Origin of the sequence: Borrelia persica No12 (assembly GCF_000500045.1) — a bacterium.
GTDB lineage: Bacteria > Spirochaetota > Spirochaetia > Borreliales > Borreliaceae > Borrelia > Borrelia persica.
In genome coordinates, this window is sequence record NZ_AYOT01000146.1 from 346,030 (window position 1) to 403,700 (window position 57,671).

The window sequence follows — 57,671 nt, forward strand, 5'->3', positions numbered from 1 at the left end:
TGAGTTAAATCATTAGTACCAATACTAAAGAAATCCAATTTATCCGCAAACTCAGAAGCCAGTAAAGCAGCAGAAGGAACTTCTATCATGCATCCAACTTCTAACTCCTCATCAAAAGGCAAACCCCTAGACTTTAAATTTGCTTTTGCTTTATCTACAAAATAATTAATTACCTCAATGTCCTCATACCTAGTAAGCATAGGAACCATAATTCTTATTTTCCCATAATGACTAGCTCTAAAAATCGCATTAAATTGATTTTGTATTAAATCCTCATAATCCATATACATTCTAAGAGCACGATACCCTAGAAAAGGATTTTCTTCCTTTGGAAAATTAAAATATGAAATTTCCTTATCTCCACCAATATCAAGAGTACGAATAGTAACAACACCTTTTTTTTCAATATTCTCTACAACTCTCTTGTAAGCTTCAAACTGCTCATCTTCTGTAGGAGGCTTTGAAGATTCCATATATAAAAATTCTGTTCTAAAGAGTCCTATGCCATCAAGTCCATATTTATTAACATAAAAAATATCTGTTGGTGTTCCAATATTAGCCTTCAGAAATATTTCAATACCATCTTTGGTTATTGCAGATTGATTTTTCAACTCAAAAAGCTCTTTTTCATGTTCATTATGCTTTAGTATCTTATTAGCATATGTATCAAGTTCAATAGATGAAGGACTACCAATAATTAGTGAAGAGATACCATCAATTATCAACTGCTCACCTTCTTTAATTTGAGCAATATCTAAAGGTGTCATTACAAGAGCTGGAAGTCCCATTGTCCTTGCTAAAATAGCAGCATGAGAAGTCTCCCCACCAACTGTAGTTACAAAACCCTTAACATAACTTAAATCAACTTGCATTGTATCAGAAGGTGTCAATTCTTCAGTAATTAGAACTACATCTCTCTTAATCTCAGCAAGATCAACTAACTTATCTAAAATATTTGCAATAAGCCTATTCCTAATATCCTTAAAATCAGAAGCTCTTTCTTTTAAATAAAGATCCGAATATTCCTCTATGCTTGCAATTAATCCTTCAAAAGACAGATAAACAGCATAAGCAGCACCATAATGTTCAGTCTTAATGAAATTAATAACAGACTCAGAAAGCTCATCATCTTCAATAATTAACATCTGCCCTTCAAAAATGCCTTCCTTATCAACACCAAGTTGAGATACAACCTTTTTTGTAAGATCTCTCAACACAGATATAGCCTTTAATTTAGCATCATTAAACTTTTTTATCTCATCATCAATTTGTAAAGAAGTAATCTTTGATTTATCAATCAATTTATCAAAATCCTTTTTGATAAAAAGTGCCTCTCCTATACCTATCCCTTTAGATATTCTTTTCCCCGATAAAGTCATATCAACCTTCCATACCTATTCTTTAAAAGATTCAATGAGTGCAACAAGTTCAGAAACAGCCTTCTCCTCATCATCACCATCAGCACAAACCATAAGCTTCTTACCAGAAGATAGTTCTAAAGTTTGCAACCGAAATAAACTCTTTCCGCTAACAGATTTTCCATCAGCTTCAATAGTTATATCACTAACATACTCCTTAGCCTTTTTGACAAATGTTGATGCTGGTCTAACATGTAAACCATTAACGGCTTTAATTGTAGCCTCTTTTTTAACCATAAGCTTAAGCCCCTTTATTTGAATAATTATTTTTTTGATTAAGTTACTAACAAATAAATATTATAATGCATAAAAACAAATTGATAAATTAATTCTATTGCTTTATCATTCAAATTAAACCCAAAAACTAACAATTTTTAACAATGCTAATTTTTCAAGACTAAAAATTAAACAATATATCAAAATAAAAATTTTTTATAAGCCTTAAACTTCTCTCCTCCAAACTAAAATTTTTAACATCCCGAATATTTTTATCTAACATTTTAAGAGAATCTTCAATCTCAACCAAAGATAAAGGCAAAGATTTATTTAAAAGTAAAACTTGAAAATCCCTTAAAGTAATAACCTTGTCATTATAAAATATTTTCATCAAAAAATCACTTATAACATCTCTTTTAACATTTAAAAGAACACAAATAAAGATAATATTTACCTCTTCTAAAAAATTAAATGAAAAAACAGAATCAAATATTCTGCTGTAAAAACTTTTATTCCACAAATTTGTAATTGGAAATTTTACTTTACTTAAAAATAAAGTATGACGGTTTTGTATATAGTCATCTCTATTAATACTATAAGCATTATAAGTATAGTTTTTTTTGGTCAAAATATTTTTAAATTCAATCTGTGCATCAAGACTTAACAACAAAGGATATAAATCAAAAACTGTGTTCTTATAATAAAATCCATTAGCAATATTAATGCTATTTAGACATATCCGATCATTGAACATAGAAATAAACTCATAAAACAATCTTGGAATATTTCTCTCCCCAAATTGCAAAACTGAATCATAAGTAACACATGGACCTATTTCCAAAAAATTGCTTCTAAGAAAAATCTTATCAAACCTTTCAAAATTATTTATTATAAAAAAGTTATCAGAGTCACTTTTCATAAAAATTTCAGGATTCTTATGAAAATCAATCTCATTATAAATTATATAATTATTTGCACTCTGCTGAAACAAACTAACAAGTGCATTAAAATTTTCAGGATAATATACCTTCATACTACTCATTTTCTCTCTAACTCTTCCAATCGCAAATAAAGATCCAAAAAGGTATTAACATCAAGACAATGACACTTTAATATATTATAATACCCTAAAATATCAGACCTAATTATGACTTTACGTTTTAAAAGATAGTAAAATAATAATACATTAGACGAAAAGCAATTAGCACAAAACCCAAAATCACTATCCAATAAAATTTTAATTAATGTATTATAAAAACTGGTATTCTCTAAACCCTCAACAGTAATAATACTACGTCCATTTAACATACAAGCTGGCATTAAAGATGAATATACAGGTTTTAAATCTAAAAGCACTAATGAAAATCTTTGATTCATCTTTTCAATCACATTTCTCTCACCTGAATAAAAAATATCAATTAAAAGCTCTTTAGTACTCAAAGAAAGTTCAATACCCTTTGAAAGATTTTCTCCATTCAAATTAAAGCTAATTAGTATCAATGCGTACACTCCAATTATTTAGAATACTCTTAAGTTCAATAGGCATTCTACATATATTAAAATCAAAAGCCTGAATTAATGATGTTTGAATTGCAGAAACAGATGCAATAAATAATACCTTAAAAGAAAAAACAAATTCACCATCTTCAATAAACTCAAGTCCCACAGAATCAACAATATCATAAGTAATATTTCCAAAAACATAATCAACTGCCAAATTAAAAATCGAAAATGCACGTTTATTATTTATTTTAAGTTTATCAAATTTACCATTCTCAACAAAAAAATTCACATTACTAAATACAATATTAAAAGAATGTATTACTATATCAACTTCAAGAGAACAGGCAACATGAAATTTTTTATCTATATCCACAACAAAATCCTGACTAACCATAACAGGGTATTCTCTCTTAACATCACCATCAAACATCAAAGCAAGCTCTTCTTTCATAGACAAAACTGCCCTTTCAATAAGATAAGATTCCTTGAACAATGCAACAGGAAATTCAACATCACCTTCAAAAGAATGATTAACAACAAAATTGACATCAATATAAGGTAAATTAAAAGTTTTAGCCAAAACATTTCTTAAATAATTCATCAAATTAACATCTATTATTCTGTAAGGAATCAATACATCTAACTTATCTTTATATAAATTCATAGAGACAGTTAAATTACTACCATCCAAACAAGCAAAATCTATATTAGAATCTAAACTTAAAAAAGCAAATCCTATACCTTTTCTCTTGATATCCAAAATACCATATTCATTATTTAAACTGATAGAAGATGACTTGCGCATAATAAAATTTTTCAAATCCATCGCCCTTACAAGCTTAAAAAAAACATCATATTCACTCTTAACATGACTAAGCAAGTAACTAAGAGGCTCAAGTGACAAACTGACTGCAAGATTATAAAAATTTGAATAAATAAAACTATAAATAGAAATTCCAAATAAAAAATGATTATCACAAAAAAAAACAGCATTACTATTAGTAGATACAAAATTAATATGTATTAATACATCAAAAAACAAATTACTAAAAATTTTATTGAAATAATGCAAATAAAATTTATATAAAAAATTTAATGGCCTATTAATTTTAAGATCTAACATAATCTTATTAAGCCTATTTTCCGTTGACAAACAATTTACAACTGAAAATTCTAAATTTAAAGACTCTGCCATTAAAAAATGTCTTTTATAATAAATAACATTAACCTTAATACCAAGCTTTTTAGAAAGCACTATACCTTGCAAAACAGCATTAAAAACAACTGGAAATAAAATACTCACACAATTATTATTAATAGGATTAATAATAATCTTATCTTTGGCAATACAAAAGTTATTACTAATAATCTGTTTAACTAATGCAATATTATCAAGATCAGCATCAATAATTAAATTATCATCGCTAAATAATACTTTCACTAAAATAAAGTCACTACAATAATTTAAATGACCTGAAAATTCATAACAAGAATTATAAACTTTAAACTCACCTGATTCTTTCAAGCTAGAATCACAATAAATATCACTTTGTTCAATGGGCTTTGAATTAAAAATAACATCTAATTCTGCTTTTAACAAAAGCTCCAAGTTATTAGAATACAAAACTAAAGGAATTTGCCCTTCAAAATCTATTTTATTATCAAAAAGTTTTAAGTTAAATTTATGACAATCAACAATATCAATAAATTCAAATGTAATATTATCTTTATAACTTATATTAAAAACTTGATCTTTGTATTCATCTGGAAGCTCAAAATCTTCAATAACCGAATTTTTGATATTATAACAAACTGGTAAAACCCAAACTTCATCCATATTTTCTAACTGCATAAACAATTAATTAAAACAAAAAATCAAGATCTATCATTTTTTTCTATTTGTACCATTATGACACAATACCAATAAAATTACTATTATAAATTAAATATTGCAAATTAAAATCAAACTACAATAATTAAAATTGCCCAAATTATATTACTTAACAGTATTAATATGTAATTAATTTATATTAAAATTAAACCATATAATGACTATAAAAATAATCCCAAATTATTATACAAATTATCTTATTTCCTTTTGATCAATTTTTAAAACTATGATAATATCAAAATTAAATGAATATCAAATAATATTCATAAGGTATTAATGTTATGGATAAAGGTAAAAAGACATTTTTAATAATATATAAAATTTTCATGCTGCTCTCCTATACATTGCTTTTTGGAGGAACAAAAAAACATTCACATCATTATATCCTAAATCACTCAAAAATTTATATTCCCAAAGAGGATTTAAGTGAAAACTTTAAGGATGCAAACGAAACTATTTATTTTAACAAAAACAAAATTTCAACAAAAAGTAATGTAAACACGTTACAAAAGAAACCAAATAAACAATTTCAAGATTCAACACAAATTCAAATAGCAAACAACAGACAAACACAAAATAACATATTTACACAAGATGTCGATTTAGTACAAGACAATATGGATGATGATTGGTTTATAGAAAACATCGACAGTCTAAAATTGAGAATCGAAAACTATGAAAGAAAAATAATGGACATAGAAGATCTCTTAAAAGAAACAAATATAAAATCAATAAGAAGAAAAAACGAAGAATACGCAATGATAATAAAAAATTTAAAAGAAGAAATTGAAAAGATAAAATATTTAATCAACACAAAAGAAAATTTAATAAATTATTCTTATCAAACAAAAAATAATGCTTATAATGAACAAGAATATAAAGACAATCAGAACGAATATGTCTCAAATGAAACCTATGATTACCCACCTGAAGAAAATATATACAACACATATGCCCAAGAACAAGAATATTTTAATTTAGAAAATCCCATATTAAGTGAGCTTGATAATAAAATTAACAACAATAAAGATTTCATCAATAACAATATTCATAAACTAGGTAAGCTTGATAATAAAATTAACAACAATAAAGATTTCATCAATAACAATATTCATAAACTAGGTAAGCTTGATAGTAAAATTAACAACAATAAAGATTTCATCAATAACAATATTCATAAACTAGGCGAGCTTGATAGTAAAATTAACAACAATAAAGATTTCATCAATAACAATATTCATAAACTAGGCGAGCTTGATAGTAAAATTAACAACAATAAAGATTTCATCAATAACAATATTCATAAACTAGGCGAGCTTGATAGTAAAATTAACAATAACAAAGATTCACTTGACAGCAACACTCAACAATTAGGACAACTTGATAATAAAATCAATAACAATGCTCAACAACTAGACGAGCTTAATAGTAAAATTAACAATAACAAAGATTCACTTGACAGCAACACTCAACAATTAGGACAACTTGACAATAAAATCAATAACAATGCTCAACAACTAGGCAAGCTTAACAATAAAATTAACAATAACAAAGATTCACTTGACAGCAACACTCAACAATTAGGACAACTTGACAATAAAATCAATAACAATGCTCAACAACTAGGCAAGCTTAATAGTAAAATTAACAATAACAAAGATTCACTTGACAGCAACACTCAACAATTAGGACAACTTGACAATAAAATCAATAACAATGCTCAACAACTAGGCGAGCTTAATAGTAAAATTAACAATAATGGAGAAACCTTAATAGCATTTCAAAACGAATTAACAAACTTTAAAAACACCTATGACAACAGCTTAAAAAATATCGAAAATAACTTATTTTCAATAGAAAAAATAATAAACACATTAAAAGATAAAATCGAAGAAAATGAAGGATTATACAAAGAAAATAAAAATATAATCCAACAAAAACAAGAACAAATAAATATATTAGATAAAAGATTAAAAGACAATGAAAATGATATTTTAAAAATTCAAAAAGGATTAAAAAAATACGCAAAAAGAGATTCAAGCAAATATCAAAACAAAAAATCACAAGAGAAAACACAAAAATTTTCTCCTCAAGATATAACAATAAATAAAAACACTATAATAAAAACTGCTGAGTTCCAAATATATCCAGATACGCATTCAAATAACTATAATTTTAAAGTTCAAAGTAGTGAATTTGATTTTAAAAAATCCAATGGATATTATATCGAAATAGAACCAACACAAAACTTATACAGAGCAAAAGAAATTTATAAATTAATACCAAAATATAATGTTAAAACTCATTTCATCAACCCATCATTAAAACATAAAGAAAAATTTTTTCGAAACTTAATAAAAGTAGAATACACAAACGATATAAACACTCTATACAAAAATTTAACATCAGAATTTAAAAACGTAAGAATAATAAAATAGATTCACTCATCTAAACTTACAAGATCTCTAATATATCAAGAAGTTTCAAAATCTTAATGCCCAAATCATTAGCCTGTTTCAATTTAACTCCAGGCTTTTTACCAACAAGTAAAAAATCTAAACGCTTAGTAACTGAACTACAAAAAATAGCACCTTTTTTAGTAATCTTGTCAATAAGCACAGATCTAGAATATTCATCAAAAGAACCTGTTATGCAAAATTTTTTACCAAATAAAGAAGAAGTACCCTCACAATTGATATTATCTTCTTGCATTTTAAATCCCAATTCTTTAAAGAAATTAAATTTGTCAAGAACAATCTTATCATTAAATGCTTCAATAATATTTAAAGCTATTCTCTCCCCTATTCCCTTAATTTTCAAAAGACTAGCAAGAGCATCTTCTTTATTTTTGCAAAGAAGACTAATTGAATCAAACGAATTAATATTATTGTTTATTAACAATAATATTGTATTAATCCCAAGCTCCTTAATTCCCATACCAAGAAGCAATTTTCTAAATGGTCTCTCTTTACTCTCTTTAATAGAACGCTTCAAATTATTTACTCTCTTTAAACCAAATCCCTTAAGACCAATAAGTTTATCAAAATTAAATGTATAGAGATCTAATTCTGAAGATATAAAATTCATACCAAAAATAAATTCTATTGTCTTTCCTGAAAATCCCACAAGATTCATACATTTTTTACTACAAAAGTATTTTATATGCCCAATAATCCTACAAGGACAATGTCTATTGACACAAAAAAAATCTACCCCCTCTTTTGTTAAAGCCATTTTACATGAAGGACAATTGATAGGAACTTTAAAATTACCAACAGAAAGCTTTTCTATCACCAATGAAACAGCAGGAATTACATCTCCACGCCTTGAAATTGCAACAATATCTCCAATATTTAATCCAATCGAATTTATATAATCCTGATTATATAAACTTGCATTGCTAATAAAAGCTCCAGCAATAAGTACTTTTTCTATATTCGCAACGGGTGTAATTTTACCACTGCGACCAACCTGAACAATTATATCAATCACCTTACTAACAGCTGTGAAAGACTTAAATTTATAAGCCATTGACCATTTAGGATGATGAGAAGTATATCCCAAAATCTCTCTTAAACTCAAATTATCAACCTTCAGAACAACACCATCAATCTCATATTCAAAACAATCTCTCTGTTCTTCTATTTCTTTAACATAATTAATAATTTCTTCACCCAAGTTACTACCATGAAAAAACTTGTAAAAAGGATTAAGTTTAAATCCAAATTGTTTAAGCTTAAGCAAAGCATCATCATTAGTATTAAATTCCAAACTAGAATATAAAATATCATAAACAAAAATATCTAAAGGAAACTTCGCAACTTCTCTGCTATCTATTCTTCTCAATATACCTGAAGCTAAATTTCTAGCATTAACATAAGCATTATTTAATGTACGGTTTATTTCTAAAAAATTTTTCTTAGAAATATAAATCTCACCCCTCAATACCAATTCAACCTGTGCTCCGATACATAAAGGAACATTCTTAATTGTTCTCACATTTTCAGTAACATCATTACCAATTTTCCCATCTCCCCTAGTTAAAGCTTTTTGAAGTATTCCATCCCTATAATAAAGAACAATTGAACATCCATCTACTTTAGGTTCAACTGAAATGCCTGTATCAATACTTAATTTAGAACCTTCTAAATTTATTTTCTCAATCCATGACAATAATCCCTTAACCTCATAACTTTTATCCAAGCTCAATATAGGAAAAGAATGCTCACTTTCTTTAAAATCATTTAAAAGATCGCTTCCAAATTTCAGAGTAGGAGAATCTAAAGTGCGATATTCAGGATATTCACTCTCCAAATATTGCAATCGTAAAAGAGCCTGATCATAGGTAAAATCATCCACACTAGGCGAAGAATCAACATAATATTCCTTATCCCATTTTCTAATAACATTCTTTAAAGATAAAATTTCATCTTCTATACTTTTGCTCATAAATTGAAATCAAATTTATTGAAAAAACCCCACAATACATTTTAACAAAAAAATATAAAATTTAAACAAAGATTATTGAGTAATAAAATTATTCATCTTAAAATTTAAAGTAAATACAAAATCTTTATTAAATGATTTTTCATACACTATTATGTTAAAATTAAACAAGGAGTATGAAATTTGGAAGAAAATAAAAAAGCTTTAATAGTTGACGATTCTATTTTTATGCGTAAGAATCTAATTAAGATATTAAAAAAACTAGGATTCAATGAATTCTTTGAAGCAGAAGATGGTATTCAAGCCGTCCAAAAATTTGAAGAACATGCAGACCTTCACTTAATAACTCTTGATATAACTATGATGGGCATGGATGGCATTACAGCACTTGACAGAATAACCACACTTAACAAGAATTTGAAGCGTAAACTAAACATATTAATGGTTACAGCACTTGGAAAGCAAGATCTGATTACAAAAGCCTTACAACTTGGAGCAAAAGGGTATATTACAAAACCTTTCAGCGAAGAACAAATAACGGAACAAATAAAAAAATTGAATTAGGAGAAAATCCTTGCTAAAAAAAGAAGACATTTACAAAAGAACACAGGTTAACACATCAAGTTCAATATCAATATTGATTATGCTTTATGAAAAAGCAATACAAGATTTAGAAATTGCCAAAGAACTTTACAAAAATGGAGACCCAACTAGCATCACAAAAGCAGATGAAAAAGTCTATCATGCACAAGATATCATAATAGAACTAATGTCTACACTCAATTTTGAAGATGGTGGAGATATTGCAAATAATTTATTTTCAATATATTCCTTTTTAAATAAAACATTAGAAAGTGTCACATTAAAGAAAAACACAAATAATATCCAAGAAGTTTTAAAGCATCTTCAAAATCTGCACACAGCTTGGAAGACATTACTTAAAAAAGATAATATTTTTAATAATAATATTAAGAAAAAATTAGGAATCAATATTGTCGGTTAACACAAATATAATATTAAAAACATATTTACAAGATCTAATACTTGAACTACGAAAGCTAAAATCTATCTTAGAATTTGAAAATGAAAAAATCACGAAAGGCATAATAAACATATTAGAAATCACCAATCCTGAAAAGGATCTCAAACTAAATTCAATCAACAATTATTATGCAACCATAAATTCATGGTTATCAAAACAAGAAGACATACACGGAGAAATTAAACAATTAATTAAGAATGCCTCATCATTAAAAGAAATGATATGCATTCAATATCAAAACACATATAAAACCTTAAAAACAATATTTAATCAAAAAAAAATAATACCAAAGATACAATTTCCAAAAAGTCCATTTAATCATCAAGAATCAATTTTAATAGATGTTACAATATGAAAGAGATTTATCTAATAGATGCATTAAATATAATTTTTAGAAACTACCATGTTATGAAAAACAAACCTTTAACAAATAGTAAAGGAGAAAACGTCAGTGCATTTATTGGTTTTTTTAAAACTCTTTTTTTCATCATAAAGGAAAAAAATCCAGAAAATTTAATTATCACTTTTGATTCAGAAACAAAAACATTTAGACAACAAAAATATCCAAACTACAAAGCAACAAGAGATGCTCCTCCGGATAACTTAATTCCACAAATTTATTGGATAAAAGAAGGACTAGTAAAAGCAAATATCCCAATGTTTGAGCTACATGGATACGAGGCTGATGATCTTATAGCTAGCTTTACAAAAAAAACAGAACAAAATAATTATTTAACTTATATCATCTCGCCAGACAAAGATTTATTACAATTAATGTCAAATAAAACTAAAATATTTAAAATTGAAAATAGTAACTTTGTAGAAATGAATAATGATTATGTGATGAAAAAATTTGGAATAAATAAATCACAAATCAAAGACTATTTATCCATTGTTGGAGACTACTCAGATAATATACCAGGTGTTAAAGGAATTGGACAAAAAGGTGCTGCAAAACTACTCAACGAATTTCAAACATTAAATGGAATATATGAAAACTTATCCTCAATCAATAATAAACAAAAAGAAATTTTAATAAGAGAAAAAGAAAATGCCTTTTTAAGTTATGAACTTATAAGTCTTGTGGACAATCTAGAATTACCATCACTTGAAAAATTCAAACTAGAAAATTTCAAAGAAGATATTATCTCACTATTTGAAGAACATTCTGCAACAAGTCTTATTAAATCTTATAAATCTATATTAAAGAAAAAAAATATGACAAATCCAATGCAAAAATCAATCTTTGATATCAATATACCAAAACCAAATCAGGAAGACACAAAGACTTTACAATCAACAACAACATTATGCTCAAATACACTGAAGACAATACAAGAAGAAAATGTCAAATATAAAACGATATTAACAAAAGAAGAACTAGATTTACTAATAGAACAACTAAAAAAAGCAAGCTACGTAGCAATAGATACAGAAACAACTTCTGTTAATGTTTACGAAGCACAAATAATTGGAATTTCAGTTTCATTTAAAAAATTTGAAAGCTACTATATTCCTATAAAAACTAAAGAACAAAATTCTATTGAAAAAAAATACATAATACAAAAATTTAATGAATTTTTTAAATCACAACCAAAATTAATTGGTCAAAACTACAAATTTGATTATAAAATACTCAAAAGACATGGATTTAGTGTTATTCCCCCATACTTTGATACAATGATAGCAGCATATATTATTGACCCAAACACAAAAGTATCTCTTGACTTCTTAGCAGCAAAATATCTAATGCATAAAAACATTAAATACGAAGAGATAGTACCACAAGATGGTACTCTTAAAGACATACCAATTGAAATAGCCTCTAAATATGCTGCTGAGGATGCTGATATTACCTTTAGACTATTTGATATCTTGACAAAAAAACTCCAAGAAAACAACCTTGAAAACCTAATGAGAGACATAGAAATGCCATTTAGTAATGTCATTATAGAAATGGAAGAAAATGGAATCTATCTTGACAGAGATTATCTAATACAATATGGGTATGAACTTACACGAGAATTAGAAAGAATTGAAAATGAAGTCATACAAAATATAGGTATTGAATTTAACCTAAATTCAAGCAAACAACTACATACAGTTTTACTTGAAAAACTAAATATTAAAATACCAAAAGATGTCAAGCAAGATTCAACAGGAATCACAGTACTAGAGACAATAAAAGATCAACATGAATCTATAGAAAAACTAATGCAATATAGACAACTTTCAAAACTAAAAAGCACATATACTGATAATTTAATAGAATTTATAAACCCAAGAACAAATAAAATACATACAAATTTTATGCAAACAAAAACAGCAACGGGAAGAATTTCAAGTACTGCACCCAATCTACAAAATATTCCAATCAAAGATGAAAAAGGACTCAAGATAAGAGCAGCATTTAAACCTAGTAAAGGAAATATTTTTATTTCTGCAGACTATTCACAAATAGAGCTTGTAATACTAGCACACCTCTCAGAAGACGAAGCACTACTTAAGGCCTTTACACACAAGAAAGATATTCACGTCCAAACGGCATCACAACTCTTTAAAGTATCTGAAGAGAATGTAACGCCTTCAGTGAGAAGAACAGCAAAATTAATTAATTTTGGAATCATTTACAGAATGTCAGCTTTTAGACTTGCACAAGAATTATCTATCAAGAGAGAAGAAGCACAAAATTTTATAGATTCATACTTTAATCTTTATTCTAAAATAAAAATTTTTATGCAAAATCAAATAGATTTCGTTAAACAAAATGGATACAGTGAAACCCTTTTAAAGAGAAGAAGATATATAAGAGAAATTAATAGTAAAAATTATTTAGAAAGAGCAAGTGCTGAGAGAATTGCAATAAATAGCATAATCCAAGGAAGTGCATCTGATATAATGAAAATCGCAATGATTAAGGTATATAATGAATTTAAGAGTAAAAATCTCAAATCAAAAATGCTTTTACAAGTACACGATGAAATTTTAATTGAATCTCCAGAAGAAGAATGCAAAGAGGCAAAAAGAATAATAAAAGAAATGATGGAAAATGCTTATCCCTTAAAGATCCCTCTAAAAATAAATATTGAGACTGGAAAATCATGGGGAGAAATGCATTCATAATTGGAATAACTGGTAAAATTGCAACTGGAAAAGACACCGTATCACAAATTATTGCCAGCCAATATGGTTTTCATGAAATTAACACAGACAAAATAGGACATATCATTTTACAAGAAGAAAAGGATAAAGTAATTAAGCTATTCGGCAACACAATACTAAATAATATAAATGAAATAGATAGAATAAAACTTCGCAACATAGTCTTTTATAATAAAGAAAAGCTTCAAACATTAGAAAAAATAATACATCCCATTATATATAACAGAATAGAACAAATAATATCAACAAATAAATTTGAAAAAATCATCATTAATGCTGCACTGCTTTTTAAATTAAACCTTGCAAAATTTTGCAATCATATATTTATAATAAAAGCAAATGATGAGATAATAAAGAAAAGGTTAAGATTAAATAGAAATCTTGATGAAAATTTAATTTCAAATATACTTAAGTGGCAAAAAGATATTTTTTCAAATAAAAACATTATAAATTCAAAAATAACAAATATAATTAACAATAAGAGCTACGGATATTTGGAAAGAAAAATTAAGGCTAAGATGAGCGAGGTAACATAATGAAAAATTATAATGATAATAATAAAGGATTCTTAGTAGCATTAACTTCAATTGTAACCGTTTGTGCAATTATATTTCTTGGAATAATTATTTTTTTCCCAAACAAAAATTTGGCCTCTGATATCGCAGGTAAAAATATTATTCTGCAAGAAACAAAAAATGAACAAGCTACAGAGAATAAAAATAATGAAGATAATCTGTTAATAACAGACAAGCCAAATGAAATTATAATTGACCTCACACAAAACACAAAAAAAAACACAAATTTAAACAGCAATATAGATACAAACAATAAAAAAACAACTGATAAAAAAGAACCACAAATTGTCAAACAACATGTTCCCCCAAAAAAACAAACACAAGCAAAAATAGCCAAAACAACGAAACCTACTGCAAAGACAAATAAAGAAGTCATAAAAAAACAAAATCATAATAAACTTGAAAGCAAATACGATCCTCAAAAAGAATATTACATACAATTTGCATCGCTTTCAGACCCAATTACTGCTGACAACAATATCCAAGAATTGATGAAATATAAAATAAATGCAAAAATATATTCAGCAACAATCAACGACAAAGATACCTATAGGGTAAGATCTGGACCTTATAAAACTATATCAGAAGCAAAAGTCGATCTTAAAAAGATATCAAATTCAAATGAATTTAAAGATGCTTACATATTAACTATTAATAAATAAATTAAAATTAGAAACATACTTGTGATATTTATCTACATAAACATCATGCATGCTGGCATTAAAAGATACAACATGCTTTACTTTAACAAATTGTTTAAATGCATCTTCCAAGCTGTCAAATTCATTTAAACAACAGAAAGCCAAGATTGCATTACCAATAATCTCAGAATGTTTAAATTCAAAAATTTTTAAATCCTGGCCAATAATATTAGCTTTAAGCTGATTTAAAAATAGATTATCTGAATTAGAACCACTCACAAAAATATCTACAATATCCCTTCTAAAGGATTTAAGCTGAAGTATCCTATTGTAAAATGCAAAATAAGAAGACTCAAGAATTGCAATCCCTATTTGCAAAGGATTATCTAAATTTCCAAAAATACCTTTACTAAGGTTACCTTTTATTTCTGGATCTATTAAAATATGATCACAAAAAAGTGTTTTTTTATTTAGATAAAAATAAATATCATTTAAACTATATATTGCAGAAATTCTTTCAAGAAATTCTTTAAATGATTTTTCCCTATTAAACAATCTGTCTTTAAGCAAATGCAATAAATATCCAGAAGGAACTATTCTTCCAATAATAAATAAATTATCTAAAAAATAAGGATATATTAAGGAAAAATCTAATAAATAAGAATCTGAAACAAAATTAAAACCTTCGCTAGTACCCATTCTATTTGACACAATTCCAGGAACAAAAGCTCCACTTCCAATAAGCACACTTAAATAATCGATCCCAGCATTAATTACATTAATGCCACTATTAATACCAAATTCAATACTAGCACGCCTAGTAACTTGCCCAGCAATTTCTCCCATTCTTAAGAAAGGAGGAAATTTACTTGTATCAAGATTATACTCGTTAATTTCAACATCATTCCAAATAAAAGGAATATAAGACAAACTAGGATAGCTTGTAAATAAATTATCCGTAAGCAAATAAATTAAATATTCGAAACAAGAAACAAAATATTTGATCTTATCATAAATTCCCCTATTAAACGTACTAAGCACAAATGGTAAAAAAGCTGATTTTCCCCTATAATTTTTAATTCCCTTAGAAGAATTCCAATGCAACACTTCTAAAGGAACCAAATTTGCATCAAGAGCTACTAAGCATGGAGAAATACCACTAATAGAGATGCAATCAATTTTTTTGTACATAAATTTAGACATCACTCTCTTTAAAGCAAAGAGCCATATCTTATAATCAAAGTTTTCAAAATCTACATTAAAATAATCAAAATAATTTATATCAAAACTTTCTAAAACCCCACAATGCGAACTAATTAAAGCAGATTTTAAAGTACTAGTACCAATATCAATACTCAGTACATTCATAAAATTAACTCTTAGAAATCAAATCTTGAATATCATGACTTCTATCAAGAATTTTCTGCAAACTCACTCTATTATGAATTGCAAAAATTGCACCCGCAAAAAGATGTGCAACATTAGCTTCATAATACCAAGGTTTACTGAGAAGCTTGTCATCATGATAAACAGCATTTGTTCCAATTATCTTATAAAAATAGCCCTCTTCATACGCTTTATCAAAATACCTAATGGCATCTCCATTAAAAAATGGTAAACTTATTGCACATATAATCTTTTTAGCACCCATACTTTTTAACAATTTCACTGCTTTAATAAAGGTACCACCAGTAGCTAAAATATCATCACTCATAAAGACATTTTTTCCCTCAACATCTCCTAAAAGCTTAGTAACGGAAATATTCGAATCATTAACATTATGTGTTACTTTTGAGTAATCTCTCTCCTTATAAAGCAAAGCCAAGGGTCGCTTAAGATTAGATGCAAAAAATTTGTTTCTATTAACAGCTCCTGTATCAGGAGACACAACTACTAAATTCGAATCTCTAATATCTATTAATTCAGCCAAAGCATCAAAAATTTCATAAGATGCATTTAAATTTTCAAAATGTGTCTTTCTAAAAACATTTTCAATAGCTTTTGAATGAATGTCTAATGTCAGAATATGTTTAACTCCCAACTCTTCTAAAAACCTTCCAAAAAGGCTTGCTGTAAGTCCTTCTCGTGAATGTTTCTTATCTTGTCTTGAATAAGGATAAGATGGAACAATAACACTAACAGAATTGGCCTTAGCCTGCATGCACGCATCTATTGTAGTCATCAAATTCATCAAATGATCATTAACCGTCATAACGGTTTCTTCATTATTATTTACACAAACCGGATAAGTATTAGCAACATCCTGTACAATAAAAATATCTTTATTTCTGATAGTTTTTAAAATCTCTGATTTAAATTCACCATTAGCAAACTTAACAAAATTTACAGGAACCTCCATAGTCTCATCAAACCTTAAATGAGAAAACTCAAGTCCTTCCAAGAAAGGACACAAGATTCCTTCAAGTTTAAAAACATCGTTTTTGGAACAATTAGAAGTATGAGAAATTTTTTCAATAACCTTATTCTCAGTATCCAAAAATATTTTCTTAAGTTCTGCCATTATTTTTTCTGCAAATACACGCCCACCAGGACATGCAATAATCCCTATTGATTTTTTCATAAGCAAGCTCAATGTTCAAACTCCCTATTTAAACAGAAAATCTTTATTTCATTGTACATTAATACAAACAAAACTCACACAAGTTTAATAAAGATTCTCACAATTTAACACATAAAAATCCACATACAAACACCAAAATTTCATCAATCTTTAAAATGTAAATATTGGCTACTGATTATATTAAATAACCCCAAACTCCAAACCTACACCAAATTTAAAATCGGAAAATTTATTACTAAAAATATTCCAACAATAATATCCCTCAACGGTTAAAAAGGCAAATGTAGCTCTTAATCCCAAATCCCAACCAAACATCCCAAATTGAGACAAAATAGAATCCCAAACGGCAGTAGCAAAATTAGCCCTAGGACCAGTAAATAATGTGATAGCTCCAATAAAGAAATCCAATCTTGTATAAAATTTAGGTTCAATAGCACCAACAAATGAAATTAAATTATTCAATCGCCCTTTACTAGTAATACTTCTAAATACATTAAAATCAAGTCCAAGTTCACAACCAAGTGAAAAAAGATCATCAAATTTTGCTCCAACTTGAATATATCCTCCATAAGTGAAACCCGATTTAGAAATATTAACCATATCTGCAAAATCTCTAATAATCTTTGACCGCTCTTCATCAGACATACTGTTCTCAAGTCTTTTGCCAACATCTAAAGCTGTATTATAAAAAGTTGAAATAGTACTAACAGGAAAATCAAATCCAAAACCTAAATTAAGTTCAAAATCAACACTTGAAAAAGCATTACCTGTAACAAATAAAAATAAACCTAAAAATAAAATTTTTATTTTCATAATTAATTAAATCCTCCAAAATATCTAAACGAATTTACATATTAAAATCATGGAATACAGATGTGTCACAAGTAGTACAAAAAGATCTCTAACCTTAATCTTTTAAAACAGAAGAAACTATATCACTAGCACTAGAGGGTACTGAATATTTGAATTCTTGATATTTTAAGATATATTTCTTCGCATTTTCCATGTCTTTCTTTAAATGATAAATATAAAAAACGTTAAATAACGCTTCTTGATTAGCAGGCGCAATTTCTAAAGTCTTTAGATATAATTTTAAAGCCTCTTCCAAATTATCCTTTTTAAAAAGCAAATAGGCTTTTAAGTTAATTAATAAAATATTGTCTTTATCATTTTCCAATAAAGGTTCAAGTTTTAATTCAGCCTCTTCATATTTTTTTAAATTGATATAAGCTAAAATAAAATTATAACCAGAAGCAGCATTTATATTAGAATCAAATTTAATAGCTTTCTCATAAAGCTCAACAGATGTTTTATTATTACCAAGCTCTTCATTTAACTTTGCAAGCTTATAATATTCATCTGCAATAGCCTGATAATCTTTATCAAAAGTCTTACAAGACAATATAAAATAAATCAGACAAAAAAACAGCCCCTTACGCATAAAATAAAACCTAAACATTAGTTTAAAAAACTAACTTAATATTATAGATTATACATATTTATAAATAATATATAAAAACATTACTATCAATGCAAGCCAATAAGCAATGTATCTATAATAATACTATCTAAATTGAACATCTAAATAATTGTTTAGATGTTCAATTTAGATAATTATTGGTATTTCAAACCCAAGTCCAACTCTTAAGTCTCTATATTTGAAATCATTAATAGAAAATAAAAGTGATGATTCTAAATTAAGAAAAGCTAATCTTAATCTAAGACCTGTTTCAATAACAGTAAAAGGACTAGTTACCTTATTATTACCAGTCAAATTTCCTACATAAACAGGATCAACAACTAAAGACCTATCACCAAACCCTGAAAACAGAGTAGCTGCCAAATAATAAATATCATACTTAACAAACAATCTTGGCATTATTCCCATTCCCAAATTAACATCATAAGTAGGTTTTAAAAGATTTAAATTTGGAGCAATAAGCCGTCCGAGATTAAATCCAAACCCAAGCTCAAAACCATAATAAAAATCACTTCTCAAAATAGGAAGTCCAACTTGAAAATAACCTTGGAATCCAGTACTAAACAAAGGTGATAATTTTTGTCTTAAAGCATCATTCAAACTAGTTCCAGGCGTATTAATATCATTCCATAATCGCGCCAAATCCTCTTTGCTATGAATTCCAAATTGACCCAATTCTCTAAAGAACGTCTCCTTAAGACCAATAGCATCTCTAGCAGCGTTTTCTAAATCAACTACAAATTCTTTCAACCGACCGCTACTTTGACCTAGCTTTTGGAAAAAACCATCATTGGTTAATTGACGCAATTTAGTTAAAAATGTCCTTAAATTACCAACACTATTTATCAGCGACCCCAACTCATTCAATTCAGAATCATTCATATTAGTTGCACCATTATCTTTCTTCTTGTTATACATATCAACAAAAAAAGACAAATTTTTTTGAAAAGAACCGTGTAACTTATATGCACTATTTTCAAATTTTTTAAACTGAGTAAACAAATTAGCTTGAAAATTTCTCAAAGTAGGAACTAACTCAGAACTCATCAATTTATCTAATATCGTACCCGTTTTTTTACTAAAAAAAGAAATTGATTCAATACTTGCTTGTGTACTAAATCCTGCTGAAAAATAAACAGTCTTGGCATAAGATGTATTAAAAAGTAAAAACATTAATATTGAAAATATTATCTTTTTTCTCATATCTCCCAAGCCCCTATCAAATAATGATAGACTATAAAATAAATTTAAACTATGATAACCTTTATTACAAAAAAAAGCAAATAAAATCCTCCACCTTAAATAAAAACTAAAGCGTAATATAAGTGACAAAAAAGAAGGACTTCCATATAAAAATTCTCATAAAAATCCTTCTTAAGCAAATCACAATTTAAAATTTAAAGTCTTTCTTGATCATACTTGTTAAATATATGCTCAGTTAAATATTTACCAACTGATTTTTTTTCTTGCACAAGTTTAGATATTATATTAAAATGTCTTGGCTCGATTTTAAAATATTTATAAGCTCTTCCGTCCTTAAAAAACACAGAAAGTTCAGACAAAGCAGAATCATAATCAACCTGACATATCTTACTCAATTCATGAGATATTGTTAAAGTATTCAAACTTATCTCCTCCAATAGTTATTCTTATTAGGAGTATAAAATATAAAGTAAAGCAAGAGTAAATTCATTAAATAATTCTAAATATTTTTAATCAATAAAATCAAAATTTACTAAATGATATATTCCCTATAATTAAATGTATATGTTTAATACAACTTAGTCAAGCAAATTATAAATATGAAAAACTTATTGACAATTCACATTCAAATTAAAAAAATAAACAAAATGACATAAATAAAAACACATTTAATTTATACTTTAATTAAAGTTATTTATCTTTCAAAAAAACAAGTCTGCCTCTCCTAAGCCAAAATCGACTTAAACAGTTTAAAATAGACTTTTCTAAAAAAATTATGTAAAATATAAGAATAATTAGTGTTCTAAGTAATATACATGCAGGAGGAAAAGTATTCCATGTACTATAAAAAATTGCGCAACATAGGTATTAGTGCTCATATTGATTCAGGAAAAACCACACTTACAGAACGTATTCTTTTTTATTGTAACAAAATTCACGCTATTCATGAAGTTAAGGGAAAAGATGGGGTTGGAGCAACAATGGATTCAATGGAACTTGAAAAAGAACGAGGTATCACAATTGCATCAGCTGCAACTCATGTTGAATGGAAAGATCATCCAATCAATATTATTGATACTCCAGGTCACGTTGATTTCACAATTGAAGTTGAACGTTCGCTTAGAGTTCTAGATGGAGCAATACTTGTTCTTGATTCTGTTGCAGGTGTTCAATCTCAATCAATTACGGTCGACAGACAATTAAAAAGATATAATGTACCGCGCCTTGCTTTCGTAAATAAATGTGATAAAACTGGAGCAAATCCTAGCAATGTCAAAGAACAACTTAAAGATAAACTTGGTTTAAACTCAGTATTAATGCAAATCCCAATTGGACTTGAAGATAAACACATGGGAGTTGTTGACCTTGCTTTAATGAAAGCCTATTACTTTGAAGGTAAAGATGGAACAGAAATTATAGAAAAAGAAATTCCTGCTGAATTACTAGATGAGGCTCAAGAAAAGCGTAAAATAATGCTTGATGCTCTCTCTGATTTTAATGACGAACTTATGGAACTTCATATGGAAGGACAAGATGTAGCTTTAGAGACAATATACGATGCCATTAGAACAGGTACTCTATCTTTAAATCTTTGCCCTGTATTCATGGGTTCTGCTTATAAAAACAAAGGAGTGCAACTTTTACTTGATGCCGTAAATAGATTTTTACCTTCGCCTCATGACATTAAAAACACCGCACTTGATTTAAGTGCAAATGAAAAAGAAATTGAACTTAAAACCGATGAAACATTACCAACTGTAGCATTGGCTTTTAAACTAGAAGATGGACAATACGGACAATTAACATATGTAAGAATATATCAAGGAGTCTTAAAAAAAGGTCAAGAATTAATAAATTCAAGAACCTCTAAAAAGTTTAAAGTTGGTAGACTTATTAGAATGCACGCCAATAATACAGAAGAAATTGAATTTGGAAGCAGTGGAGATATTGTAGCTTTATTTGGAATAGAATGTGCATCAGGAGATACATTCTGTGACCCTTCAATTAACTACTCAATGACATCAATGTACATTCCAGAACCAGTAATATCTCTTTCAATAAAACCCAAAGACAAAAAATCAGCTGACAATATGGCAAAAGCTCTTGGAAGATTTACCAAAGAAGATCCTACATTTAAAACTTATATAGATCCTGAATCAAAAGAAACAATCATACAAGGAATGGGTGAATTACATCTAGAAGTTTACATTGAAAGAATGAAAAGAGAATTTAAAGCAGAAGTTGAAACAGGAATACCTCAAGTAGCATACAGAGAAACCATTACAGAAAAAGCAGAATTTAATTATACACATAAAAAACAATCAGGAGGAGCAGGTCAATTTGGAAGGGTTGCTGGATTTATGGAGCCACTCGATACAGAAGAGCAAACTTACGAATTTGTCAACCTGATAAAAGGTGGAGTAATTCCAACAGAATATATCCCATCATGTGATAAAGGATTTCAAAAAGCTATGGAAAAGGGAACTTTAATTGGATTTCCAATTGTTGGAATTAAGGTCACAATTAATGATGGACAATATCACGTTGTTGACTCTTCAGACCTTGCATTCCAACTAGCAGCAATTGGAGCATTCAGAGAAGCTTACAACAAGGCAAAACCTACAATACTTGAACCAATAATGAAAGTAACTCTTGAAGGTCCAATTGAATTTCAAGGAAATATGTTTGGCCTCTTAAACCAAAGAAGAGGAATAATTTTAGGCTCCGTTGAAGAGGGAACTTTTTCAAAAGTTGAAGCAGAAGTGCCATTAAGCGAAATGTTCGGGTTTTCAACCGTTTTAAGGTCATCTACACAAGGAAAAGCTGAATTTTCAATGGAATTTTTAAGATACGGTAAAGTTCCAAATGCGATATTTAATGAACTATGTAAAAATTTTAATGAAAAAAAATAATAAATAAGGAGGAATAATCATGTTTGAATTAACGCAAGATAAACAAGAAATAAAAATAAAAAATAAATTTCTGGCTCATGTTTTTGGATTAATGGCAGTTGGTCTTTTAATATCCGCAGTATTTGCATACATAACATCTGAAAATGCAATACTTAGAGCCATAGTATTCACAAATCCAATGTCATATATAGCAATATTACTTATACAATTTGGATTTGTTTACGCAATAAGTAGCGCAATTGAGAAAATATCAAGTAGCACAGCAACAGCGCTTTTTCTCACGTACTCAGCTTTAACAGGAGTAACACTATCATCTGTATTTATGATATATACTCAAGGTTCAATATTTTATACATTTGGAATTACGTCTTTAACTTTCCTTGCAATGTCATTTTATGGACATACAACAAATACAGATCTAACAAAAATGGGAAGCTATTTTATTATGGGATTATGGGGCATTATTATAGCATCTATATTTAACATATTCTTTAGAAGCTCAAGTCTTAACTTTTTAATATCAATTCTAGGCGTGATCTTGTTTACAGGACTTACAGCTTATGATGTTCAAAATATTTCTAGAATGGATAATATGTTAGAAGATGGTACTGAAATCAAAAATAGAATGGCAATTGTCGCTTCTTTAAAACTTTACTTAGATTTCATAAATCTATTCCTATATTTGCTAAGATTTTTGGGACAAAGAAAAGATTAAAACCCAAAAATCAATAAACTAAACTTTAAATACAAAGCAAAAAATGAATGCTTATTTAAGCATTCATTTTTAGGAGATAAATTGAGTATAGATACTCTAGAATTTGAAGAACACAATATCCAAAATGTTATAAAGAATAATTTTAACTTTGAAGGATATATAGAAAGTAATAAACCAATAGTTATTGAAGGAACACTTAAAGGACTTATAAATTCTACAAGTTCAATATACTTACGAGAAAAAGCTTATGTAGAGGCAGAAATTAAATGTAATAACTTTTTAAATCATGGTACAATAAAAGGCAATGTAGAGGCTCTAGAAACAATCAAAATCTACAAAACTGGCAAATTAACTGGTAACATTAAAACCAAAGAACTCTTCATAGACTCAGGAGCCTTATTTAATGGAAATTGCGAAATGGAGACAAAATGACAAATAAATATTTTGACTCAAAACCAAAAATGATTTTTATATTACTACTATCACTCATAAATCCAATAAGAATACAAGCACAAACACAAGAAGACTCTCTTTTACTCTACAGACAAGGTAAATTCCAAGAAGCAATTATAAATACCCAAAATGAAATAAAACATAATCCAAATAATCTAGATGCAAGAGTAATACTTATATGGAGTTTAATAACAACAGGAGAATATAAAAAAGCTGAACTAGAAGCCATGAAAGGACTTGAAATAAAGAAACATGATTCAAGAATAATTCAAGCATTGGGAGAAACTTATTTTTTTCAAGGACAATATAAAAATGCTCTTAATTATTTCCAAAAATACATTGCTCTTGAAGCCCATGGAGCACGAATAGCTAAAGTATATCTTTTAAGTGCAGATTCTTTTTATAAACTTGAAAGATACAATGAAGCCGATTTTGCATACGAAAATGCATTAAGATTCCTTCCAAATAATCAAAATATACTATTAAAACTTGCAAAAGCAAGAATCAATGCAAAAAATAAAATCCTAGCAAAAGAAACTTTAACAAAATTATTGACATTAAATCCTAACCACTTAGAAGCAAAAAATCTACTACAAAAAATAGAAAAAAATGAAAACAATTCTTGACATTATATCTTTAAGCATTTATTCTATTTATTAGTTTGCATAAATAAGGGCTGCTAGCTCAGGTGGTAGAGCATCGGATTCTTAACCCGCAGGTCACAGGTTCGAGTCCTGTGCAGCTCATGAATGATGATAATTGATCTATCTTATGATATTGACATTATCTAAGATAAATGGTATTATTACATTTGGTAGATCCGATTTTTAGTGGGCTCATAGCTCAGCTGGTAGAGCATCGCCCTTTTAAGGCGAGGGTCGTAGGTTCAAACCCTACTGAGCTCAATTTTTTGTCCTCTTCGTCTAGTGGCCCAGGACTCCAGGTTTTCATCCTGGCAACAGGGGTTCGATTCCCCTAGAGGATGTAAAATTTGCTAAATTTGTACTTATTACATTCTTGTCCTTATAATATGTATAATGAAAGGAATTTTAACAATATTAATATTCTTAATAAATCTCTACTCAGTTAATGCAACTAACGATAAAAAAAAATACATAGTAATCAATAACAAACAAATAATATACTATAATAAAGACGAATTAGACCATCTTACACTAAGTCTCAAGATTAATAAGAATGCAAACATAAAAATCAACACGCAAAACAAAAATTACTCTTACAATATCCCCAAAATCATCAACAAGGATGAAACAATGACATTACAAATCCAAATAAGTAATGTCAAATCAATCAATTTCAATAATATTGAAATAAAAAAACATCATATCCAAACAAAAAAAATAGACCCCCAAAAATTCAACATATTAATTGATCAAAATGGATATTCTATTAGCTTTAATCTCAATGAAAACATGTTTCCCATAATAGGTTTTAAATCAGAAAAAACAATATTAAATCCCATAATAACAAATTTATATTCAGAAAAAGAATGTCAAAAAATAGTACTCTCTAATCACATCAAGTACACATCACTAGAGAATCAAAATGATGAAATACAATTTACTAAAAACAACAATATGATTCACATAAATGAAATTGGATATATCAATATGAATAATTATCATGAAATAAACAAACCAATAAATGCAGACATAAAATTCATTTTTAACTACAAAAAAGAAAATTACAGAAGAGATTCATTTGAATTTTTCAATTTAATAGCAAACCCCAATATATATGTAATAAAATTCAAAACATTACACGATCAATCCTTAATGTTGAAAAGAATGGCATTTTTTGTAGAAAAAAAAGAATTTAAAGGCAAATTATTATCAAATGAAGAACTAGAAAATAAAGTAGGATGGGGTGGTCACGACTACAAACTTAAAGACATAATTACATTTTTTAATGAAGCAGAAAAATTAGATTTCAAATTAAATAAAGAAGAAATAATCTTAAAAAACTTAATTATGACTAACAAATTAGCACATATTGAAAACAATACAATAAAAATCAAAAACAAATCAAAAAATACCGCATTTGCAACTTATTCTGAAGATGAAACTATGCCAAAAACAGCTCAAATGAGAATCTTTATGCATGAGCTGTTACACATGCACTTTTTTACAGACAATAATTTTAACAAAGCAATTGTCAATTTCTGGCATAAACATATCTCACCAAATGATAAGAAATTATGGATTTATTTTTTAGATAATAGCAATTATGATGTCACATTGAATGATTTAGTAATAAATGAATTTTATGCATACACAACTGCACTTCCAAAAGAAAAGATTGCAGATTATCTAATTAACACCAAATATTTTCCCAAAACTTTAACTAAAAAATATGAAAAATGGGTCACAAAACTAGAAAAATTATTATGGAAAGCAAAAGGATTAATAGCTGGAGAACTATCAATCCTTTTCGAAGACAAATTCAATTAAAAGGCAAAATGATATGCCAAAAATTACTGCTCCTTTTCTGGGATCAACACAATTTCTGTACCTTTCTTAAAATCGATCTTCTTAAATAACGCATTAATTTCATCTTTATTTAAATTATTTTCAATAAATTCATTACTAAAAGTATCTATAAAAGAATCATGCAAAATAAATGAATTTGACAAATTTCTAATCCAATAAGAATTGGATTCAGAGCTAATACTATTATTTTTAATAATATTTTTCTTAACATAATCAAAATCAGTATCTAGAAAATCTATTTTTTGCTTTTCCAAAATATAATCATTAACAGACCTTAAAACACTGTCTAAAGCCTTAGGCTCAACTGTAAAGTAGACAACAATAGAACCATCTGACTCAGAATTTCTCTTAACTGAATAATCAAAATATGAACTTATAGTATAAACACTAGACTGCTCTCTTCTAATAGTTTTAACAAGATCATCACTTAAAAGAGATGCCAAAGCTTTATAATTTATAACATCCCTAGGAGTATAATTAAACTTAAAAGGATACACAATGCATGCAATACTACTTGAACCCTCACTACTTAAATTCTCAATTCTTCTGACAACTATTCTATCTGTACTCTTGCTATAAGAATAATCTAAGTCTCTAAATTCATTCAACTTTTTAGAACTTAAATTACCTAAATACTTACTTGCAAGTTTTTTGATTGTATCTAAGTCAACATCTCCAACAAAAATAAATTTAAAGTTGTCTGCATAAGTAAATCTCTTTTTATAAAAATTCAAAAGAATATCCTTTGATACATTTTGTAAATCAGATTCCTGAATATCTCTCAAACGATAATCATCATTGCTATAAAATTTTCTAATAGCATTAGAGAAAAGATAATCAGCATTATATTTCCGACTCTTAATTGTTTCTCTCGTTTCATCAATAACAGTTTGCAAAATAACATCATCTATCTTGACTTCATTAAATGTAAAATATATAAGCTCAAATAAAGTCTCAAGATCCTTAGTATCAGCACTACCCTCAATTTGTGACATCCGATCACCAACGAATGGTCTTAAACTTACAACTTTATCTGATAAATATCTTTCAACTTGCAGATTAGAATAATCGCCATACCCTGATTTAGAAACTATTCCTGCAGCCAAAGATAAAACGGGAATCAATTCTACATCTTCAGCCAATAAACCACCCCAAGACATCGCACTAAATGAAACTACATTTTTTTTACTCTCATTATGCTTAAAATAAACTTCAACTCCATTATTCAAAGTAAAAGATGAAATTCCATGTGATAATTTTTTCTCATCAACGATATCTTTACTTGCCAAAGATTTTTTAAAGAACTCTCCCTGAATTGACACATCATCATAAGGCTTAATTTCCCTATTTAAAGCAATACCACGAAATTCCTGAACCTTTTCAAAAGTTAAACTGGGATGTAATTTTTTAGAACAAGAATAAACAATAGTCATATCATCTATGACAGCTTCACTCTTAGCAAGATCCGATACTACATTTGGACTAATTTTATCTAAATGTTCAATGCTAACATCAAAATACTCATTCATGTCCAACAACTGAGAATTATCAAAAGCAACATCTACCAAAACATTTGCAATACTAGATGAATGTTGCTTCTTTAAATTATCCTTACTTAACTCAAATGAACTTATAAGCTTAGACTTAACTTTATCAATCTCCCCCTTTGTAAAACCAAATCTCTTGATTCTTTCAATTTCATAAAAAAATTCTTCAATAGCTTCTTCAAAATGAGCTGGATTAATGCTGAAATGAATACCTTTAAACAAAATATCATTATCATCCGATTTATACTCTGAATCAAACTTATTAAATACTCTAAAATAATTTGTCCCAAGGGCCTTCAATTCATGAAACCTATTTTCAAAAAGATCATGCAATAAAGTTTTCTCAATATCCTTCTTAACATCATCAACGTTAATAATACCCTTTTTAATCTTTTCTTTAGAAACAAAACTAATACTAGGAAATAAAGTCTCAACATCATCTATAATGACAAATTTTTCATCAATTGTAGTATCTAAATTTATTAAAACTTTTTCAGGTTCATATAATGGTTTTTTGAAAGATACAAATAAATCTCTTATTTTTTTTTCAATATCTTTAGGATCAATATCTCCCACAATAATGACACTAGTCAAATCTGGCCTATACCACTTATTATAAAATTTTTTAAAGTCTTCTGATTTAAAAGCTAAAATTCTCTCTTCAAGTCCAATAGGAAATCTAATTGAATATCTACTATTACCCCCAATAATTTCAACCATTTTTTTCGACATTCTACCAAAATAATCATTTCTCAATTTTTTCTCTTCAATAATAACATTACGCTCTTTATCTATCTCTAATTCATCAAACTTAATTTGAAAAGCCCAATTTTTCAATACATTCAAAGCCTCATCAACCTCATCCTCCTTACCACCATCTGGCAAATCAAGATAATAGTAAGTTTTATCAAAAGTAGTATAGGCATTAAGATCGGCTCCAAACTTCATTCCAAATTTTTTAAGAACTTCCATAATATCTTCACCAGCAGGATAATCTGTTGTACCCTTAAAAGCCATATGTTCAAGATAATGAGCTAAACCTCTTTCATTTTCCTCTTCATTTAAAGAACCGACATTAAACAAAATTCCCATATGAACAAATTTACTTGGCGTTTGATTTTTATAAATGTAATATCTAAGTCCATTGTCAAGTTGACCATTTAACAATTCTTTATCCAAGCTTAACTTAGAAGATGAACAAGACAAAATAATTAAACCTAAAACAAAAAAAACAATTTTTAATATACTAATATTCTTAACATGATTATATTTCATTTGACTTTCCTTGAGTTAATTCTTACATTGTAAACTTTTTTAACTTCTCTAAGAATAGATTTAAACCCAAATTCATACCAATCCTTGATACCCTTTAACCTAGAAATGGGAAACAATTCATAAAATAAAAATAAAAGTTCATTCTTAGATAATTTTGAAATATCATTAACATAAATTTTTTTATTCAATTCACCAACATAAACAAAAAATCCCAATTTGTCCAAAACAAGTTTACTAAAATCAGGATTTGAAATACTCTTTTCATAAATTTCAATAGTAGAATGTTCATTAGCCACATCATCATAGCCTTTTAAAGACACATGATCCAAAATAACAAAATTACCTTCTCTAACTCCCACATGACGACCATCTAAAGTTTTTAAAAATCCATCACCCTCATCAAAATACACAAGAATATTTAACTCCCTAGATGCTTTTAAAACAAGCTTTGTACTATGATAACTGTCTGTACGCTTTAAAGAATTAATACCCTGCACATCATCAAGTTCATCATTATCACTAAAAACATATACACTCTTCTCACTCAAAGCCTGATTGGCCAAATCAACGTATGTAAAGAGTTCATCTTTTGGATTTAAATATTTTTCACGTTCCAATAAACGAATTATAAATAATAAATCTTCTTTCTCAAGACTACGATAAAAATCAATATTCTCTAAATCAATTAAATTTATTCCAAAAGCAAAATTAGAAATACAAAAAACCAAAACTATTATAAAATACCGACTCATACATATCTCCCACACATACTAATTTATTGTCTTAATTTTAAAACAACAGGACAATGATCACTACCCATTACCTTATTTAAAATTAAAGCATCTTTTACTCTAGATTGAAAGACTTCATTTATAACAAAATAATCAATTCGCCACCCTACATTACGCTCTCTAGCTTTTGTCTTATAATCCCACCAAGTATAATTACCTGGTTCCTTATTAAACATTCTAAAAGTATCCACATAACCTCTGTTTAAAAAATTATCCATCCAATCAGTTTCCTCAATATAAAAACCAGCAGATTCTCTGCTGGTTTTTGGATGAGATAAATCAATTTCCGTATGTGCAATATTAAAATCACCACAAATAACAAGATTTTTTCCAGAAGTTACAAATGAATTTGCAATACATTCAAGACTCATTAAAAATTCAAGTTTATAATTAAGCCTCTTTCTTAAAGCCTGCGAATTAGGGAAATACGCATTGATAAGAACAAAATCACGATAATGAGCAATCATGCATCTTCCTTCCCTATCAAATACCTCAATATTCATATTTTCTAATTTAATAGGTTCTATTTTGCAGTAAATAGCAACACCACTATAACCTTTTATTACAGATTTTGAAAAATATGAATAATATCCCTTAATATTAATAAGTTCCTTTGGCAACTGTTCTCTTAAAGCTTTGGTTTCCTGCAAACATAAGATATCAGGATTATATTCCATAATAAAATCAAGAAAACCTTTATTAAAAACAGATCTTATTCCATTAACATTCCAAGAAATCAAATTCATAAATCATCTACCAATTCAAATATATATTTGCAAGCCATCATAAGCTAAATAAATATTATCTCTTTTTAAATAATCAAATTCATCATGCATTATATCATGTGCAATATGAGTGAAATAAGCAACTTTAGGATTTATTTTTTTAACTTCAAGAATAGCATCATCAAAATTTAAATGCCCAGGATGAGGTTTAATTCTCAAAGCATCTATTACCAATATATCCAAGTCGTTTAAATAATTATAAGAAATTTCAGGAATAGATTTAACATCAGTAAGATAAGCAAAATTATTTATTCTATATCCCAAACTAATTATATCTCCATGTAGTAGAGGAATTGGCATTATATTTACTTCTTTAAAGGAAATTTGCTCAAAATCCACAGCCAATTTAGGAATAATATTAGCTTTTCCACTAATAGAAATTCTTGATGAAAAATTATGTGGAAAGGCATTTTTAATATGGTGCATAGTACTCTCTCGTGCATAAATAGGCAAAGGTGCAGACCTTGTGTAAAATTTAATATCATCAAGTCCCATAATATGATCATAATGTTCATGAGTATATAATACTAAATCCAATTTCAGGATATTTTCTCTCAAAAGCTGTGTTCTAATATCAGGCCCCGTATCAATAAGTAAGTTAAGCCCACATAAACTTAACAAAAATGCACTTCTGAGTCTTTTATTTTGACATAAATCTGAACTACAAACTCTACAATTACAATTCAACATCGGAACACCACTTGATGCACCGGTTCCTAAAAAGATTCCTAACATGTATTATCCTTACCCCTTAAGGAATCCAATTATACCATGATAAAACCAAACGATAAAAGAAAAAACAAGATACAAAATAAACCGAATCCTAATTTATTTACATCAAAAAATTAATCTAAACTGTTTATGTTAATTATATCATTAAAATATCAATTACAACTCAACAAATTATTTTGTAAATAAAGTTTTTATGCTTATAATTATTTAAGGAAAAATATTTTTTATGTATGAACAATATTATGAAACAATATTTCTATTAAGCTTTAGTGTGTTCTTAATAATAAATTTCTTTAATTTCAAAAGAGAATTTTATTATGAAGATTATTTCATAATACTTCCAGGAACTTTCTTCATAATTACACTATATCTTATAGAAATAAAACCATTAATGCTATACGTCGGATTTATATTTTTATTTTTTTTAATAACAACTACTATGAAAATCATAAAAACGATCATTATTAGAAGACAAATAAACAAAAAACAAAATAATAGACTTAAAAAAATAATTTTCACTATACCTTTTAAAATAATGATAGTGGTACCATCAATCATAATAGTACTTATTGCAACAATATTTTCATACCTTAGCTTCTTTACCAATTATCCAAAAGACATAAATGCAAACTATAAAATAGGTTTTACAAAAATCAAAGATCACAAAAATAATTTAAATCTATCAATTTGGTATCCAACTACTCTAACTTTAGGACTTAAACAACAAAACCCTTTTTTTTATTATGACTTTGACCCTTTCTTTATAAATGAAATGAATTATCTTCCAAAATATGAAAATGTATACAAAGATGCTACAATTAGTAACAATCAAAAAGTATATGATAGTATCTTAATTATTCTACCCTTTTATTCTCATGATTCAATGTTTAAATCACTTGTAAACAGGCTGGTTAAAAAAGGAAATATCGTATATCTATATGCTCCAGAATATAAAAATATAAAGACTCATGACTTCATAAAAAATGACAATAAAGGTTTATTAATTCATAGTGCAAACTCAATTATTAAATATTTGGTAGAGCCTATTAATATTTTAAGCAAAAGAAAAGATAAAGCATCCGATGTAACAGAAATCCAAAATGTCATTGAACTTGTTAAATCAAGTCAAAAATTAAAATTTTTAGATTCAAGAATGGATCTAAACCAATTGACCTTAATTACAATGGGAAATCAAGTAAATATTGCAAATGAAATTATAAATCAGAACCAACAAATAAAAAAATATATAAATATTGGAGGAAAACCTCAAAAATTCAAGATTAAAACATTACAATTGCTACTTAAACAAGATGAAAATGAATGGCAACAAACAGGATCAGATATATCTTCTATAAAAATAATCAATATGAATCATATTGGTGAAGTTTCTGATTTCATTTTCAGTAGAAGATATTTAGCAAGTTTTAATTTATTTAAAGATCAAAGATTAACACTAACAAGATTTGATTTTGTGATAAACGAAATTGATCAATTTATTGAAAATAAAGGAAATTAAAAGTGCAAAAGAAGTTTATACTGTTAGTATTATCACAGATACTATTAACAGTAAAGAGTTACTGCATTGAAGAAATAATTGAAATAAATACATCAACACAAAAAGAAAAATATATTCCCTTTTTGATAAGTAAAGGCAAAAGCCAAGTAGAAGATCTTGTAAGATATACATTAAAAATGAATCCTTACCTTGAAGCAGAATACGTGAAAACAATTGCACAAATTTATATCGAAGAAGCCATAATTGAAGGAATAAATTATGATATTGCATATGCTCAGATGTTACTTGAAACAGGCATTTTAAAATTCAATGGTATTGTATCTAAAGAACAACACAATTTCTCAGGCATAGGAGCTACTGACAACTTTACAAAGGGAAATTCATTTTCTAATATCAAAGAAGGAATAAGAGCACATATTCAACATTTAAAAGCCTATGCTTCAAGTCAAGACATAAATTCCAATATGGTTGATCCCAGATTTTATTTTGTCAAAAGAGGATCTGCGCCAACAATATACGACCTTACTGGGAAATGGGCAACAGATAAAATGTATGACAAAAAATTAAAGAAAATACTGCTAGGGTTATTAGAATTTAAAAATGCAAAAAAATAAGGATACCATATTAAAAGTATTAGAATTTATATATAGTAAATATAACAAACGAAAATTTGTGCACCCAGATCCATTAGAATTTTTATACAGATATACAGAAAAGGAAGACATTGAAGTTGTAGGTCTAATTAGTTCCTCACTAGCATTAGGAAGAGTTGAGCAAATATTATTAGCAATTGAATCCGTTTTAAAACCACTTGGCACAAAACCTTCAGAAGCACTCAAGACGCTTGCAAAAAAAGATTTAAATGAAATATATAAAAACTTTACATATAGATTTTTTACAACAGAAGACATTGTAAAACTATTAATGTCTATTAAGACAATAAAAGAAAAATATTTATCTATTGAAAATTTATTCTACAGCATTTATAAAAAAAACAAAAATTTTATAACGAGTCTAGATGATCTCATAACACAAATGGAAAATATTAATGAAAGCCCATTTGGCATCATATTTCCCAAACCATCAAAGGGAAGCGCTTGTAAGAGACTATTTTTATTTTTAAGATGGATGATCAGAAAAGACGATGTTGATCTAGGAATTTGGGATAAAATCAGTCCATCAAATTTAATAGTTCCAATGGATACTCATATGATAGGCATTTCAGCAAAATTATTTAATCTTAAAAACACAAAAAATGCAAGTCTTAAGCAAGCAATAGAAGTTACAAAACATTTCTCAGAACAAAATAAAGATGATCCTGTAAAATATGATTTTTCTCTAACTCGATTTGGAATAAATAAAAAATTCAACAAAGACGACTTATTTACAAATATTTTTAAATTTAATACGAATCATTCTCTCTAAATGCATTTCCCAGAATCCTAATGCCTTCAAGTGTCAAATACAAATTAGATATAAAATCTAAATTTATTAAAGGTAAAATCAAATGAGAATTGCCACCCGTAATTATCAATTTAAATTCTCTATTATACTGACGCACAAGATCATGATAAACGCCTTCTATTAAATACTTATACTGATAAATGACACCACTCTTAACACTATCAATAGTTGACAAACCCAATAATTTTTGTGGAACTACAAGATTAAAATCCTTTAAAAGATAGGCATTATCAACTAATGCATTCAAACTTGTAAAGGGGCCACCATTAATTAAACCCCCAAGAATACCTTCCTCTCTACTAATTGCAAAAATAGTACAAGCCGTCCCAAGATCTGCCACCAAAGCATCATTAATACCATAATATTCAATAGCTCCAACAAGATTTGCAAAAACATCTGATCCTAGTACAAACCTATGACCATTATAAAAATTAAAACTTAAATCATAATTTAAATCAAATCTAATAAATAAAGGAGTTATACTATAAAGAGAGACAATTGCATCAACAAGTATTTTATCAATAACTGGTACAACACTACTTACAAATACCTGATCAACTCTAATATTAAATTTCATTTTAATAAATTCATAAAGCTCATTAAAACTTAAATCAAGTTTTGTTCGAAGTTTACAAAATATCTGCATTTCTCCAAGATCATACAATGCAAAAGATATACTTGTATTTCCAATATCAACTACCAATTCTCTGCCAAGAATTTTACTCATCAATCTTCCCAGATCCCTTTCAACCATTAAATCTTAAGAGAATGTTTGTATCATCAGGCTTCTTAGGTGTTATTTTTAAAACCAATGTCTTGTTAGAAGCATAATATCTCCACCCATCAGAATATATATAAAATTGCATATCTGTAAACCAATTAATACTCCTAAACCTAACCAAAGTAGGATACGAAACACCTTTAAAAAAGAAATATCCAGGAGAATTTAAAGCACGATTAAATTCAAAAGAATAAACTAAATTGAAAAAATTAAAACTTACAATCTTTGATGCAGCATATACCCAATGTCCAATTCCAAGAGTTGGGAATAAATTAAATTTTGGAAGATAATCATTATCAACAATATCAGCATAATAATTTTCATATAAAATTTTATCGACCTCAGGTTTCATCAAAGAATGATAGATTGCATTAAAAGCAAACCCCAATATCTCATCTGAATTTAATTTAGAACCAAGTCTTTTAAGCAAACCAGCAATTTTAAGTGTATATTCAAGATCCCAAGATAAATCCTTCTTATTCTCAGAAGCATACGCTTCTCCATTATTAGTCACAAAAAACAAAATGGGTATAAATTTCATCAACTCTTCCTTCAATTTCTCCAACACCAAACTATCATTATCAAACTGCAAAAATATAATATAATTAGAGAGAACATTATAAGCCTGTCTTAAATCAAACCCAGAAGTCAATATTATCTCAGGAGTCCTTAAAATATTTAAAGCTTCATTTAAAATAGAAACATTTTCAGATAAAAAAATCTTCTCTAAAAGATACGCATCTTCCTTTAAGTATCCCAAAAGTTTATTTAACTCAAGAGAATTAATAAAAGTTTTATTTACAGATAGATATTGAAAAAATCTATCTATCTTCTCAGCATCAACATAATAACTTGCACTTAAATAGGTTAAATTATTTTCATTAATACTTATTAAAGGTTTCAGTCTTAGAAATATACGCTCATAATCACCTCTTGTTAAAGACTCGGCCAAATAATAAATAAATATATTCTCATTAAAAGCATATACATTACCCTTACGCCATCCACCCTTTTTAATGTCAAAATTTGAACTACTACCCCATTTACTGTAAACCTTATCCCTAAATTTCATTAAAGCCGAATCAAAATTTTTTTTACTTACATTCTTAATTAATGAATATAAAGAAGCAAAATTTATATCCAAAGAAACATCTTTAGAAGGTAATTCATCTGGAATTTGAGGTTTTTCAACCAAATTTCCAATCTGAAACGTTTCTTGAGGACTAATTAAAATTTCCCCATCTTTTATCTTACTATGTTTTCCCAAAGAAATATCAAAATAGTGGTTTGTACCCTTAACAATAATATTCTCGTCAAACAAAATTTTATAATCACCCTCAATTTCATAACTAATTAACAATTTCTTAGAAAGATTTGAGCTAACCTTAAAATTATTATCCAAATCAAACGAAAATAATAAAAAAATATTATTTTCAAAATAAACATAAATTGAATTATCTTGTACTTGATAAGAAATTGGATAAAGCTTAAGTCCATTTTCTGGAATAACAATGGGTTGAGCCTTAGACAAATTTATCTTAATGCCCCTTATACTAAGAACAATATTATTTAAAACATAATGGCTATCTTCAATCTTATTATTAACTAAAAACTTTAAATCCTTTAAGAAAAACATATTAAAACTTAAATCTCTAAATTGAATCAAAACAATCAAAACTAAAAGCACAATACCAATTGATAAATAAAAAAAACTTAAACCCAAATACCTCTTCATATCATTAAATATTAATAACAAAGAATTAAAATATCAACATTGGTTGTATAAAAGCAAAAAACTTAATAAAATTAATAAACACACACAGTCAATACAAAATAGGAGAAATAAAATAAATGAAAATTCCAAAAAATTATATTCCAGGAACAAATCCGTACAAATCTCTTCCTAAAAAACCCGCCATAGAAGCAACAAAAAAAATATCAAAAAAACAAGAGCAAATAAATGCAGAAATAATAAAATCACAAGAGAAAATACTAAAATTGTATATGAGGAGATTACAAAAAAAAGAACAAATAATGCTTCAAACATTCATGTTGGAAGAACATAAAGTTGGATCTAAAATTTTTAACAACTTACCAAAAATTTTAAAAGAAATAATACTAATAATGAATATAGAATCTTTAAAAATATTACTTAAAAACACAAGAAACCCCATAAAAAAGCTTTACATCAAATTTTCAAACTGGTCATTAAATAAACTTTTAAAATCTATCGATAACTCAAACAAAAAAACAACTCTCACAAATGCAAAGAAACAGAAAAGTAAAAACAAATAACCCATATTTCTGCAATAACTTAAAAGAAAAAATGATATTATAATATTTAAAATTAGAACTTAATATGAAACAGCAATTAAGAACATATGCTGTACTAATTTAAAACAAACAAAAAACTAATTAATAATAAATTCTAAAATAGAAAAATCATCCCTAAATGCATTATATTTTGAGAAGTTCAACATATCATTATGCAGACGATCTAAAACAAAGTTATCTAAATTATATGTATTTGCTTTTAATATCTTATAAAAATCATCAATAGACATTATCATATCCTGATTATTTTCAACCTCATAAACACCATCACTAAAGAGTAACAGATGTGAAAATTTCTTTAAATAACATTCATCCTCTTTGCAAGAATATTTTTCTTCAACTCCAAGAATTGAACCTTTTGTCTTAAGATAAATATTATCTTGTTCACTCAAAATAACGGCAGGGGGTGCTCCTGCTGATGCAAATTTTAAGTGTCTAGTCTTTACATTCAAAACGCCATACCATAATGTAATTAACATATCACTTTTAAATTTAAAAAAATAAGTATTAATATAATTTAATACTTCAGAAGGACGAATGTCATTATTATTCATAACATAAGAATTAATCACACTGGAAACATTAAGAGACAAAAGTGCAGAACCTACTCCATGCCCCGAAATATCTATCAAATAGATTATTAAATTATCATCATCAACAAAATAATAATTAAAAAAATCACCCCCTATTCTTTTTGATGGAACAAAGATCCAATTAGAATGAAAAAATTCGTTTTGGACTTTCTTGGGCAATAAATTTTCAATATAATTTCCAGCTTCAATAAGCTCACTCTCAACACATTCTCTACCATGCAAAACAAGATCTAAATATTTTTGACCCTGTTCTATCACCTTTTTCTTTTTAAGAAAACTAGTTATTTTCATATCCAATACCAATAAATTCAAACCCCTAAAAAAATAATCATCAACTTGTGCTTCAATAAAAGCTTGAATAATATCTTTTCTAGTTATCTGAGAAATAACAATAATGGGAATCATTTCATAAAGACTATTACTCTTAACATTTTTAAGTAAATTTAAAATCAACTGTACATTTTCATCTAAATCTAAATCAAGAATAATCAAATCATAAAAATTATTACAGAGCAACTGATTAAACAAAGCAACAGTACTTGCAGAGATAACAGTATAATCCTTTAAAATCAAATAATTTATAAGTTTTTCAGTATAAATGCTATCACAAGAAAAAATTAATAACTGATTGCCATCTTCATTGCCAACCCTTTTACTCTTAAGAGTAGAAGAGAGAACCATATTTTCAAGCTCAATCTCTATGAAAGATATTACCAACGAAATTTTACAAGAGATAGCTTTAAAGAATGCAATACCAGCATCCCCTATTCCATTATAATGCATAGAATTATCGATCAATTCCAAAGATAAATACAAATAAGACATTAAATCGCACTTCATGCTCCTAAGCATAAATTTGCCCAATTTTAAATCTTTAGAATCTGCAAACTCTACCTGAAATTTATTAGCAATATCCAAAGTCAATTCAAGATAATTCGTAATATCATCATAAAAATATCTAGGGGTTTCCTTATAGAGTGCATAAGAATAAGTATTGATAAGTAAAAAAATCTCTTCTAATTTTAAACTAAATTCATTTAATACACTAATAACCTTATTACTATTCATCCTTCATCAACACAACTTTTGAAATAGGAAGTAAAATATCACTACCAAAAGATTTCTTAGAAACTTTAACTATCATAGGACCTTTTCTTCTCTTATACTCGCTACCAGAATAAAGATCTAACACCTTACCAACCACTTCCTCTCCAAAAGATTTGTAAAGCAATTCCAAAGGTTCATTTTCAAATAAATACCTATTTAATATCTCATCAAGAACTTCATACGTGGGAAGAAAATCACTGTCTTTTTGATCAGCCCTAAGCTCAGCAGAAGGTTCTTTTAAAAGAATACTACTAGAAATAACTTCTCTGCCCTCCCTCACATTCACATATTTTGCAAGCTCATAAACATCCAGCTTAAAAAGATCGCCAATCAAAGCAATGCCGCCACAAGAATCACCATAAAGCGTAAAATAACCAACAGCAATTTCACTTTTATTTCCAGTATTCAAAAGCAAAGATTTATTTGCATTACTATAAGACATTAAAAATAATCCTCTAAGCCTAGCCTGAAGATTCTCTTCAGTAACTCCTTCTGTACTGAAATATTTATCAAGATAATCTAAAGCAAATTGAAAAATGCCCTCAATTGGCATATGAATCAACTCAAATCCCAATTCACTGGCAAGTCTTTGCGCATCCAATACAGACCCTTCTGATGAAAATCTACTGGGCATAGAAATACCCACAACCCTATTAGCCCCTAAAGCAGTACATGCAATATAAGCAACAAGAGCAGAATCAATACCCCCAGAAATACCCAAATGAACCCTCTCAAAACCTGCAAGCTTGACATATTCCCTCAAACTCATAACTAATGCTGCAAGCAGTTTATCAAAAATCCTAGACTTAGAATCAAACTCTAAATCATAAAATTCTTCATTAAATAAAACATCATATTCAAATTCTTTGGCTTGTCTTATTTTTCCATATTTGTCAATAAAAAAACTCAGACCATCAAATACCATAGAATCATAAACACCATACAAATTGGCATAAGCAATTTCCAAATTATTTTCTATAGCCATATTTCTAAAAAATTCAAGTCTTAAATTATTTTTTTCACACGTAAAATAAGATTTTGAAGGAATTAAAAGATAGTCAATTTCACAAAAAGAGTTATGAAATTGATACCGAGATTTATGAAACAAAAGTTCATCATCAAAATTTAAAATAGCAATGCTTTTACCCTTATAATTAAATAAAACTGGAACATTAACTTCTCGGGTTGTCAAAACATACTGACGATCACTCACCACAGACATGCAATCAAATAATTTGCCATCATAAAAATTATAATGCCCAAAAACAACACAAAGTCTATCATCAACTTGCTCTTTTATAAAATTAATGCAAGCCACAATTTTTTTTACATACTCAGGCCTATGAGATAAATTTGCATATTTAATACCCTCAATAAAAATAAAAGGAAAAAGTAAAATATCAACCTTATTGGCAATAGCATATTCACAATTTACCTTCAATTCATTTAAAATCTGATCAAACTTAAAAAGTCTACATTTTATTTGAGCTATACATATTTTCACAAGGTAAATAATAAGCAATAACAGAAAAAATTACAAGAAAACCCCACAACACACACAACAATTTACAAATCTTAACATCTATATCAATCAAAACTAAAGTAAAATAATAATATCTATTTAAAACACGTATCTTCAACCATTAACACAACTTACCTTTACTTCAAAAATAAATAAAATATTTTTTTATTTTGACAAAAAAATACACATAAGAATTTATCAAGCCTAAAATATGTGTCAATATTATACTAATATAATTTTATAGTCAACATAAACCCTTTTAAAGATAATGAAAATGAATCAAATTTCAAAAAATTTGCATAAAGAAAAAATTTGTAAAATACTTTTTTTATAGATAAAATGCTTTATAAAAGGAGGCTAAAATGGAAGAAAAAGAAAAATGCGAAGAACCAGAAAAAATTAAAGAAAATGAAACACTCCAAAATAAAGATAATCCTAATATGGAAAAAAAGATTTCCGAACTTGAAAAGGAAATTTCAAATCTAAAAGACTTATATTTAAGGAAACAAGCAGAATTTGAAAACTTTAGAAAAAGACTTGAAAAAGACAAAGAAAATTTCATTAAATTTGCAAATGAAAATATAATGAAAGACATAGTTAATTTCCTTGATAATTTAGAGAGAGCAATAGATTCATCAAAACAATCAAAAGACTTTGACACCCTGTTATCAGGAATTAGCATGATTGAAAATGAAATACTCTCAAACTTTGATAAAAAATATAATCTCAAAAAATTTGGAAAACCAGGAGAGGAATTCGATCCAAGTAAACATGAAGCAATAAGTATAGAAGAACAAGAAAAAGCTATAAATCCTCAAATTGTAGAAGTATATCAAAAAGGATACTGCTACAATAATCGGATATTGAGAACTGCAAAAGTGAAAGTTGCACAAAGTAAAAATTAATTAGAAATCAAAACATAACAAAAGGAGGCCTTATATGGGAAAGATTATAGGAATTGACCTTGGAACAACAAATTCATGTGTAGCCATAATGGAACATGGAAAACCTGTTGTTATACAAAATTCAGAAGGAGGAAGAACTACTCCATCAATTGTAGCCTATACAAACAAAGGTGAACGACTTGTAGGACAAGTAGCAAAAAATCAAATGGTTACAAACCCCGAGAATACCATATATTCAATAAAAAGATTTATGGGAAGAAGATTTGAGGAAGTTGCAAGCGAAATCAAAATGGTTCCTTATAAAGTAGAAAAGGGACAAAATGGTGATGCACGTGTTAATATTTCCAATATAAAAAAACAAATGTCACCACCAGAAATATCAGCCGCAACTCTTACAAAAATGAAAGAAACAGCTGAGGCATATCTGGGAGAAAAAGTTACTGAAGCCGTAATTACTGTACCAGCATATTTTAATGATGCACAAAGACAAGCAACAAAAGATGCCGGAAAAATTGCAGGTCTTGATGTTAAAAGAATTGTCAATGAACCAACAGCTGCAGCTCTTGCTTATGGAATTGAAAAAAAACATGAAGAAATCGTTGCTGTTTACGATCTAGGTGGTGGAACATTTGATATCTCAATTCTTGAGCTTGGAGATGGCGTTTTTGAAGTTAAATCAACAAATGGAGATACCCATCTTGGAGGAGACAATTTTGATGATGAGATTATCAAATATCTCATTACCGAATTTAAAAAAGACAGTACTATTGATTTATCCAGTGACAAAATGGCACTTCAAAGACTTAAAGAAGCAGCAGAAAAGGCAAAAATTGAACTCTCAGGTGCCCAAGAAGCATCAATAAATCTTCCATTTATTACAGCCGATGCAAATGGACCTAAACATTTACAATATACTCTTACAAGAGCAAAATTTGAACAAATGGTAGATCACTTGGTTCAAAAAACAAAAGAACCATGCCTTAATGCTATTAAAGACGCTGGTCTTAAGGCTTCTGACATTAATGAAGTCATACTTGTTGGAGGTTCTACAAGAATACCAGCTATTCAAAAAATCGTAAAAGAAATATTTGGACAAGAACCAAACAAGGGTGTAAATCCCGATGAGGCTGTGGCAATAGGTGCTGCTATTCAAGGTGGAATACTTACAGGAGAAACCAAAGATATGGTGCTTCTTGATGTTACACCTCTATCATTAGGTATTGAGACACTTGGTGGTGTTATGACAAAATTAATTGAAAGAAACACTACAATCCCTACCAAAAAGAGCCAAGTATTCTCAACAGCAGCAGATAATCAGACTTCAGTAGACATTAAAGTTTTACAAGGTGAACGAGAAATGGCATCACAAAACAGAGTACTTGGTAACTTTATTCTTGATGGAATACCAGCAGCTCCAAGAGGTGTCCCACAAATAGAAGTCAGCTTTGACATCGATGCTAATGGAATAGTTCACGTTTCTGCCAAAGATATGGGAACTGGGAAAGAACAAAAAATTAGAATTGAATCATCATCAGGACTTTCTGAAGAAGAAATTGAAAGAATGGTTAAAGATGCTGAAACCCATGCTGAGGAAGATAAAAAACTAAAAGAAAGCATAGAAGCAAAAAACATAGCCAATTCACTAATTTATCAAACAGAAAAATCTCTCAAAGAATATGCAGAGAAAATAACAAGTCAAGATAAAGAAGCTATTGAAAATAAAATAAAGGAACTTAAAGATGCATTAGAAGGTTCTGACATATCCTTAATTAAATCAAAAACTGAAGAACTACAACAAGCTTCTTACAAGATAGCTGAAATGATGTACAAAGATGCTCAGGCAAGTTCATCAAATCAAGACAATGCTCAAAACAATTCAGGCAGTGAAAGCAAAGAAGCTGATTACGAAGTTGTTGATGAGGATAAAAAATAGTGAAAAGAGATTATTATGAAGTTTTGGGGCTCTCAAAAGGAGCCTCAAAAGATGAAATAAAAAAAGCATATCGAAAAATAGCAATTAAATATCATCCCGACAAAAATAAAAATAACAAAGAAGCTGAATCCATATTCAAAGAAGCAACAGAAGCTTACGAGGTTTTGGGCGATGATAATAAGCGTGCTCAATATGACCGATTTGGACACACAGCATTTGAAGGAGGAGCATCAGGATTTAGTGGATTTTCTGGGGGATTTAGTGGATTCTCTGACATTTTTGAAGATTTTGGAGATATTTTTGATTCATTTTTTACTGGAAGACGTGGACAAGAAAAAAGTAAATATCAAGAAAGAGGTCAAGACATAACATACCAAATAGAAATATCTCTTGAGGATGCCTATAGGGGGTATGAAAATAACATTAATGTTTCAAGAAACATGCTATGCGAATCGTGCTTAGGAAAAAAATCAGAAAAAGGAACATCTCCCACAGTATGTAACATGTGTAACGGTAATGGACGAGTAATGCAAGGAGGGGGTTTTTTTAGAGTAACAACCACATGCCCAAAATGCTATGGAAATGGAAAAATAATATCAAACCCTTGCAAATCATGCAAAGGAACTGGAAGTTTTAAAAATAAAGAAATAATGGAACTCAAAATTCCAGCAGGAATTGACGATTCTCAACAGATTAAAATGAGAGGAAAAGGAAATGTAAATCCCGATAGTCAACAATACGGAGATCTATATATAAGAATATCAATAAAACCTCATAATATTTTCAAAAGAAATGGAAAAGATCTATACGCAACTCTACCAATAAGCTTTACTCAAGCAGCACTCGGAAAAGAAATTAAAATACAAACAATAGCAAATAAAAAGATTGCAATAAAAATTCCAAAAGGAACAGAAAACGACGAACAAATCAGTATTAAGAATGAAGGAATGCCAATACTACATACAGAAAAATTTGGAAATCTCATCCTAATTATTAAGGTCAAAACTCCTAAAAATCTCAATAATAATGCTATCAGTCTACTAGAAATTCTAAGCAAGGAAATCAAAGACATTGACGAGGTTACCTTAAATAAAATTTAATATGTATATTACACACGCTAATTCAATAATTGAAAGTATTAAAAACAATAAAGGACTTGAATTATATATCTCAAAAACAAGTCCAAGATCTACAAGTATTGAAAAATTAGCTAGAGAATATAATATCAAAGTAATTAAAACAAACGATCTTGCCAAGATACTTGGCAAGAATGATCATAGAGGTTTTGCATTAAAATTACAAAATTTAAAAGACCATAATACAACAAATAGGAATAAAAACTTAGAAGAATACTTAAACGAATTTAAACATCAAAATAACGTATTTATTTTAATACTCGACAGCATAGAAGATCCTCAAAATTTTGGAGCAATTCTCAGAACGGCAGAACAATTTAATATCGATCTTGTAATTACCAGCCAAAAACGAAGTGTAAAAGACAACACAACCGTTTTACGTACAAGCTCTGGAGCAAGTCAGTATGTCAACAAATTAACAGTTCCCAATATAAACAATGTAATTAGAAATTTAAAAAAGAATGGATTTTGGATCTATGCCAGTGACATAAACGGAAAAGCAATAAATAACATAAAAATAACTGACAACAAAATTGCATTGATCATGGGTAATGAAGGCAAAGGAATACACAATCTAGTAAAAAACAATTCCGACTTTTTAGTCAAAATACCAACTCAAGGAAAAATAGATTCCCTTAATGTATCGGTTTCAACAGGAATTTTAATATTTGAAATCAAAAGACAACTTAACCTACTTTAATATATCTCTTAAATTAAATTTCACTTATCCCAAAAAATTTCTAACTTCAACAGAAGCCAAAAACCCTTCAGCAGCAGCCGTAATGGCTTGTGCATAAAGTTTATTACTAACATCACCACATGAAAATATACCCTGAACACTGGTTTTTACAGTATCTTGAGTAGCAATATATCCATCCTCATCCAATTCCAAAAATCCCTTTAAAAACTCCGTATTTGGTTTATAACCAATAGCTATAAATATACCATCTACATTCAATTCAAAAGTAGAATTATTTCTATTATCCAGAATTTGAACAATAGAGACAACATTCTCCCCAATAACCTCTCTAGCCTCACAGTTATATAAAATATCCACATTGGACAATGATTCAACACTTTTCTTTAACATATCAACAGCCCTAAGATGATCCTTTCTTACAATAACGTATACCTTTTCCACCAGCTTACTTAAATAAATGGCTTCTGAAATTGCCGTATTGCCTCCACCAATCACTGCAACAATTTTTCCCTTAAATAGATGCCCATCACAAATTGCACAAACAGAAATACCCTTATTCCAAAATAAATCCGAATTTTTTAGAGTATCTAGCTTTTTAGGCACAGACCCTGAGGCAATAATAACAGATTTACTCTTATAGATATAATTATCCGTATATAGATAAAAAATATTATCCCTCTTACTGATAGATCTTACGGTTTCAAAATAAGTGGTAGCACCCAGATTAATAGCTTGCTCCTTCATATTTAACATCAATTCTCTTCCATCTATACCATTTTTAAATCCTGGATAATTATAAACTTCTATAGTCGTTGTAAGCTGTCCTCCAGGTTCAGGACCTTCTAAAATACTTGTCTTATATCCACTCATAACAGTATAAATTCCAGCAGTAAGTCCAGCAGGGCCTGATCCAACAATAATCACATCTTCAACAAAATTTACCTCTGTTCTTACAATCTCTTTATTGGTTTTTTTTATATCTAGTATCTCAAAATTTAGCATAAAACCTCTCAAACTCAATTTAACTTAAAACATACTATAAAAAATAAACATACTAATTCAATAACAATATCAACAAAAAATTATTGATATTATTGATTGATATCAATGTAAAAGGCTATTAAGATTGATCTCTAAAACACAACACGGAACCATAATTCCAAAATTGCTTAATATGTAGGGTGACACTTCTCCAAAACTGCCTAAAATAGTCTCATTTATTAAAATATCAGCCCCTCTGCCATCTATATAAAGATTTTTACTTGATTCTCTTAACTTAAATTCAACATTCAAATAATAAAAAAGAGATGAAACTAAAGAATTAATTTCATTAAATGAAAATTCTTTATCAGCCATTAAAAAAGCCAAATTATCATAAGTAATAGTACCATCAACACCAACCAAATCTTTTAAAGTTACCTTACCAATCTCAAAAATTTTATGAGGATAAGAAAAATTTGCACTAATGCTCTCAGATTTAAGCAAATCAGGTATTATCGAACCTCTAACATATTCATAACTTTCAGTCATTGGATTAGCAACACTTACAAGTTCATCACCCTCAATATTCATCTTTTCAATAAAATCTACCTTAGAACCCAAATAATTATAAATCATCTCTTGAAATCCCATACCAATCATCAAATTTTTAACATACCTCGAATATTCTTCTATTGGACTTAATTTTCCTATGGTAAAATCTTTTGGAAGCTCCGGCTGAAAACTATCCAATCCCTTTCCTATCATGACCTCTTCAATAACATCAACTTCATGTAGAAAATCATTCCTATAAACAGGAGGAATAATATAAAATTTCTCTGAATCTTTAAAATAAGCTGAGATTCCCAATTTTTTTAAGTAAAGACATATATCATTTGCAGTAAAATCACTACCAAGCATTTTATTAACACTATCAATACTAATCTCTAAAGTATTTTGAAAATAATAGGGACAAATTATTTCTTTCCCATATAAAGTTTCTTTGGGAAAAACGGTCTTTACTGGCAAAATCTCAAAACCCATATCATACAAATCACAAGCAACAACCGATAAAGACAACAAAGTAGCTTCAAGATTAGTTCCAGTAACTTCAATAAACAAATTGGTATCACCCACTCTCAAAGTACCAATATCACGTGAATTAATTATCGGAGGATAAGAGAGCACTTTGTTTTTAGAATCTAACAATAAAGAATACTGACCTACACCCTCAAAAATTGACGAATATTCTATACCTTTTGGATGTTTTTCGTTTATCTCATTTATGGACATCTCAATATCCATCCCCAAAGGAACAAATCTATAATCAGAACTACATGTAACATAATTTATAGGAAAATGAATCAAATCTGACGAATACATTCCCATTGCAACCCTTTTTCGTTTTTGCCCATAATTATGAGAAAGCTTTTCTTGCAACTGAATTAAAGTTTCAAGCATATACTCATTACAAATCAAACCTTTTGCCAAAAACCCAAAAATAAAAGGCCTAATTTTAAACACTTCAGGACTAACTAAAATCTCACCATAAAATTTTTTACAATCATCTGTCGCTGAAAAAAAATCAAATGAAGGCAATTTACCAAAAAGATATGTCTTAATATGCCGAGCCAAACCTGCACAAGACCACAAATCAGGTCTATTTGTATCATTAAATTCAATTTTTATCTTATCACTAATCACATCAAATTCACAAATTTCAGCTTTAGCTGTCTCAAGAATAGATTCAAGCTCACAATTTGTCAAATCTTTTCCTATTTGTTCCAATAAAATGCTTTTATAAATTTCAACCTTAGGCATTTACCTTTCCTCGTCTTAACGCAACATTACCAATATCATGAGTAAAAAGCTCCCTTAAATCATTTAAACCTAAATGCATTAAAGCCATTCTATCAATTCCAATACCCCAAGCAATAACAGGAACATCAATTCCAAAGGGTTTTGTGACTTCTGGTCTAAAAATACCACTTCCACCCAACTCAAACCAACCAAGAATAGGATGTTTAACATGAACTTCAATTGAAGGTTCGGTAAATGGAAAATAAGCAGGAACATATTTAACATCAGTAGCCCCAGCCAATTCCTTAGCAAAAATTTCAAGAAGACCCAGCAAAGTTTTAATATTAACATCTCCAATAACAATCCCTTCTGTTTGATAAAAATCAGCTCCATGAGTAGAATCAACCTGATCATATCTAAAACATCTAACAATTCCAAAATATTTACCAGGATTTTTTGCATTCATTAATTGCTTTGCCGAGAGAACCGTACCATGTGTTCTTAAAACCAATCTTTTTGAAATACTCTCGCTAAAACCATATCTCCAACCTCTTGATCCTGTATTATACCCATTCTCATGCACAGCTTTAACATTAGAAAAATAAGGCTCAGGTAAAGATTTTAATAAATGTGGCTCATTGATATAATAAACGTCTCTTACATCACGTGCAGGATGAAATTGCGGCATAAAAAGAGCATCATTATTAAAAAACTCACTTTCAACCAAAGGACCATCAAATTCTTCAAAACCCAAACTTACAAGCTTATCCTTAACTTTAGCTATATACTCCGAATAAGGATTTGCACGTCCAATAAAAGTTTTATTTGATGACACATGAATATTATAAGCTCTAAAATTCTTATTCTCATAAGACTTATTTTTTAATATTTCAGGTGTTAATTTTACAATTTCATCGCCCGTTAAATCATTCTCTTTAAGAAAAGATTTTATTTCAAGTCCAAACTCAGTAAGTTCAAATTTTAAATCCAATTTTTCTACTATTTTAAAGAGCACATCACCAGCACCTTTCTTCTTTGAATAATTAGCAATAACTAACAATTCATCATGCGACAAATCATCTTTTAACAAATCCTTACCTTTAGCCCTCTCAAGCAATGTCCGCACAATCTTATAACTAGCAAACTCTAAGTCTCTAACAATAATTTCTTTATCTAATCCTAAAGATAAAACACCTTCTCTAGATAAATTGCCAAATGCCTTACCAGAATCCCTAACATCAACTTTTAATTCTGATGACAAATTGGAAACCAAAACTGTTTTTTGCAATGCAAGAGCAACTATTTTCTCTTCAATCAAACCATTACTTAAAGCATCAATACCTTTTTCAGTTAAACGATAAAACACATTAAGTTTTCGAAAAGTTTCCCCAAGAATGCCATGGGACAAAAGCCATTCAATTGTTTTATTTGACTGACCTTCATTATAATATAAATCCTTAGAAAGCCTTGACGCAAAAATTTCATCTCCCTCTTTATAATTTAAAATCACTTTTACTTCAAGAGGATGCAATGTTCTAGCTATATCAAATCTATTTTCCACAAAATTATCCTTAATCATCACTTTTGCTAATAATTCCAAGTTCTAAAATAAGCTCAACTTCTCCAACAGATAATTTAGTAGCCCTTGAAATCTCTAAGGCACTCCATCCTTGCCTCATAAGCTTAATAACAGAATCCCTAACCGTTGCATTATTAAGACCAATATTATCTTTATACTTAGATTCCGTTTTTACAAGAATTCCAAGAGTCTTAATTCTCTCCTCAGCAGCAATATTTAAATTCTCTAATCGAGTTTCAGATTTTGCAACTTTTTCTCTTACACTCTGAGTATGTTCCAACTTATCCTCAATCTCTACTAGCATTTCTTGAAGAGTCTGGACATTCCCTAAAACTTCTTTCGATAAATCTTTATTTGCCAATAATTCTGACATAATATCTCTCAGTTCATCAAGACTATGTTTAAATCCAGAACTTTCTTTAAACAACAAATTCATTTTGGTTTCTATTTCATTTATCAAATCAAAATTTCTATCAACAGACTCTAGTGTAGACTTTAATATGCTATCTTTATTATTAATCCTATCATAATTATCAAGGATAGTGTCTTGTTCGTCCTTTATCTCCTTAAGTTTAGTTTTGTAAACCTGAATTTCATCATAAGATTCGGTAAATTTTTTATACCTTTCTTTAAAAGAAGTATAAAATTCAAGGCATTCAACAAAATCTCTCTTAATCCCTTTAATATCAATTTGATGAGTCTTTAAATCATTAAACACCTCAATGATATCTGATGTTCTGATTTTAACATCTTCAATTTCTCTAGCAATACTTTCAAAATCACCCTTATACTTTTGTACAAGTTCTATCTCACCTACCAAAGTTTTACGTAACTCTTCTAATTTATTTTTAAAATGATAAACTTCTTCAATCAGTCCATGATTCTTTTCAAGCTCTGCTCCAAGTCTTTCAAAATTTACAATCTTAGTATTAATAACATTGTAACGATCATCAAGTTCTCCCATCAAACTAGCTTTATACGCAATTAAATTATCTTTAGTATCGTTTATAAAATGACTAAACTCATTATCATAGTTTAAAACCTTAAGCTTAAGTTGTGATATATTCTCATCAACACTTTTAATTATTAGATCATATTTATCCTTAAATTCAGATTCTATATTATTAACCTTAAGATTTAAATTATTCCTTAAAGTTTTTATATCTTCTTCTGAATAATTTAAATTACGCTTAATATCATTTTCAAAAGCAACACACTCTTCTCTTAAAGTAGTGGCAAAAGAATCATAACTTTCCTTAACTGTTCTCTCAATCTCAACTTGATATGTATTCACTTTTTCAGAAAGACTCAAAACATCATCTTGTATTAATTTAACCTGAGATTCAAAATTATCTCTATCGTTAAAAAATTTACTTACAATATCTTGCCTTTCGCTCTCGATCTTAGAAGTCATTAAATTGTATTCATATTCTAATTTTTCATTAATCTCAGAGATTTTATCTTCAAGATCTTTTTGATGACTTAAAAACTTAATCTCCACTTGGGATGCAAGCTCTTCAATATTTAAATTCATCTTTTCATTTATAGAATTAATCTTAGAATGCATTGTATTTTCAATATTTAAAACCTTACCCTGAACATCGTCTGAAATATTTTTCAAATTAAGATAAGCTCTGTCTTCAAAGTCCTTAATATCCGTATGCAAATCCTCAAAAATTTTTTTGGTTCTCTGATTCACACTACTCTTAACAATTTCTAAATCATTTTCAATACCATCAATATCTCTCTTAATTTCATTTAAACTTTCTTTAGTAATACCCGATCGCTCTTCAAATTCTCTATAAGTATTTTTCTGCCAATGTACCATATCATCCTTAACTTTTACAAACCAAGAATCAAAATTACTTTGACGATTATCCACAAGATTAATAAATTCATCTACTCGATTTGTAACATTGGTTTCCATCAAAGCTATTTTATTCTCTACATCCCTTCTCTTAATATCAAACTCATTGTTAAATTCCAAGTAAAAATTTTCCTTATTAAGGATAAGTTCTTGTTCAATTTCTATTCTAAAATCCCTTATAAGATTTTCTTTATCTTCTAGATTTTTAATTATTTCGTTCTCTAAACTTTTAATTCTTTGATCTGAAGACGTTATAAAATTTTCCAAAGAATTACTTAAATTGTCACTTCTTTCCTTTAAATCTTGAAAAAAATCCTCTTCAAGAAGTTTAAGATGAGAAGAAAGATTATGATACGAATCTTCTTTAAGCTTTAATACATCCTCCTCAATATTACTTAAACTCACTTTAAGTTCAGCAAGACCTTTCAACTGTTCCTTAATATCTCTATCCATCTTTTCATTTGAATTTGAAAGCTCCAAATTCAACTTAGATATAAATACATCTAATTTATTTTCCACATCAAAATGCATATTTGAATATTTATTATCAAGCTCAGCATATTTATCTGATATCAACTCAGAAATTAAATTAGTCTTATCATCTATTGCTTTATCCACAAGCAAATACTTCTCATCATATTTATCTTTAAGCTCAGCATACTTATTTGATACCAATTCCTCAACTAAATTAACCTTATCATCTATTGCTTTATCTATAAGCAAGTATTTCTCATTATATTTATCCTTAAGCTCAGCATACTTACTTGATACCAATTCCTCAACTAAATTAACCCTATCATCTATTGTCTTCTCTACAAGTAAATGTTTCTCATTATACTTATCTTCAAACTCAGAACACTTATTTGATATAAACTCTTCAACCAAATTAACCCTATCATCTATTGCTTTATCTATAAGCAAGTATTTCTCATTATATTTATCCTTAAGCTCAGCATACTTACTTGATATCAATTCCTCAACTAAATTAGCCTTATCATCTATTGTCTTCTCTACAAGCAAATGTTTTTCATTATACTTATTTTCAAACTCAGAACACTTATTTGATATAAACTCTTCAACCAAATTAACCTTATCATCTATTGTCTTATCCACAAGCAAATACTTCTCATCATATCTATCTTTAAGCTCAGAATACTTACTTGATATCAATTCCTCAACTAAATTAACCCTATCATCCATCGCCTTCTCTACAAGTAAATGTCTCTCATTATACCTATCTTCAAGCTCAGAACACTTATTTGATATAAACTCTTCAACCAAATTAACTTTATCATCTATTGCCTTCTCTACAAGTAAATGTTTCTCATTATACTTATCTTCAAGTTCAAAATACTTATTTGATATCAGCTCCTCAACCAAATTAGTAGTATCATCTATTGCCTTCTTTACAAGTAGATGTCTCTCATTATACTTATTTTCAAGTTCAGAATACTTATTTGATATCAATTTTTCAACCAAATTAGTTTTATCATCTATCGCTTTTTCCATAAGTAAATGTTTCTCATTATACTTATTTTCAAGTTCAGTATATTTAAAATCAATAACATTCTCTAAATCACTATTATATTTACCTATTTTTTCTTTTAAATCTTTTTCTATCATTTCAAAATTATTTTCAATTGCTTTAAGAATAGATATTTTATCATTAATCCCATTTTCATACTTTTCAATCTCATCATTAACTGCAGACTTAGCCTGCATCATATATGCATCAAATTGAAGTTTCATTTCTTTTTCAACATCAGATTTAACAATATTAAATTGATCATAAATATTATTACTGTTTTCTTGTATTTTCTTTCTTAAATCTTCTTCAAACTCTAAAATTTCTTTTGACCTCTCCTCTATGATTTCAAAATTAGAATCCATTTCAGCAATTTTTGCTCTTAAACGCTCATCATTATCTGTAAGTATCTTATATATCTCATCCCTAATTTTTGAAATAGCCCCTTCACTCTCAACAAAAAATGTTGAATATCTCTCATCAAAATTATTCTCAATAATTTTAAACCTTTCTTTATAAAGCTCATTTAAAAATTCAGACTTATCCTCAATATTATTCTTAAGCTCACTAATCATACCCATAAACCGTTCTTTTAATTGAATAACATCATTATCTATGGCTTTTCTATAGTCAATTGCCTCTTCACGTCTAATCTTATATTGCTGCTCAACTTCTCTAAGAAATTCACTAATCCTAAGCTCTTCTTTCCCCACTATATCCTTAATCTTAATTTCAAAGTCTTCAACTTGATATTTCGACACATCAAAAGACGATTTAAATTTTTCTATACTATCATCCATATTTTTGCTAAGGATATCTATTTTATCTGTTAGTCTCCTACTTATATCTTCTATCTCATATCCTATTTCATTTTCTAATTTACTAGCAAGAGTTTCTGAATATCCCCTAGAATCAGATATTACTTTGCTATATTTTTCATTAATTTCTCTATTTATATCATTAAATCTTGAATTAAGAGAATCAATAGTAATATCAATATTTGCTTGGAAGGAAGCAATGTCTGTTCTCTTGTCTTTAAGCAAACTATCAACTTCTTTAACAAACTCTTCTGAATTATTTAAAATAGTAGCAAATTTTTTAGATAAATTTTCCTCAAGTTCTTTAGTATCTGTATCGAAATGACTCATAATATTTTGTAAAAGCTCATCCGCATATACATTTCCTTGATTTCTAAACTCATCTATTTTTTCAAGATAATAATTTTCAAGTCCTTCAAAGGTAGTTTTTAAATCATTAATTTTTAAAGTCATTTCTGAATCAATGGAATTTATATCCATCTTACCTGAAGAGAGGACATTTTCAATATTAACTGATATTTCACTCAACTTATCTTGCCAAACACTAAGCTTGCCATCTATTTCATTATTAAGCATATCTTTTTTATTTAAGATATCTTGTGATATTTGAATTAAAAAATCATCTACTTGTTTTTGATTATCCATCTTAATTTCAGAAATCTCGCGAACTCTTGTTTCAATAAATCCATCAAGATCTGTTTTTATATTATTTAAAACATCTTCACATTCGATTTTAAAATCTTTAAAACAATAATTAAGTTCCTCTATTTTATTTTTAATTATGTCCTCTTTATTAGAAAAGTCTTCATTAAATCCATTAAGCATCATAATAATTTTGTCATGAATTATTTCAGCTTGGTTATCGATAAATTCTTTAATCCCCGATAAAGTCTCTTCACTATTTTTACTTGCAATATCTTTTAATTCTTTGTATTTATCTAATACCGAACCTTCACAAGTTTCTGCCTTAGATATAACATATTCAAGTCTTTCATTAATATCCTTTTCAAAAGACTCAATTTTGGAAGAAGTTGATGACAACAATTCTTCACTTGAAATCTTAATATCAAGTAAAGATTTATTTAACACAATAAGCTCATCTTTCCAATTAGTATGCATGTCAATTGCTTTTTTCTGAATATGTTCTGAGAGTTCATTAAAAATATGCTCACTAAGCTCTGTTCCCTTAACCCTTTGAGTTTCAATCAAATTTACAAATTCTTCATTTGTTTTATTTAAATTGGATTTCATTTCTCCTAAATTCAGTTGCATTTCCTTTTGCCAGTTTTCATGTTGCAATTTACTAGCTTCCATTTCCCTTACAAATTTACCTATATCTTCTCCATAATGACTCTTTAAATTAACAACTTCATTATTAATATCAGAATTTAGACTATTTAACTTAGATTCAAAATCTCTTCTTAAAGAATCAAAATTTTGCTCCAAGAAAACATTTAACGAATGTATACCTTCATTTATCTTTTTACTAGTAATTTCAAAACTTTGATAATCATAATCCGATTTTTCAGACATCTTACTAAACCTGTCATCGTATTTAACATTCAAATCATCAATATCATGCGCAAACTTATCTGCAATATTTCTATACTTGCTCTCAAACTGAGTCTCTAATTCATTACTTTTTAAATTGAAAGACTCTAAAAGCATCTTATACTTTGAATTAACATTTTCTTCCAGAAATGAATATTCATTAACAAATTTTTCATTTATCTCTTTAAGTTTTAGATGTAAAACATTATCTAACTTAGAAACTTCACCTTGAATATCTGTATTAATATTTACAAGTTTTAATTCCAAATCATTTCCAATACTATTCATTTTTGAAAATACATCTTCATTAAAACTATCAATATCATCTCTAACTTTTTCTTTAAATTCAACATATATCTTATTAGAATCATCCTCAAGATCATCAAGCAATCTCTTAACCCCACCCTGAACATCTGCTATTTTAGAATTAGCATCCCTTAAGCTATCACCTATTCTATCTCTTATATCTTTGTCAAATTGATTTATTTTATTATCATATTCTCTATAAATATCACCCACATTAGACTCAATTTGAACCCTAAACTGTTCCAAAATATCTGAAAATTGATCTTCATATTGTCTCATTTCTTGTCTTATAGTTTCTTCAAGGGAATTTAACCTAGAATAAGTATTGTCCTTAAAGACAGAACTTAAAGACAACACCTCATTATCTACCAATGATAATTTACCTTCAAGTTCCTCTCTTATTTGATTAGAGCGATCATCAACATATATAAAAACCTCACCAAATTTATTTTGCAATTCTTCATTTAACTTAGTGAAAATAAAATCCTCTTTATCATTAATTTTAGTTTTGGCCTGCTCTAAAATAAGATCAATAGAATTTTCAATTGATTTATATTTAGTTTCATAAGTATTAAAAGACTCTTCCATTGATTTATTATAACTATCTATATTAGATTCAATTTTAAGCAAAAAATCCTTAAACTCATTATCAAGCTTTAGATTACCTCTATCTAAAATCTCTCTCTTTTTCTCTTCAACCATTAATAAAGACTCTTGATAAGAGCTAAGATTTTTATCAAGATTGTCCATTCTAACACCAAAATCTCTAATAGTATTATCAAATTTTTCCCAACTTGCAACCTTGATAGACTCAAGATTTTCCTTATTTTTTTGATCAAATTTTTCAAAAACAGTATTTAATCTAGAATCAATAGAATCAATCTGAGTATTAAAATTTTTCAAAGTTTTTGAAAGCTTATCTACTATTTTGCCATCTACTTGAAGTCGCTGTATATTATCTTGCACTTTAAGAGCCATATCATCTAAGTCTTTAAGCATAGAATCATGGTAAGCAATTTTTTTTTCAACTTCTGCAAAATCATTACTTTTATTTTGAATTTTTTGTTGAACTTCATCTATCTTTTTTATAATCTCTATACTAGAACGTTGATATGCTTCCATATCAACAGCAAGATTATTGATCTCTTTTGTCTTCTCGTCAATAAAGTCTTCAAGATTATCCTTAGCAATATCAACAAATTTTTTAATCTTATCTAAAGCCCTTGAGCGTCTATCATACTGCCTATAAACAAATAAAATTAAAGAAACCACTAAAAGATTAACCAAAATGGTTACAAAATCTATCATAAAATATTTTACCCATACTTATATATTTAAAAGTATATATCTTTGTAAGTCTTTATAATTACTAAAAACA

General features: G+C 28.0%; 45 protein-coding genes and 3 tRNA genes (2 of these 48 only partly in view). 23 read left to right on the plus strand and 25 right to left on the minus strand.

Features of this window, described 5'->3' with window-relative positions:
• The 5 genes from ptsP to U881_RS0104865 all read right to left on the minus strand — a co-directional run.
• Positions 1-1,379 carry the 5' portion of a phosphoenolpyruvate--protein phosphotransferase gene (gene ptsP, locus U881_RS0104845; protein ID WP_024653480.1) on the minus strand. It extends 343 nt beyond the left edge of the window, so only the first 1,379 of its 1,722 coding nucleotides appear in the window; its start codon is at positions 1,377-1,379; the stop codon falls past the left edge of the window.
• A 15-nt stretch (positions 1,380-1,394) separates the two neighbouring features.
• A complete protein-coding gene (locus U881_RS0104850) occupies positions 1,395-1,655 on the minus strand; it encodes an HPr family phosphocarrier protein (protein ID WP_024653481.1) in 261 nt (86 codons plus the stop codon).
• A 160-nt stretch (positions 1,656-1,815) separates the two neighbouring features.
• Positions 1,816-2,676, minus strand: coding sequence for an FAD binding domain-containing protein (locus U881_RS0104855; protein ID WP_024653482.1), 861 nt, complete (start codon positions 2,674-2,676; stop codon positions 1,816-1,818).
• On the minus strand, positions 2,673-3,134 hold the full coding sequence (locus tag U881_RS0104860; protein ID WP_024653483.1) for a (2Fe-2S)-binding protein: 462 nt from the start codon (positions 3,132-3,134) through the stop codon (positions 2,673-2,675). The genes U881_RS0104855 and U881_RS0104860 overlap by 4 nt, the downstream gene beginning before the upstream one ends.
• Positions 3,121-4,989, minus strand: coding sequence for a hypothetical protein (locus U881_RS0104865; RefSeq protein WP_024653484.1), 1,869 nt, complete (start codon positions 4,987-4,989; stop codon positions 3,121-3,123). Before U881_RS0104865 ends, U881_RS0104860 begins: the two co-directional genes overlap by 14 nt.
• Before the next feature lie 320 nt (positions 4,990-5,309).
• Here U881_RS0104865 and U881_RS0104870 point away from each other — a divergent pair, with 320 nt between their 5' ends.
• Positions 5,310-7,466: a coiled-coil domain-containing protein gene (locus U881_RS0104870; protein WP_024653485.1), complete on the plus strand. Its 2,157-nt coding sequence runs from the start codon at positions 5,310-5,312 to the stop codon at positions 7,464-7,466.
• Positions 7,467-7,482: 16 nt separating this feature from the next.
• Here the strand turns inward: U881_RS0104870 and ligA are convergent, their stop codons facing one another.
• Positions 7,483-9,477: an NAD-dependent DNA ligase LigA gene (ligA, locus tag U881_RS0104875; RefSeq protein ID WP_024653486.1), complete on the minus strand. Its 1,995-nt coding sequence runs from the start codon at positions 9,475-9,477 to the stop codon at positions 7,483-7,485.
• A gap of 180 nt (positions 9,478-9,657) precedes the next feature.
• Here ligA and U881_RS0104880 point away from each other — a divergent pair, with 180 nt between their 5' ends.
• The 6 genes from U881_RS0104880 to U881_RS0104905 are packed head-to-tail and all read left to right on the plus strand — an operon-like array spanning position 9,658 to position 14,915.
• A complete protein-coding gene (locus U881_RS0104880; protein ID WP_024653487.1) occupies positions 9,658-10,038 on the plus strand; it encodes a response regulator in 381 nt (126 codons plus the stop codon).
• Between the two features lie 10 nt (positions 10,039-10,048).
• Entirely contained in the window at positions 10,049-10,477 is a 429-nt protein-coding gene (fliS, locus tag U881_RS0104885; protein WP_024653488.1) for a flagellar export chaperone FliS, read from the plus strand.
• Positions 10,467-10,871: a hypothetical protein gene (locus U881_RS0104890; protein WP_024653489.1), complete on the plus strand. Its 405-nt coding sequence runs from the start codon at positions 10,467-10,469 to the stop codon at positions 10,869-10,871. Before fliS ends, U881_RS0104890 begins: the two co-directional genes overlap by 11 nt.
• Positions 10,868-13,639, plus strand: coding sequence for a DNA polymerase I (polA, locus tag U881_RS0104895; RefSeq protein ID WP_024653490.1), 2,772 nt, complete (start codon positions 10,868-10,870; stop codon positions 13,637-13,639). Before U881_RS0104890 ends, polA begins: the two co-directional genes overlap by 4 nt.
• Entirely contained in the window at positions 13,618-14,214 is a 597-nt protein-coding gene (gene coaE, locus U881_RS0104900; protein ID WP_024653491.1) for a dephospho-CoA kinase, read from the plus strand. Before polA ends, coaE begins: the two co-directional genes overlap by 22 nt.
• The gene (locus U881_RS0104905) at positions 14,214-14,915 is read left to right on the plus strand and encodes an SPOR domain-containing protein (RefSeq protein ID WP_024653492.1); all 702 of its coding nucleotides are present in this window, start codon (positions 14,214-14,216) and stop codon (positions 14,913-14,915) included. Before coaE ends, U881_RS0104905 begins: the two co-directional genes overlap by 1 nt.
• On the opposite strand, the gene U881_RS0104910 is transcribed toward U881_RS0104905, so the two are convergent.
• From U881_RS0104910 to U881_RS0104935, 6 genes are all read right to left on the minus strand, one after another.
• Positions 14,898-16,262, minus strand: a complete 1,365-nt coding sequence (locus U881_RS0104910) for an FGGY-family carbohydrate kinase (RefSeq protein ID WP_024653493.1) — start codon at positions 16,260-16,262, stop codon at positions 14,898-14,900. The two genes, U881_RS0104905 and U881_RS0104910, sit on opposite strands and share 18 nt — an antisense overlap.
• Before the next feature lie 4 nt (positions 16,263-16,266).
• Positions 16,267-17,487 carry a ribose-phosphate pyrophosphokinase gene (locus U881_RS0104915; RefSeq protein ID WP_024653494.1) on the minus strand — a complete coding sequence of 407 codons (1,221 nt, stop codon included), beginning with the start codon at positions 17,485-17,487 and terminating at the stop codon, positions 16,267-16,269.
• Between the two features lie 168 nt (positions 17,488-17,655).
• Positions 17,656-18,288 (minus strand): hypothetical protein, encoded by a 633-nt coding sequence (locus U881_RS0104920; RefSeq protein WP_051374044.1) that lies wholly within the window; start codon positions 18,286-18,288, stop codon positions 17,656-17,658.
• A gap of 94 nt (positions 18,289-18,382) precedes the next feature.
• Positions 18,383-18,916 (minus strand): tetratricopeptide repeat protein, encoded by a 534-nt coding sequence (locus U881_RS0104925; protein ID WP_024653496.1) that lies wholly within the window; start codon positions 18,914-18,916, stop codon positions 18,383-18,385.
• A 165-nt stretch (positions 18,917-19,081) separates the two neighbouring features.
• Positions 19,082-20,158, minus strand: a complete 1,077-nt coding sequence (locus U881_RS0104930; RefSeq protein WP_024653497.1) for a hypothetical protein — start codon at positions 20,156-20,158, stop codon at positions 19,082-19,084.
• Positions 20,159-20,352: 194 nt separating this feature from the next.
• Positions 20,353-20,580 (minus strand): KTSC domain-containing protein, encoded by a 228-nt coding sequence (locus tag U881_RS0104935; protein ID WP_014696373.1) that lies wholly within the window; start codon positions 20,578-20,580, stop codon positions 20,353-20,355.
• A 414-nt stretch (positions 20,581-20,994) separates the two neighbouring features.
• Here U881_RS0104935 and fusA point away from each other — a divergent pair, with 414 nt between their 5' ends.
• The 8 genes from fusA to U881_RS0104975 all read left to right on the plus strand — a co-directional run bounded on the left by fusA (position 20,995) and on the right by U881_RS0104975 (position 26,709).
• Entirely contained in the window at positions 20,995-23,070 is a 2,076-nt protein-coding gene (gene fusA, locus U881_RS0104940; RefSeq protein ID WP_024653498.1) for an elongation factor G, read from the plus strand.
• 19 nt (positions 23,071-23,089) lie between these two features.
• Positions 23,090-23,785 carry a Bax inhibitor-1/YccA family protein gene (locus tag U881_RS0104945; protein WP_024653499.1) on the plus strand — a complete coding sequence of 232 codons (696 nt, stop codon included), beginning with the start codon at positions 23,090-23,092 and terminating at the stop codon, positions 23,783-23,785.
• 81 nt (positions 23,786-23,866) lie between these two features.
• The gene (locus U881_RS0104950; protein WP_024653500.1) at positions 23,867-24,217 is read left to right on the plus strand and encodes a bactofilin family protein; all 351 of its coding nucleotides are present in this window, start codon (positions 23,867-23,869) and stop codon (positions 24,215-24,217) included.
• A complete protein-coding gene (locus tag U881_RS0104955; RefSeq protein WP_024653501.1) occupies positions 24,214-24,864 on the plus strand; it encodes a tetratricopeptide repeat protein in 651 nt (216 codons plus the stop codon). Before U881_RS0104950 ends, U881_RS0104955 begins: the two co-directional genes overlap by 4 nt.
• A 47-nt stretch (positions 24,865-24,911) precedes the next feature.
• A tRNA-Lys gene (locus U881_RS0104960) sits at positions 24,912-24,984 on the plus strand.
• 86 nt (positions 24,985-25,070) lie between these two features.
• Positions 25,071-25,143, plus strand: a tRNA-Lys gene (locus U881_RS0104965).
• 7 nt (positions 25,144-25,150) lie between these two features.
• Positions 25,151-25,223, plus strand: a tRNA-Glu gene (locus tag U881_RS0104970).
• A gap of 289 nt (positions 25,224-25,512) precedes the next feature.
• The gene (locus U881_RS0104975; protein ID WP_235048134.1) at positions 25,513-26,709 is read left to right on the plus strand and encodes a hypothetical protein; all 1,197 of its coding nucleotides are present in this window, start codon (positions 25,513-25,515) and stop codon (positions 26,707-26,709) included.
• A 23-nt stretch (positions 26,710-26,732) separates the two neighbouring features.
• Here U881_RS0104975 and U881_RS0104980 read toward each other — a convergent pair whose 3' ends face one another.
• From U881_RS0104980 to U881_RS0104995, 4 genes are read right to left on the minus strand one after another with little or no spacing between them, the layout of a single operon-like run.
• Positions 26,733-29,570 carry a M16 family metallopeptidase gene (locus U881_RS0104980; RefSeq protein WP_024653503.1) on the minus strand — a complete coding sequence of 946 codons (2,838 nt, stop codon included), beginning with the start codon at positions 29,568-29,570 and terminating at the stop codon, positions 26,733-26,735.
• Complete coding sequence (locus U881_RS0104985) at positions 29,567-30,322, minus strand: hypothetical protein (RefSeq protein ID WP_024653504.1); 756 nt, start codon at positions 30,320-30,322, stop codon at positions 29,567-29,569. The genes U881_RS0104980 and U881_RS0104985 overlap by 4 nt, the downstream gene beginning before the upstream one ends.
• A 23-nt stretch (positions 30,323-30,345) precedes the next feature.
• The gene (gene xth, locus U881_RS0104990; protein WP_024653505.1) at positions 30,346-31,107 is read right to left on the minus strand and encodes an exodeoxyribonuclease III; all 762 of its coding nucleotides are present in this window, start codon (positions 31,105-31,107) and stop codon (positions 30,346-30,348) included.
• Positions 31,108-31,122: 15 nt separating this feature from the next.
• A complete protein-coding gene (locus tag U881_RS0104995) occupies positions 31,123-31,881 on the minus strand; it encodes an MBL fold metallo-hydrolase (RefSeq protein WP_024653506.1) in 759 nt (252 codons plus the stop codon).
• Between the two features lie 223 nt (positions 31,882-32,104).
• Between U881_RS0104995 and U881_RS0105000 the strand changes: the two genes are divergently transcribed.
• The 3 genes from U881_RS0105000 to U881_RS0105010 are packed head-to-tail and all read left to right on the plus strand — an operon-like array spanning position 32,105 to position 34,819.
• The gene (locus tag U881_RS0105000; protein ID WP_024653507.1) at positions 32,105-33,394 is read left to right on the plus strand and encodes a hypothetical protein; all 1,290 of its coding nucleotides are present in this window, start codon (positions 32,105-32,107) and stop codon (positions 33,392-33,394) included.
• 2 nt (positions 33,395-33,396) lie between these two features.
• Positions 33,397-34,008, plus strand: coding sequence for a glucosaminidase domain-containing protein (locus tag U881_RS0105005; protein WP_024653508.1), 612 nt, complete (start codon positions 33,397-33,399; stop codon positions 34,006-34,008).
• Positions 33,995-34,819 carry a TIGR02757 family protein gene (locus U881_RS0105010; RefSeq protein ID WP_024653509.1) on the plus strand — a complete coding sequence of 275 codons (825 nt, stop codon included), beginning with the start codon at positions 33,995-33,997 and terminating at the stop codon, positions 34,817-34,819. Before U881_RS0105005 ends, U881_RS0105010 begins: the two co-directional genes overlap by 14 nt.
• On the opposite strand, the gene U881_RS0105015 is transcribed toward U881_RS0105010, so the two are convergent.
• Together U881_RS0105015 and U881_RS10810 are read right to left on the minus strand one after the other, a co-directional pair.
• Positions 34,797-35,585 (minus strand): type III pantothenate kinase, encoded by a 789-nt coding sequence (locus tag U881_RS0105015; RefSeq protein WP_024653510.1) that lies wholly within the window; start codon positions 35,583-35,585, stop codon positions 34,797-34,799. The genes U881_RS0105010 and U881_RS0105015 overlap by 23 nt on opposite strands.
• Positions 35,586-35,604: 19 nt before the next feature.
• Positions 35,605-37,362, minus strand: a complete 1,758-nt coding sequence (locus tag U881_RS10810) for a hypothetical protein (protein WP_235048135.1) — start codon at positions 37,360-37,362, stop codon at positions 35,605-35,607.
• A 128-nt stretch (positions 37,363-37,490) separates the two neighbouring features.
• On the opposite strand from U881_RS10810, the gene U881_RS0105025 reads away from it, so the two are divergent.
• Positions 37,491-37,934: a hypothetical protein gene (locus tag U881_RS0105025; protein WP_024653511.1), complete on the plus strand. Its 444-nt coding sequence runs from the start codon at positions 37,491-37,493 to the stop codon at positions 37,932-37,934.
• Between the two features lie 116 nt (positions 37,935-38,050).
• Here U881_RS0105025 and U881_RS0105030 read toward each other — a convergent pair whose 3' ends face one another.
• Entirely contained in the window at positions 38,051-39,634 is a 1,584-nt protein-coding gene (locus tag U881_RS0105030; RefSeq protein WP_024653512.1) for a PP2C family protein-serine/threonine phosphatase, read from the minus strand.
• Complete coding sequence (nadE, locus tag U881_RS0105035; protein ID WP_024653513.1) at positions 39,627-41,177, minus strand: NAD(+) synthase; 1,551 nt, start codon at positions 41,175-41,177, stop codon at positions 39,627-39,629. The genes U881_RS0105030 and nadE overlap by 8 nt, the downstream gene beginning before the upstream one ends.
• A gap of 380 nt (positions 41,178-41,557) precedes the next feature.
• Here nadE and U881_RS0105040 point away from each other — a divergent pair, with 380 nt between their 5' ends.
• From U881_RS0105040 to rlmB, 4 genes are read left to right on the plus strand one after another with little or no spacing between them, the layout of a single operon-like run.
• Complete coding sequence (locus U881_RS0105040) at positions 41,558-42,100, plus strand: nucleotide exchange factor GrpE (RefSeq protein WP_024653514.1); 543 nt, start codon at positions 41,558-41,560, stop codon at positions 42,098-42,100.
• A 34-nt stretch (positions 42,101-42,134) separates the two neighbouring features.
• Positions 42,135-44,033: a molecular chaperone DnaK gene (gene dnaK, locus U881_RS0105045; RefSeq protein ID WP_024653515.1), complete on the plus strand. Its 1,899-nt coding sequence runs from the start codon at positions 42,135-42,137 to the stop codon at positions 44,031-44,033.
• Positions 44,033-45,133 (plus strand): molecular chaperone DnaJ, encoded by a 1,101-nt coding sequence (gene dnaJ / locus U881_RS0105050; RefSeq protein WP_024653516.1) that lies wholly within the window; start codon positions 44,033-44,035, stop codon positions 45,131-45,133. The genes dnaK and dnaJ overlap by 1 nt, the downstream gene beginning before the upstream one ends.
• 1 nt (position 45,134) lies before the next feature.
• A complete protein-coding gene (gene rlmB, locus U881_RS0105055) occupies positions 45,135-45,869 on the plus strand; it encodes a 23S rRNA (guanosine(2251)-2'-O)-methyltransferase RlmB (RefSeq protein WP_024653517.1) in 735 nt (244 codons plus the stop codon).
• A gap of 24 nt (positions 45,870-45,893) precedes the next feature.
• Here the strand turns inward: rlmB and trxB are convergent, their stop codons facing one another.
• The 5 genes from trxB to U881_RS0105080 all read right to left on the minus strand — a co-directional run.
• Positions 45,894-46,871, minus strand: a complete 978-nt coding sequence (gene trxB / locus U881_RS0105060; protein WP_024653518.1) for a thioredoxin-disulfide reductase — start codon at positions 46,869-46,871, stop codon at positions 45,894-45,896.
• 102 nt (positions 46,872-46,973) lie between these two features.
• Positions 46,974-48,668, minus strand: coding sequence for a phenylalanine--tRNA ligase subunit beta (gene pheT, locus U881_RS0105065; protein WP_024653519.1), 1,695 nt, complete (start codon positions 48,666-48,668; stop codon positions 46,974-46,976).
• Positions 48,661-50,208 (minus strand): phenylalanine--tRNA ligase subunit alpha, encoded by a 1,548-nt coding sequence (gene pheS, locus U881_RS0105070; RefSeq protein ID WP_024653520.1) that lies wholly within the window; start codon positions 50,206-50,208, stop codon positions 48,661-48,663. Before pheS ends, pheT begins: the two co-directional genes overlap by 8 nt.
• A gap of 10 nt (positions 50,209-50,218) precedes the next feature.
• On the minus strand, positions 50,219-57,601 hold the full coding sequence (locus U881_RS0105075) for a SpiroCoCo family coiled-coil protein (protein WP_024653521.1): 7,383 nt from the start codon (positions 57,599-57,601) through the stop codon (positions 50,219-50,221).
• Between the two features lie 18 nt (positions 57,602-57,619).
• On the minus strand, positions 57,620-57,671 hold the end of the coding sequence (locus U881_RS0105080) for an HAD family hydrolase (protein ID WP_024653522.1). 635 nt of this gene lie beyond the right edge of the window; only the last 52 of its 687 coding nucleotides appear in the window; its start codon lies beyond the right edge, outside the window — the gene reads right to left on this strand; its stop codon occupies positions 57,620-57,622.

Coding starts and splice junctions, on each gene's coding strand:
- U881_RS0104850 (WP_024653481.1), bottom strand. CDS start 1,655: ATGGTTAAAAAAGAGGCTACAATTAAAGCCGTTAATGGTTTACATGTT.
- U881_RS0104855 (WP_024653482.1), bottom strand. CDS start 2,676: ATGAGTAGTATGAAGGTATATTATCCTGAAAATTTTAATGCACTTGTT.
- U881_RS0104865 (WP_024653484.1), bottom strand. CDS start 4,989: ATGCAGTTAGAAAATATGGATGAAGTTTGGGTTTTACCAGTTTGTTAT.
- U881_RS0104870 (WP_024653485.1), top strand. CDS start 5,310: ATGGATAAAGGTAAAAAGACATTTTTAATAATATATAAAATTTTCATG.
- ligA (WP_024653486.1), bottom strand. CDS start 9,477: ATGAGCAAAAGTATAGAAGATGAAATTTTATCTTTAAAGAATGTTATT.
- polA (WP_024653490.1), top strand. CDS start 10,868: ATGAAAGAGATTTATCTAATAGATGCATTAAATATAATTTTTAGAAAC.
- coaE (WP_024653491.1), top strand. CDS start 13,618: ATGGGGAGAAATGCATTCATAATTGGAATAACTGGTAAAATTGCAACT.
- U881_RS0104905 (WP_024653492.1), top strand. CDS start 14,214: ATGAAAAATTATAATGATAATAATAAAGGATTCTTAGTAGCATTAACT.
- U881_RS0104910 (WP_024653493.1), bottom strand. CDS start 16,262: ATGAATGTACTGAGTATTGATATTGGTACTAGTACTTTAAAATCTGCT.
- U881_RS0104920 (WP_051374044.1), bottom strand. CDS start 18,288: ATGAAAATAAAAATTTTATTTTTAGGTTTATTTTTATTTGTTACAGGT.
- U881_RS0104925 (WP_024653496.1), bottom strand. CDS start 18,916: ATGCGTAAGGGGCTGTTTTTTTGTCTGATTTATTTTATATTGTCTTGT.
- U881_RS0104930 (WP_024653497.1), bottom strand. CDS start 20,158: ATGAGAAAAAAGATAATATTTTCAATATTAATGTTTTTACTTTTTAAT.
- fusA (WP_024653498.1), top strand. CDS start 20,995: ATGTACTATAAAAAATTGCGCAACATAGGTATTAGTGCTCATATTGAT.
- U881_RS0104945 (WP_024653499.1), top strand. CDS start 23,090: ATGTTTGAATTAACGCAAGATAAACAAGAAATAAAAATAAAAAATAAA.
- U881_RS0104955 (WP_024653501.1), top strand. CDS start 24,214: ATGACAAATAAATATTTTGACTCAAAACCAAAAATGATTTTTATATTA.
- U881_RS0104975 (WP_235048134.1), top strand. CDS start 25,513: ATGACATTACAAATCCAAATAAGTAATGTCAAATCAATCAATTTCAAT.
- U881_RS0104980 (WP_024653503.1), bottom strand. CDS start 29,570: ATGAAATATAATCATGTTAAGAATATTAGTATATTAAAAATTGTTTTT.
- U881_RS0104985 (WP_024653504.1), bottom strand. CDS start 30,322: ATGAGTCGGTATTTTATAATAGTTTTGGTTTTTTGTATTTCTAATTTT.
- xth (WP_024653505.1), bottom strand. CDS start 31,107: ATGAATTTGATTTCTTGGAATGTTAATGGAATAAGATCTGTTTTTAAT.
- U881_RS0104995 (WP_024653506.1), bottom strand. CDS start 31,881: ATGTTAGGAATCTTTTTAGGAACCGGTGCATCAAGTGGTGTTCCGATG.
- U881_RS0105000 (WP_024653507.1), top strand. CDS start 32,105: ATGTATGAACAATATTATGAAACAATATTTCTATTAAGCTTTAGTGTG.
- U881_RS0105010 (WP_024653509.1), top strand. CDS start 33,995: ATGCAAAAAAATAAGGATACCATATTAAAAGTATTAGAATTTATATAT.
- U881_RS0105015 (WP_024653510.1), bottom strand. CDS start 35,585: ATGAGTAAAATTCTTGGCAGAGAATTGGTAGTTGATATTGGAAATACA.
- U881_RS0105025 (WP_024653511.1), top strand. CDS start 37,491: ATGAAAATTCCAAAAAATTATATTCCAGGAACAAATCCGTACAAATCT.
- U881_RS0105030 (WP_024653512.1), bottom strand. CDS start 39,634: ATGAATAGTAATAAGGTTATTAGTGTATTAAATGAATTTAGTTTAAAA.
- U881_RS0105040 (WP_024653514.1), top strand. CDS start 41,558: ATGGAAGAAAAAGAAAAATGCGAAGAACCAGAAAAAATTAAAGAAAAT.
- dnaK (WP_024653515.1), top strand. CDS start 42,135: ATGGGAAAGATTATAGGAATTGACCTTGGAACAACAAATTCATGTGTA.
- rlmB (WP_024653517.1), top strand. CDS start 45,135: ATGTATATTACACACGCTAATTCAATAATTGAAAGTATTAAAAACAAT.
- trxB (WP_024653518.1), bottom strand. CDS start 46,871: ATGCTAAATTTTGAGATACTAGATATAAAAAAAACCAATAAAGAGATT.
- pheT (WP_024653519.1), bottom strand. CDS start 48,668: ATGCCTAAGGTTGAAATTTATAAAAGCATTTTATTGGAACAAATAGGA.
- U881_RS0105075 (WP_024653521.1), bottom strand. CDS start 57,601: ATGATAGATTTTGTAACCATTTTGGTTAATCTTTTAGTGGTTTCTTTA.